The sequence below is a fragment of the Corallococcus sp. AB038B genome (genome assembly GCF_003668955.1).
Lineage (GTDB): Bacteria > Myxococcota > Myxococcia > Myxococcales > Myxococcaceae > Corallococcus > Corallococcus exiguus.
In genome coordinates, this window is the sequence record NZ_RAWO01000009.1 from 115,344 (window position 1) to 166,381 (window position 51,038).

A 51,038-nucleotide genomic window follows, 5' to 3' on the forward strand; every position below is an offset into this window, starting at 1 on the left:
AGGTGACGTCGCTGTTCCTCGTGCAGGTGGGGCCCCGTTCCGATCCCGGCAATCCGGAGTCCCTGCTCGAACCCACCACGCTGGCCGAGGCCCGCACCGCCCTCTACGAGCGCATCAACACCCTGCGCCGCGCACACCAACTGCCGGAGCTCACACCGGATCCCACGCTGGAGGACGTGTCGCTGAGCTACAGCACGCGCATGGCGACGGAGGGCTTCTTCGCGCACATCGCACCGGACGGCTCCACGCTCACCCGCCGCCTCCCGGAGGGCGCGCGCTACGTGCGCGCCGGAGAGAACCTGGGGCTGGCGGCGGGTCCGCTCGCGGCGCACTTCGGCATCGAGCACAGCCCCGGCCACCGCAAGAACCTGATGGACCCCGCGTTCCGCTTCATGGGCGTGGGCGTGGCCTTCCAGAAGGTGGACGGCCGCGACCAGGCCATCGTCACGGAGGTCTTCACCGCGGCCTCGCTCGGCGCGGCGCTCCCGGTGGACCCGGTGTCGGATGTCTACGACGCGTTGTCCCGGCACCGCGCCACGCTCAAGCTGCCGCCCCTGGTGCGCAGCGAGGCGCTGGAGCGGCTGGCGCGCGACCACGCCCGCCGTGCGCAGGCGCAGGACGAGCCCACCGCGGGAGACGGCGACCCGTCCCCGCTGCACGAGCGAGTGTTCTCCGCGCTGCCGGACGCGGGCACCGCTTCGGTGGACTTCTTCGTCGTGGGAGACCCAGGCGCCGTGCCGGAGTCACGCAGCCTGGCCACGGCCACCTACACCCGGGTGGGTGTGGGACTGGTGCGGGGTGACTCCAAGCGCTTCGGCCAGGGCCAGTACTGGGTGGCCGTCATCTACGCCGCGGTCCCCTGAAGCACTGGCTTCGGAAGGGAACGTCGACGCGGACGCCGGCCACGACCGGGCTTCGGGCGTGACCGGGTGCGAGCTCGCGCGGGCCCGGTGGAATGGGCCCCATGTCAGACGTCCCGGTTAGACAGGACGGCGCTGCGTGGCGTACGCCTCGAGCCCCATCTGCGGAGGCGCGAGGTTGGCGTACATCGGGCACTTCATGCACGTGAACGACTGCCAGCCGCGACGGACGGCCTCATCGAGGCAGTTGTCGTAGTGGTTGCAGTTCAGGTTGCGATGCGTCTCGACGCCTGCCCGCTTCGGGCCGGCTTCGGGATTGATGGTCTGCTGCAGATCGGATGGACACGGCTTCATGGAGCCTCCCCTATGAGCTGTTTCCCCCCCCGAGGTCTGTGTACGAGCAGTGCTACCGACGACAGGTCTTCCTGCGACGACAGGTCTTCCTGACACGACGGCGGTCCGGAGTAGCGCTCAACGGCGGCGCAACGTAAGGATTCCCTCCGGATAGCGCAACGGGCCGACAACCCCGCGGGACCAGCCCGTGGGCGCGGGATCTAGGACTTGTCGGGCCGACTGTCAAACCGACCCCCGCCCACCTGGTGGGGAATGTCGACTGCAAACCTCTCGTTCCGAAGCCGCAAGGCCGCGAAGTGAAAGGAAGAACCACATGAGTTGGACCGGCTGGGTGGCGGGTTGGGTGACGGGGGTGGCGCTGGGGCAGTCCCCGGCGACACTGGAGGCCGTCCGCCTGCACCGGTCCGACGCGGCGGCGCTCGCCCAAGCGGAGCTCTCCGCGTGTGAGCAGGCGAAGTGCCCGGACGCGGGCCGCCTGGGCCTGCTCGCCGGGACTCTAGTACTTTCGGACGGGGACGCCGTTCAGGCGCGAGACCTGCTCACCCGCCACAAGCCGCCCGCGCCCCTGGAGGCCTTCCACGCCTTCTACCTGGGCCAGGCGCGCTTCTACGCGGGCGACCCCAACGGCGCGGCGAAGGACTTCGAGAGGGCCCTGGAGAAGGCCTCCCCGGCCCTCGCCGTGCGTGCCCGCGCCCGCCTGGGTGAGTCGCTCCTGGACGCACACCGTCCCAAGGACGCGTCCCCGGTGCTGGAGTCCGCGGCGGCGGCGCAGCCCACCCCGGAGCTGCTCTTCCAGCGCGCCCTGACGCGCGCGGCCACCGGCAACGCGGCGGGCCTGCGGGCGGACCTGAAGACGGTGGCGCTGCGCTTCCCCACCCACCCCTACGCAGACGAGGCGCTGGAGCAGCTGGCCACGCTGAAGCCCGCGGTAAAGCTCACCCTGCCCGAGCACCTCCAGCGAGCCCGGGGCTTCCTCTCCGACGGCGCGGCGTCTCGGGCCGAGGACGAGCTCCTGAGGGCGGAGAAGCTGGGGCTGGTGAAGGGCGCGCCCGCCCAGGCACAGGTGGCGCTCCTGCGCGCGCAGGTGCTCTTCGCGCGAGGCAAGCGCGAGGAGGCGGAGAAGGCACTCGCGGTGGCGCGCAAGGGGCCGCCGGCCATCGCCGCGGAGGCCGCGCTGGTGGTGGCGCGCCGGGCGCTGAAGTCGGACGACAACGAGAAGGCGCGCAAGCTGATGGCGGCGCTGGACAAGGCCTATCCCTCTCAAGCGGCCGGTGAGGAAGGCGCGTTCTTCGCCGCGTGGTTGGATTTGCAGGGCGGCCGCTTCGAGGACGCAGCGAAGTCCTTCGAGGACTACGAGAAGCGCTACAAGGGCTCGCGCCGCCGCGATGAGGCGATGTGGTTCCGCGCCCTCTCGCACATCCGGCTGGAGCAGTACGCGAAGGCGCGTCAGGCGCTGGACGACCTGGTGACGGCCTATCCGAAGACGAGCATGGCGCCGCAGGCGCGCTACTGGCAGGCGCGCACGGAGGAGCTGGGCGGCGGCAAGCCGGCGACGTTGGGGCCCGCGTATGAAGCCGTCATCAGCGCGGCGCCCGCTTCGTTCTACGCGCTGCTCGCCACGGAGCGGCTGCGTGAGCTGGGACGCACGCCGCCCGCGGCCTTCCCGCAGCCTCCGAAGCAGCTCACCCTGCCCCGCCCTCCGGAGCTGGAGTTGGCGGTGGCGCTGACTCGCGCGGGCCTGTTCCGCGACGCGGCGGACGAGGTTCAGTCGCGCGTGTCGGGCCTGCGCGGCGCCGACCAGGCGCTGCCGTTCGCGCACGCGCTCTTGCAGCTGGGCGAGTTCGGCCACGCGCACGTCGTGGCGGCGCGCTACCTGTGGGGCCGGGCCTTCGGGGCGAAGGCACCGGACGCGCTGGCCGCGTTCTACCCGCGAGCATTCGCCCAGGCGGTGGAGACGGAGGCCACGCGGCAGGCGCTGGATCCGTTCCTCGTGTGGGCCATCATGCGGCGCGAGAGCGCCTTCCGCCCGGAGGTCATGAGCGCGGCGGACGCGCGCGGCCTGATGCAGATCATCCCGCCCACGGCGACGGAGATCGCGCAGAAGATGGCGGAGCCCGCGCCCGCGCCGGCGGACCTGTTCGCCCCGGAGCGCAACATCCGCTACGGCGCGTGGTACCTGGCGCAGCTGATGAAGCGCTTCGCGCACCCTGCCCTCGCGGCGGCGGCCTACAACGCGGGCCCCAAGGCGGCGGTGCGCTGGACGCAGGAGCGCGGCACCCTGCCCCTGGACCTGTTCGTGGAGTCCATCCCGTACCGGGAGACGCGCGGCTACGTAAAGCAGGTGGTGGCGGACCTGTACCTCTACCACCGCTTCTACGAGAAGGACGGCACCCAGGCCCGACTGGCCTTGACGGTGCCCGCTCCCAGCACGGACGGCGTCAGCTTCTGACGGGAGGCCGGTGACGGCACAGGCGCCGCGCCAACACGGGTGGCGCGGACGCTCCGACTTGGGTGGACTGCATTCCGACGGATGCGGAGGGTACGGACGTCAGTTGCCGCGCGAGGCCCGGCGGCGCGGACGCTCCGACCCGGGCGGACTGCTTTCCGACGGACGTGGAGCGTGCGGACGTCAGGCGCCGCGCAAGGCCCGGCGGTGCTGACGCTCCAGCCCGGGCGGACTGCTGTCCGACGGACGTGGAGCGGACGGACGTCAGGTGCCGCGCGAGGCCCGGCGGCGCTCGATTTCGAGCTCCAGCGACTGCACCACCTCCGACAGCGGCATGCTGCTGGAGTCGACGTGCACCGCGTCCGCGGCGGGCTTCAGGGGCGCCACCTCACGACCGGAGTCCGCGGCGTCGCGGCGCGTCTGGTCCTGGAGGACGCCCTCCAGGCTGCTGTCCACGCCCTTCTGGAACAGCTCCTCGAAGCGGCGGCGCGCGCGCACTTCCGGGTTCGCCTGGAGGAAGAACTTCACGTCCGCGTCCGGGAACACCACCGTGCCAATGTCCCGGCCCTCCAGGATGGCGCCCGATGATGCCTCCAGGGCCAGCCGCCGCTGGAGCGCCAGCAGCCCCGCGCGCACCACTGGCCGCCCGGACACCTGCGACGCGCCCATGGAGATGGGGGGCGTGCGGATCTCCGACGACACGTCCTTGCCGCCCAGGAAGACGTGGTTCTCCTCGCCCACCACGTGGAAGTGGATGCGCACGCGCCCGAGCAGCTCGCCCAGCTTCGCGTCGTCGTCGAACGCGATGCCCTCGCGCGAGGCCATCAACGCCACGCAGCGATAGATGGCGCCGGTGTCGACCAGCGCGAACTCCAGCCTCCGCGCGAGCAGCTTGGACACGGAGGACTTGCCCGCTCCGGCCGGCCCGTCGATGGCGACGATGAACGGACGCGTGCTCATGACAGGACCTCCTTCAGCGCGGCCACGCACCGGGCATTCTCCTCCGGAGAACCCACGGAGATGCGCAGGCAGTTCGGGTGGCCGTTGCCCGCCATGGGCCGCACGATGATGCCCCGGCGCAAGAGCTGCTCGTACACCTCGGCGGACGGACGGTGGCAGTCCACGAAGACGAAGTTCGCGTGGCTGTCCGTCAGCGTGAGCCCCAGCTTCGGCAGCTCTTTTCCGTAGAAGCGCAGGCCCACGCGGTTGTTCTCGCGCGTGTGCTTCACGTGCTCCGTGTCCTCCAGCGCCGCCATGCCCGCCGCCTGCGCCACCGTCGTCAGGTTGAACGGCATGCGCGTGCGGTGCACGTAGCCCGCGAGCTTCGCGTCCATCACCGCGCTGCCCAACCGGATGCCGGCCAGCCCGTGGATCTTGCTGAAGGTGCGCAGCCCCACCAGGTTCGGGTGCGCGTGGAACAACTCCACGGCGCTCGCGTAGTCGGGCCAGTCCACGAACTCCGCATAGGCCTCGTCGTGGACGACGAGCACGTCCTTCGGCACCGCCGCCAGGAACTTCTCCAGGTCCTTGCGCCCGAACGTGGTGCCCGTGGGGTTGTCCGGGTTGGCCAGGAACACCATGCGCGTGCGCGGCGTGACGGCGCGGGCCATGGCCTCCAGGTCGTAGCGGAAGCCCTCGCGCATGGGCACCTCCACGAACGCACGGCCGTGCGCCTGCGCGGAGATGCGGTACGCAGGGAACGAGCCCTTGCACAGGAGGATCTCCTCCTCGGGCGTCGTGAACGTGCGCATCAACAGCTCGATGAGCTCGTTGGAGCCGCTGCCCAGCACCACTTCCTCCGGCTTCACGCCCAGGTGCGCGGCCAGCTTGCGCACCAGGTGGAAGCTGGTGGCGTCCGGGTACAGGTGCACCTGCGCGGCGGCGTTGCGCATGGCCTCCACCGCGCGGGGCGACGGGCCCAGCGGGTTCTCGTTGGAGGCCAGCTTGATGACGCCTTTGAGGCCGTACTCCCGCTCGGTCTCCTCGATGGGCTTGCCCGGAACGTAGGCCTTGAGCGTCTCGACGTAGGGAGGAACGAGCGGTCGCATGAAGTGTGAACCTCTACTTGCCGGAGTACATGCCGAGTGCGCGGAACTTGTCGTAGCGGTCGCGCACCAGCGCGTCCGGCTTCAGCTCCGCCAGCTGGCCCAGGTGCTTGCGCAGCGTCTTGCCCAGCGCTTCCGCCGCCTTGGCCGGGTCGCGGTGCGCGCCGCCCGGAGGCTCCGGAATCACTTCGTCGATGATCTTCATCTCCAGCAGGTCCGGCGCCGTGGGGCGCATCGCATCCGCGGCCTTGTCCGCCTTGGTCGCGTCGCGGAAGAGGATGGAGGCGCAGCCCTCCGGGGAGATGACGGAGTAGACGCTGTTCTGGAACATCAGCACTCGGTTGCCCACGCCAATGGCCAGCGCGCCGCCGGAGCCGCCCTCGCCCACCACGGTGGAGATGATGGGCACGCGCAGCCGGCTCATGACCTCCAGGTTCATGGCGATGGCCTCCGCCTGGCCGCGCTCCTCCGCACCGATGCCCGGGTACGCGCCCGGCGTGTCCACGAAGGTCAGGATGGGCTTCTCCATCCGCTCGGCCAGCTCCATCAGCCGGCGCGCCTTGCGGTAGCCCTCCGGGCGCGGCATGCCGAAGTTGCGCGCCATGTTCTCCTTGGTGTTGCGCCCCTTCTGGTGGCCGATGAGCATCACCGTCTTGCCATCGAAGCGCGCGAAGCCACCGACGATGGACGGGTCCTCGCCGAAGTGCCGGTCGCCGCACATCTCGAAGAAGTCCGTGAAGAGGTAGTGGACGTAGTCCAGGAAGTACGGGCGCGCGCTGTGGCGCGACAGCTGCACCACCTGCCAGCGGGTCAGGTCGCTGAAGATCTCCGTCTGGAGCTTCTTCGCCTTCTTCTCCAGCTTGGAGATTTCGGAGGAGAAATCCACGGTGCCGCTGGTGGAGAGGACCTTCAGCTCCTCGATCTTCTTTTCCAGCTCGATGAGCGGGCGCTCGAAGTCGAGCGCGTAGCCAATGCCGGTTGCCATGGCGCCGAACTAGCACCAGGGTTCAGGCCTTTCAACGCGCAAGCGGTTACGCACCCCCCTGGAATGTCCAGGAGGTCCGCCCGTCTGGAGCCACATGGTCCTCGCCCTCTCCCTGCTGGCCCTGACGCTGTCCGCCGCTCCGGCCGCGCCTCCTTCCGGCCGGGCCCTCAACACGCAGGGGTTCCGGCTGTACCAGTCCGGCCGTTATCCAGAGGCCCTGGAGAAGTTCCAGGCCGCTGCCCAGGCCACCCCGGACTACGCCCTGGCCCACTACAACGCCGCGGCCACCCTGGGCCTCCTGCGCAAGCAGGGCAAGGTGTGCGAGTACAGCGCCCACCGCGACGTCATCGTGGAGAAGCTGGCCACCGCCGTGCGCCTGGACGCGCGCCGCCTCCAGCGGGCGAAGGAGGACCGGGACCTGGACGTCATCCGGGACACACTCGGCTGGCAGAAGCTGCTGGGCCGCACGCCCCAGAAGGAGGCCGACGTGCCGGCCCTCCTGCGGGCGGTGTCCTGGTACGGCCCCGGCGTGGGCGTCTACGGCACCGTCCGTGCCCTGAAGTTCCAGGACGGCGGCCGCGTGGAGCTGTGGAAGCGGGACGTGGACGACTCCGGCACGCCCCGCGAGTCCCGGACCCCGGGCACGTACACCGTCAAGGGCCGCACGGTGGAGGTGAAGCTCCCCAAGGCCGCGCCCGTGACCGGCACCCTCAGCGAGACGGGCGCCCTCACCTTCCCGGAGCCCCTGGGCGGCTTCACCGACAGCCCGTCGGAGTGCGACGCCTGAGCTGAAGTGATGTCCCGTGCACGCCTACCCGCGTCCAGGGGACACCGCCCTGGCGCGCCTGCCTGCCGGTGAGCACCTTCCTCCTGTAGCCGAGGGGGAAGCCGTGCACAGACTCAACGCCAGACACTGGGGGCTGGTCGCCATCGTCGCGGTCGCGCCCTTCGTCCTCGCCTTCGTACTGGGAGCCTCGGCGCCCCAGTTGCTGGAGCCGGTGCTCGGCACGCCGATGGGTGGACTGAGCTGGGGACTGGCCGCAGTGCTGGGACTCGTGGGCGGCGCCCTCTTCGCGCGCATCCTCGCGGCCCTGCAGCGCCCTCGCATCCAGGCGTCGCCGGTGCTGCGAGTCCTGGGCACGGTGGGCGGCGCCAGCGTGGTGGTGACCCTGTGCATCGTGCCAGCGGTGGCGCTGATGCTCCTGGGTCCGGGCTGGGTGCTCCATCAGCACCTTCAGGTGCCGGCGGCCCGGACGGTGCGCTCACTGGAAGCGACCGCCGTGGACCTGCTGGGCCAGGCGCGCCGGGCGAATCCCCACCGGCTGCCGCTGTCCCTGCTCCTGCCGGGCCCCCGCTAAAGGAGCCCGGCGCGGCCAATGCTCAGGCCGCCTTGATCTTCGCCGGCGGCGCGGACAGCGCGTACCAGGCGGTGCGGAACGCCTTCAGCTCGCGAAGCCCCGCGGGGTGACGGCCCAGCGCGGGCGCCATCGTCACGGGCAGGCCAATCTTCTTCTCCATGGCCTTGGCCGCGTTCAGCTCCAGCTTGCGGCGGTTCTCGCACTTCTCGCAGGTGGACTTGGGGCCCACGCGGTTGACGAGCACCCGCTCCACCTGGAGCTTGCGCTCCTTGAGGTACTCCACCAGCCGCTCCGTGCGGGTCGACGCCAGGTCCTCGCCGCGCGTGACGACCACGAAGCGCGACTCGCTGGGGGACGCCAGCGCGTCCTCGAAGCGCTTCACGTGCTTGAGCATCGCCGCCAGGTCATCCGCCAGCTCGCCCAGGCCCTTGGCGCGGTGCTTGTTGAGGATGCCGTGCAGCGCGCCCAGCCACGTCTTCGCCGTGTCCGCCAGCTCCACCACGCGCACGTTCGTCACCTGCGGCGACGAGTCCACCACGATGCGCTTGAAGCGCTCCTGCACCAGCGCGTCCGTCAGCACGGACATGGCCGCCAGCTCGTCGATGCCCGGGGGCGCGCACTCCAGCAGGTTGCGCAGGTAGAGCAGGTCCGCCGGCACGTCGTTGCCCGCCTTGGGCGCGCCCTCGAAGGCCTTCTCCGCCTTCTCCTTCAGCCGCTTGCGCAGGGCATTGAACCAACCCGCCATGTCCAGCTCGCGCGCGTACAGGCCCTTGGTGCCCTTCACCTGCGTCTCGGTGTCCGTCAGGCGGCTCTGCAGCACGTCCGACAGCGAGTGCGCGGGATCCGTGGAGATGAGGAGCACCGGCCCCTCCTTCTCCGTCAGCGTCACCGCCGCGGCGGCCGCGCAGGAGGACTTGCCCACCCCGCCCTGCCCCACGAAGAAGATGAGCCGCGTGGGCGGCAGCGGAGGCGCCGCGATGGGAGGCATGGACGGGGCGCGCACCAGCGCCGGAGGCCCTTCCGCCGCGCTGAACTCCAGCGCCTTGGTCTCCTTGCCCGCCGCCCACTCCTTGGCGAACTCCTTCAGCCCGTCCAGCCCCCGGGGCGCCACCTCGCGGCGGCCCAGCAGGTTCACGGGCACGGTCTTGTCCAGCGCCTGGTACTTGCGCACGTGGGGGGCCTGCAGGCCACGGCGGCCCTGACACGCCGGACAGCCCTCGTGGTCCTCCACCTGGTTGACCACCACCTCCGTCACCGGCAGACCGCGCTCGCGCAGCTGGGTGAAGTACATGCGGGTCTGCGCTTCCGGCACCGGCTCAGCGAGCGCCACCAGGTGGAAGGCCGTGCGCGCGGGGTCCTTCAGCAGCGCCAGCAGCTTCTCCGCCTTCTGGCCCACCTGATCCAGGAAGCCGGCGGGAGTCGCCTCCGCCGCGGCGGCGGCCGCCTTCTTGCCCTTGCCGCTGGGGGCCGGGGCGGCGCGGTCCTGGCCCGCCTTCACGAAGCCCAGGAACTTGCGCAGCTGCGCAGGCATGTCGAACAGGCGCAGCGTGTGGCTGGTCGGCGCCGTGTCCACCACGATGCGATCGTAGTCGCCGGACTCCAGCAGCTCCACCACGTGGAAGAGGGCCACCAGCTCCTCCAGCCCAGGCACCGCCTGCTGGTAGAGCTTGCCCATCTCCTCGTCCGATAGGTGCGTGCCCTTCACCGCCGCCTTCGCCAGCGCCGGCAGGTACTCCGCCAGGAACGGCTTGAGCAGTGCGGGCGGGTTCAGCTCCGCGCCGAAGAGGCCGCCTTCGCCCTTGCCCGCCTGGAGCTTGGTGGGCTTCGCCGGCAGCTTCTTCTTCACGAGGTCCGACAGGGACTGGACCGGATCCAACGAGACGACCAGCACCCGGTGCTTGGGCACTTCTTCGGAGAGCCTCACCGCGTACGCTGCCGCAAGCGTGGTCTTGCCGACCCCGCCCTTGCCGCCGAAGAAGTGAAGTACTCTCGCGTCGCTCATTGCGTTGTGGCCTTCCTTGTGCCCCCCCGGCGGCACCCCAATGACTCACGTCGGACGACCGCACCATGGGGGGCGGACGTGGCCCGAAATGAAACGTCCCGGCCGGGCCCTCACCAACGGGTGGGAGAGGTGCGGAGGATCCCCCGTCCAGGGGGGAAAAGTCAAGAATTGACAGGGGTTTTCGAGACCTCCCCCGCCCGCTTAAGCCGGCTTGGGGAGGCCCCGTGCGCGCTCTCCAGGAGCCCTGCCAAGGGCCCGGAATCCGGGCCTTCTTGCCTACCCATCAGGTCAGCGGTGGGCGGCCGCAGGTCGCCGAGCCGGGGGACGGGGCACGGATCAGCGGGTCAGGAAGCTGCTGGCGCTCATGGGGCCGTCGTTGCCCTGTCCACCCAGGGGACTGCCGCCACCCGGGGTGCCCTGGGCACGGTTCTCCGCCGCGTAGCGGTTGAGCTTGTTGTAGAGCGTCTTCTCGCTCACCCCCAGCACCTCCGCCGTGCGGGCCTTGTTGTTCCCGTTCCGCTGGAGGCTGCCCAGGATGTACTCGCGCTCCACGGCGTCCAGGCTCAGGCCGAACGGCAGCTTGAACGTGTGGCGCTCCGGGCTCTTGCCGGCCATGTCGGGCGGCAGGTGCTCGCGGGTGATCAGCTCCCCGTCGCAGAGGATGACGGCGCGCTCCACGGCGTTGCGCAGCTCGCGGATGTTGCCCGGCCAGTCGTAGTTCTTGAGCACCTCCATCGCTTCCGGGTGCACGCCGGAGACGCGCTTGGCGGAATCCCCGCGGAACTTGTCCACGAAGTGCTGGACCAGGATGGGCACGTCGTCCCGGCGCTCGCGCAGGGGCGGCAGGTGCAGCTGGAACACGTTGAGGCGGAAGTAGAGATCCTCGCGGAAGCGCTGGTTCTTGATCTCCTGCTTCAGGTCGCGGTTCGTGGCGGACAGCACGCGCACGTCCACTTCGATCTCCACCTTGCCACCCAGACGGCGCAGGCGGCCCTCTTCCAGCACGCGCAGCAGCTTGGCCTGCAGGTCGATGGGGATTTCACCCAATTCGTCCAGGAAGAGCGTGCCGCCGTGGGCCATCTCGAACACGCCCGGGCGGCGCTGATCCGCGCCGGTGAAGGCGCCGCGCTCGTGGCCGAAGAGCTCGGACTCGATCAGCGTCGCGGGGATGGACGCGCAGTTGATGGCGATGAAGGGCTTGTCGCGGCGCAGGGACAGGTTGTGCACCGTGCGGGCGACCACTTCCTTGCCCGTGCCGGACTCGCCGCTGATGGAGACGCTGGCCTTGGAGGGGGCCACCTTCTCCATCATCTCGATGACCTTGCGCATCCCGGTGGAGCCGGCGATGAGGTCCGTGGAGCCCAGCTGCTTGAGGCGGCGCCGGAGCGTCTGCACCTCGCGCATGGTCTCCTTCTTCTCCAGCGCGCGGTCGATGCAGACCTTGAGCCGCGCCGTGTCCAGCGGCTTCACGATGAAGTCGTAGGCGCCCTCGCGGATGGACTCCACGGCGGTGTCGATGGTGCCGCGGCCAGTGAGGAACACGACCGGGCAGTCCGGCAGCTCCTCGCGCAGGTTTCGCAAGAGCCACAGGCCATCCGTCTCCGGCATGGCGAGGTCCGACAGGACGACGTCGGGCCGGAACTCACCGGCCTTGCGGAGGGCGTCATGCCCGTCGAACGCGGTCTCGACCTTGTGACCCCAGGCGGACAGCATCTCCGCCAGGGCCTCGCAGGTCTCACGTTCGTCATCCACGGCCAGGATTCGTGCGCTGCCCAAGGTGAAAACCTCCACTGCGATGAAGCGTGATGAAACCTGATGGAAGACCGACCGCGCCCGAAGGGGGAAACCTCAGGCGCGCGGGAACACGAGGCGGCACGTTCCCGCCTCCACGAAGAACTCGATGCCCAGCTGGGCCGCGCGGAGCGTCAGCGCGGCCACGGTGTCCGACGCCAGCTCGGGCGCCGAGGAGCCGTCCGCCACCTCCAGCACCGCGTTCGGCCCTTCCGCGCGGACGGAGACGACCACCGTGGAGCCGGACTCCGCGCGATGGAAGGCGCGCATCAGCACCTGCACCAGGAAGAAGCCCAGCTCGGTGGTGTCCTCCAGGTGCGCCAGCACGTCCGGCTCGATGTCGCGCTGGACCTGAAGGCGGCGCCGGCGGCTTTCATGGCCCAGCACGTCCAGGGCCTTGCCGGTGGCGTCCGACAGCGGCGCGTCCCCGGAAGGGCCCGCTCCGCGAAACACGATGAAGTCCGAGAAGAGCTTGAGCAGGCCGTCCACGCGGGCGATCTGCTCGCGCATCGCCTTGAGGTTCTTCTCCTGGGTGGCCGGCACCTGGCCGGACTCGCCCTTGAGCTTCTCGGAGAGCACCTCGAGATGGATGGCGAGCGCGTTGAGCGGGTTGCGCACGTCGTGCAGCAGGCTGTCCATCAAGGGCGGAACCGCGTCGTAGCGGGCCGCGCCCACCACCGGGTCCGACACTTCCTGGACAGAAGGCACACTGATAGCCATGAGAGATGAGTTAACCACCTGGAACTCCTAGGAATTTCCGTCGCCCCACCCCCGCCGCCGCCCTACCGAGCCAGGATTTAGGGAGCACCCCAGGGATCGTCAACCCTGGGTCGGTAATTCTTGCCGGAGTTCTAAAATTCCCGTGTCGGAACAGCCACTTAGGAGCACTCACAAGTGTCATTCAACGAACGGGAACCCCATCCCGGGCGATCAGCGTGTCCAGGGGTTGTCCACCCCCGGACAGCGCGTCCGCCCTCAGGTGCCGGTGACGGGCGAAGGCGGCTGGGCAGCGGCGCCCACGCCCACGAGCTGGAGGCCCAGCCGGGCGGCGTACTCGAAGATGCGCGGGTCCCGGTAGAACTCGCCAAAGACGATGCGGGTGCAGCCGCTGTTGGCGATCAGCTTGAAGCACGGCCAGCACGGGCTGGCGGTCGTGTAGATGGTCGCCCCGTCGATTCCGACGCCGTTCTTGGCGGCCTGGATGATGGCGTTGGCCTCCGCGTGGACGGTGGCCACGCAGTGGCCGTTCTCCATCATGTGGCCCACTTCATCGCAGTGGGGCAAGCCGCGGATGGCGCCGTTGTAGCCGGTGGACAGGATGGTCTTGTCCCTCACCAGCACCGCGCCCACGTGCTTGCGGTCGCAGGTGGCGCGCGTGGCCACCTGCTGGGCGATGTCCATGAAGTACTGATCCCAATTGCCCCGAGCGGACATGCGCGTGAACCCTCCAGCGAAAGAGCCCGCAGCTCTATCGCTGGATCAGGCCCGCACCAATTTCTCGGTCCAGGGCTGTTGGATCAGCGACTCGCCGTCTTCTGGGGCCCCGCACCCTCCGCGTCCGCGGAGCGCTCCAAGAGCCGGCCGAAGCCTTTCGCCTGGAGGAAGCCGCGCACCTTGGCGCTGGGCGCGGCGAACGTCTCGCCGGGCATGGGCACGTCGAAGCTGAAGTTCTGGGAGGCGACCTCGAAGTCCACCTTCGCGGTGCGGTAGCCCTCCACGATGGCCAAGAGCCGCCCCGTCTCGATGCTGAAGATGCCACCGCCAGAGGCCCCGTAACCGATGGGCGCGTCCGTCTTCAGCATGCGCGGGTGCTTCGTCTCCTTGTCCCACTCCACCTGGGACACCATGCCGCCGGAGATGGACAGCGCGCGGCCGTACGGGGACGCCGCCACCACCACGTCCTCGCCCGGCTCCGGTTCGTCGTCCGCGGCCAGCTCCGCCACGGGCCACGTCACGCCCGTCACGCGCAGCAGCGCCAGATCCACGTCCGGCACCTGACCCGTGGCCACCACCTCCGCCAGGTACTCGTGCGTCTCCGCGCGCCGGTCCAACACGACCTTGAGCACAGGCTCTTTCAGGTCACCCTGCTCCACCGCGTGCGCGTTGGTGAGGACGTAGCTGACGGGCCCGGCATCACCAGCCTCCGTGCCAATGACGACGCCCGACGCCGAGCGGCGCACCTTGCCGTCCTCCGTCGTCACCAGCCGCACGTTGAGCGGGAGGATGCGCCGCACCATCGCCTTGCGCGTGGGCTGCGGCGCGGGCTCGGGCCGGGACAGCGCCCGCTCCACCCGGAGCGGAGCCTGCGTGTGCGCCGCGACCGGAGTGTCCTCGGAGGACTGCGACGGGGCACTGGCGCACGACACGAGGGCCCACAGGAGGGGGGTGCCCAACAGCAACCGGTTCATCAACACTCCAGGCGCAAGGATGAGGAGGGACGAAAAGACGACGACACACGCGCAACTCGGTGCGAAGCCGCATCATCCCGAGCCCTGGCCCGGATTGGGAAGCAGACGAGCAGGCATCGGCTTCCTGGATGCCTGCCCTCCGCCACCCGTCAGGTGTAGCGCTGACGCATCAGGAACAGGATGGCGTCCTTCGCGCAGAACTCGCAGTAGCCGTAGCGCTCCGCCATCGTCTTCAGCGTGTCCTGCACCTGAGTCTGCTCGCGCGAGGAGAGCTGGTTGCGGTCCTCGGAGAGGTACTTGAGGACGTTCTCCTTGTTCTTGCGCAGCACACGCTTGCGCTCCTCGAAGTAGTGGTCGCGCAGGCGCTTGAACATGTCCGGGAAGATGCGCGGGTAGTCCATGGCGCCGTCCGGGTTGTCCAGCCGGTGCGCGCCAATGCTTGCAATCAGCCCGCGGCGGAAGTCCGCGGGGGCCTCGCCCTGCGGCATTACGATGGCCTCCACCTCCGCCATGCGCGCCTCGTCCGGCTTCTCCGATTCGCCCGTCACGCGGTTGCGCATCTTCTCCCCGCGCACCCAGTGGCTGACGCTCTGGATGTAGCGCTCCACCAGCTCGCGGTACTGGCCTTCCGACACCAGGCCCATGGAGTCGCGCACCTCCGAGTCCACGCGGTCCAGGTACGTGCCCTCCACCACGCGCACGAAGGTTTCGTGGTCGTGGTAGCCGTCCATCACCTCCTGGAGGAGGAACTCGTAGACGCTCTTGTCCTTGCAGAGCGCGTGCAACTCCTCCAGCACCGCCAGCGCGTGAAGGCACTTGTAGTCGGGGTTCTGCGCGGCGTTGAAGAGGGCCGTCTTGATTTCGCGCGCGCTCGCGCCGGAGCGCCCCTCGTAGTTGGGGTACGCGTCGGACTCCTCGTACATCTCCTCGCGCAGCTTGAGCAGCTCCTTGGTGTTCGCGGAGGACAGCCGCGCGGGCACTCCCGCCTCCTGGTACAGGTGAAGCTTCTCCACTGGGGCCACCTGCTCCACCAGCGGCTTCACGTTGGCCGGGTAGCGGTCCGGGATGGGCTTCTTCAGGCGCGTGAGCACCGCCCACATCGCGGCCACCTCCGTGGCGTGCGGCGCCACGTGCTTGCCCACGGACGTCGCGGTGATCTGCGCGTCGTAGATCTCCTGCTCGACCTTGTAGCGGCGCAGGTACGGCACGCGCACCAGCTCGATGCGGCCCTTGAACGACGCGAAGTCCGGCAGCTCCTTGAACGCGTTCAGGTGCTTCTCGTTGGAGGACGCGATGAGCACCTCGTCCAACTGGAGCACGAAGGGCTCCAGGGGCACCTCGCCCGTTTCACTGAAGCCCAGCAGGTACTTGAAGGCCTCCAGCGGGCGCTTGAGCAGGTCCGCGTACTCGATGAGGCCGCGGTTGGCGTGCACCAGCGGACCGTGCGGCTCGAAGAGCACCGTGCTGTGCAGCGCGGCCGGCATGTTGAGCTGGGTGCGGTCCGCGGAGATCTGCTGCGCGGCGGCGTCCACGCTCATCTGCGGCTCCACCGTCACCGTACCCACCTGGTAGCGGCGCGACACGTAGAAGCGCTCCACCTGTACGTGGCGCAGGACCTTGAGGTAGTCCCCACCGTAGGAGTTGAGCAGCGCCGTGTAGATGCGGCGGCACTTGGCGCACAGCTCGCCGTCGCGCACGTAGTCGGACAGGATGAAATCCCCCGTCGACCCGTCACCGTTGCCCAGCCCCTTCTTCTTGAGCGCACCCTCCAGCAGCGCCTTGCGCTCCGTGGGGGGCACCGCGAACAGCGGATGGTCGCGCAGCTCACAGGGCATGCGCAGGTCCAGGGCCTCCGCGTCCAGGTGGGCGTACGTGGTGAGCTCACCCTCGGCGGTCTTCGCGCCCGCTCGCTCGCCGAAGCCGATGGAGCCCTTGATCAGCTTCTCCGACGGGAACACCCACGCGATGCGGTAGAGGGCGCCTTGCGGCTGGCGGGAGTAGTCCTCCATGCCCTGCTTCAGCGCGTTGACCAGGCTGGACTTCGCGCTGCCGTTGGGGCCGTGCAGCATGATGAGCTTGTTGATGCGGCCGGCGCGCACGAAGTTGCCCAGGATGCGGTAGAGGGCGTTCTGCACCTCCTCCTGCCCGGCGACGCGGCCGTCATGTTCAGCGGACGGGACGTCGAAGACCTTGAAGCGCCGGATGGTGCCGGTGGGGTGTGGCACCATCTCCGTGCCGTAGTGGTCCATCACGTCCCGCAGGTACTGCGCCGCGTTGCGCGACTGGCCCTTCGGGTCCGTGAAGAAGAGCGACAGGTACTCCTCGAAGGACAGGATGGACCGGTTCTTGACGAAGTCGGCGCTGACCTGTGCGCCCACCTCCTGCAGATAGCCCTTCGCTTCCACGGCGGCTCCCCTCTGTGGATGGGTGGTCTCTCGGATGTAGCCACGGCGCTTCGCCGTCGCATGTGAACCCCTGGGGCTGACCTTCGTTCCCGGCCCTAGGGATGTAAAGCGACCCGCCCTGCCCTCGCGGGCGGTGTGTTCGGGGTCGCGCGCTTGGACGCCGGCCGTGTCCCACCCGGCCAGGCGGGCAGCCCGGGGGTGGAAGGTCCAGGCGCGCTGGAAGTTTGAGGACGTCCGTCGGATGACGGATGGTTCGCGATTCGCGGACCCGGGACGGGTGAGATACGGTCCCGGCAAGCCACACCCCATCCGCCGCAACGCCTCACCCGGAGCCCACACGCGATGCACAAGGAGCCCATCATCGGCATCGACCTCGGCACGACGAACTCGTGCGCGGCGATCGTCGAGGACAGCGGGAACGTCAAGCTCATCCCCTACAAGGGCGGCGAGTACACCATCCCCTCCATCTTCGCCATCGACGACAAGGGCAACGAGCTCATCGGCTTCGAGGCGAAGCGCCAGTGGCAGCTCAACCCGCGCAACACCGTCTACGGCTCCAAGCGCCTGGTCGGCGTCAACTTCAGCAGCGACGTCGTCGGCACGATGAAGAAGGCCGTCGCGTACAACATGCGCGCCGGTGCCAAGAACGACGTCACCCTGGACGTCGGCAAGAAGGAATTCACGCTCCAGGAGATCAGCGCCAAGATCCTGGGGAAGATCCGCGACGTCGCCGCCAACTACCTGAAGACGCCCATCAAGCGCGCGGTGGTGACGGTGCCCGCGTACTTCAACGACCGGCAGCGCCAGTCCGTGAAGGACGCCGGCAAGCTGATCGATCTGGAGGTGGTGCGCATCATCAACGAGCCCACCGCGGCGGCGCTCGCCTACGGCGTGGGCAAGACGTTGAAGGAGAAGGTCGTCATCTACGACCTGGGCGGCGGCACCTTCGACGTCTCCATCATCGAAATCCGCGACCGCGTCTTCGAGGTGAAGGCCACCGGCGGCGACGTGTTCCTGGGCGGCATCGACTTCGACAACGCCATCATCCACCACGTCCTCAAGGACTTCGCGGCCAAGACGGGCATCGACCTGGCCACGGATCCGGTGGCCATGCAGCGCATCAAGGACCTGGCCGAGCGCACGAAGATTGATTTGTCCGCGCGCGAGGAAGTGCCCTTCAACATCCCCTTCATCACGATGACGGCGCAGGGCCAGCCGCTGAACATCGAGATGAAGTTCACGCGCAAGATGCTGGAGCAGCTGACGAACCAGCTGGTGGACCGCACCCTGCAGATGGTGGCGCGCGTGCTGGTGGACTCGGGCCTGTCCACCAAGGACATTGACGAAGTGATGCTGGTGGGCGGCCAGACGCGCATGCCCGTCGTGCAGGACCGGCTCACCAAGTTCTTCGGCAAGCCCCCCAGCAAGGGCGTGCACCCGGACGAGGCAGTTGCCATTGGCGCTGCGCTCTACGCGCACTCGCTCGAGGACAACACCAACCTGCGCATCCAGCTGTTGGACGTGATTCCCATGGCCATTGGCCTGGAGCGCGGCGACGGCGGCTTCCACGTCGTCTTCCCGCGCAACGCGTCCATCCCCAACGCCAAGCAGCTGCTGGCCACGACGAGCATCGACAACCAGACCGAGCTGGCGATGCGCATCTACCAGGGCGACCACGACACGGTGGCGCGCAATGACTTGCTGGGCGAGTTCACCTTCTCCGGGATCATGCCCGCCAAGGCCGGCACGGTGAACGTGGAGATCATCTTCGACGTGAGCGTGGAGGGCATCCTCACCATGCGCGCGAAGGACCCCGCCACCGGCCGCGAGATGAAGACCACGGTGCGCGTCACGCAGAACTGAAGCACCTGGCGCCAGAAACACCACGGCGCCCCTGCCTGCATGAGGCGAGGGGCGCCGGATGGAACCACCGACCGTCTGGGGGAAACCTCAGGCGGTCTTCTTTTCCTTCTCCATGACGATCTGCGGAGGCTCGTGCTTGGTGATCACCTGTTCGGTGATCTTGCACTCCTTGACGCCCTCGCGGAACGGCACGTCGTACATGATCTCCAGCATGGCGTCCTCCATGATGGCGCGCAGGCCACGCGCTCCGGAGTGACGGCGCATCGCCTCGCGAGCGATGGCGCGCAGCGCTTCCTTGGTGAAGGTGAGCTTCACCTTCTCGATCTCGAACATCTTCTGGTACTGCTTCACCAGGGCGTTCTTCGGGATCGTGAGGATGGTGACGAGGTCATCCTCTTTCAGGTCGTTGAGCGTCGCGATCATCGGCAGACGGCCGATGAACTCCGGAATCATTCCGAACTTCATCAGGTCTTCCGGCTCGGTCATCGCCAGCAGCTCACCCACGCTGCGCTCTTCCTTGTGGGTGATCTTCGCGCCGAAGCCCAGGCCCTTCTCACCCACGCGGCGCTTGATCACGCCGTCGATGCCGTGGAAGGCACCGCCGCAGATGAAGAGGATGTTGGTCGTGTCGACCTGGACGTACTCCTGCTGGTTGTACTTCTTGCCACCGCGCGGAGTGACGTTGGCGCGGGTGCCTTCGATGATCTTCAGCAGGGCCTGCTGCACGCCCTCGCCGCCCACGTCACGGGTGGCGCTGGGCATGTCGCCCTTGCGCGCGATCTTGTCGATCTCGTCGATGTAGACGATGCCGCGCGCGGCCTTCTCCACGTCATAGTCGGCGTTGTGGAGGAGGTTCTGGATGATGTTCTCGACGTCCTCACCCACGTAGCCGGCCTCGGTGAGGCTGGTGGCATCCGCGATGGTGAAGGGGACGTTGAGGAAGCGCGCCAGGGACTGCGCGAGCAGCGTCTTGCCGGAGCCAGTGGGGCCGATGAGCAGGATGTTGCTCTTCTGCAGCTCCACGTCCTCGCCGCCAGGGGCCTTCACCCCAGGGCGCGGCCGGGCAGTCGGCTTCTTCTGATAGATGCGCTTGTAGTGGTTGTACACCGCGACCGAGAGGACCTTCTTCGCCTGGTCCTGGCCGATGACGTAGTCGTCGAGGAACGCCTTGATCTCCAGCGGCGTGGGCAGGCTGACCTGCGGCTTGCCTTCCTCGCGTTCGTTCTCGTCCGCGATGATGTCGTTACACAGCTTGATGCACTCGTCGCAGATGTAGACCGTGGGTCCGGCAATGAGCTTCCGGACCTCGCGCTGCGACTTTCCGCAGAACGAGCAGGACAGGTTGACGTGGTGCTCCTTCTTCACTGCCGCCTCCGAGTTCGCCGGTCCCGGTTCGGGACCTTCTCCACCGACCACCGCACTCCATCACCCCGCGAAGCCGCCCACGTCTTTCGACGGCTTCAAGCCCACCTACAGGCCCTGAACCCACTATAGGGCCCTCCCCTTCGGGCAGGAAGCCCGGCGGAAGCGCCCTTTCCTTCGGAGCGTTCAGCCCAGGTCAACGGGTCGGTCTTGGATAACAGCGACTCAGGCGTCCGTCACGCTCGACGCGAGTTCTTCGACATCGTCCGCCAGGGAGGCCGCCCGCTCGGCGACAGCGTTGGGGACTCGACGGCTTCCCGCCAGCTCGGAGGCGAGCTTTCGCGCCAGCTGCGCCAGTTTCCGTACCTGGAGGCTCTCCGGGGGCGGCTCCGGCGGGGGCCGGGGGAAGCGCTCGGCGAACTCCTTCTTGAGCTCCGTGGGGGACTTCTCCGGGCTCCAGATGCTGTCGCGCAGCGACTTGTATTCCGTGGGAGACAGCTGGCCCCGCTCTTCAGCGTCGGCCAGGACTTCCACCACCTCGAAGGCGGGGGCCTTCTCCGGGAACTCGTGCTGCGTGAGCTCTTCCGGGGCTTCGTGCTTGGCCAGGAAGCTGAACGAGCGCGTGAGCTTGAGCGCCGTCTGCTTCTTGATGTGCAGCTCCTTGAGGCAGTAGGCCTCGAAGGAGGCGTGGCCCCACTCCTCGTACTTCGCTTCGTCCCGGACCTGGACGAGCAGCTTGCCCAGCTCCGCCCAGGTGGACTTGAAGCGCTTGGCGGCGAGCAGGACGGTGTGGCGGAACGTCCCCGGGGGGACGCTCATGGCCTTCTTGGCAATTTCGACTTCGGCGACAGAGGCGGACATGCCTGTTGTATCGGGCACGTCCGGAGGGTGGGCAAGAAAGTCGCCCTACCCTCGCTTGCCGATATTGAACGAAAGTCCCACGGTGGCGCGCTCGCCGTCGTAGGCCTTGAAGGGCCACTTCTTCAGCTCGGCGAAGAGGCACTCGAAGAGTGGGCCCTGCTTGAACTGGGGGTTGTCCACCCACAGCTTGTTCACGCGCCCGTCGTTCCCGATGACGAACTCCATGGGGATCTTCGCGGCCAGGCCGGGCGTGCGCTCGGCCTCTTCCTTGAAGCAGCGGAAGAGCTTGGACTGGTTGCCCGCGACGACGCGGTTGATGGCGCCCTGGTCGAACTGCTGGGCCATCTCCAGGCCGTCCGGATCCGTGGAGACGCTGCCCGTGCGAGGCGGCGGCCGGTTGCCGGCGACGGCGGCGCTGGCCACGGCGCCACTTCCCGCGGGCTTGCCGGTCGCGGTGCCCTGCCCCGCGGGGCGATCCGGGCGGCGAGGGTCGTTGGACGGATAGGCGAAGAGGTCCTCGTCATCCCCGCGCGCCTGGGCCAGTCGGATGGTGGGCGGGTCCATGGTGATGCCGTCGCCCTCCTCGGTCGCGCCGAACAGGCCGTACACGGCGGCGTTGCGCGCCAGGTACCAGCCAGTGACGCCCAGGAGGAGCGCCACGCCCGCGGCGACGCCGGCCAGCAGCTTCACGCGCTTCTGGTTGCGGGCCTGCTCCACGAGCATCGTCTGGGCGACGCGGCCCTGCGCCTCGAAGCGCGCGATGTGCACCTGGAAGGTGGCGGTGTCCCGGAGGTTGCGGAACTCCCGCTCACCGGCCGGAGCCACCTGGCTGTCCGGGGTCAGTTCCCCCGTGTAGAGCTTTTCCACCACCTGGGACGCGGTGATGGGCCCCAGCACCAGGTCGCCCTGTCGGAAAAGCCACTGCCCATCACTGTCCATCGCGAGTTCTTGAGCGGCCAGCATTCGCGCGGGAGTATCGTGTTTCTCCCATCGACACCGCAACGCCGTGGCACGGACCTCTCTCAGACGAATTCCCGCCGTACTGTGGACTTGGTATCGCGGCGGAAACTTCCGCGGCTTCCAGCGCCAGGTGGAAGGTCCCACGGTCCAGGACGCGCTCGAAAACGCCCTGGAGCAGGCAGGCTCACCGGCCACGGTGATGCCGTCCGGGCGCACCGACCGGGGCGTACACGCGCGGATGCAGGTCATCAGCCTGCGCCTCAATGAGGATGTCCCCCTGGATTCGCTGCCCGCGCGGCTGGCACCGCACCTGTCCCCGGACGTGGGGCTGTGCATCGCGAAGCGGCCGCCGGGCGCCTTTCACTCGCAATGGAGCGCGAGCGGCAAGGAGTACCGCTACCACCTGACGCTGGGCACTCCGCCCCCGGAAGCCTGGAGGCCGTACGCGCTGGATGTGGCGGCGGACGTCACCCTCCAGGCAGGCCACCGGGTGACGCCGGAGAGACTGGAGGCACTGCTCTCCCGCGCCGTGGGCACGCGGGACTTCACCGCGTTCCACGAGCGCTCCAGTCCCCAGAAGCCGCGCACGCTTCAGTCCGCCACCCTGCGGGAGCTGGGCGGAGGGCTCTTCGAGGCGCGGCTGGAAGGAGACGGCTTCGCGCGCTACCAGGTGAGGTACCTGGTGGGCAGCGCGCTGAAGGTGGCCGCGGGGCTCCTGTCCGAGGAGCAGTGGCACGGGGCGCTGGATTCGGGAACCGCCCTGCCCGGCTTCAAGGCCCCGGCGCATGGGTTGGTGTTGTGGGAGGTCCGCTATCCTTCCGCGGTGGACCCTTTCGGGCCCGGCGAGCGCCTCCACCCGCCCGGTCTGCCCGACGCGCCACCCTTCACGGGAGCGCCGCCGGGCTGACGTGGCGCTTCAGTCCACGAAGCGCGCTTCGTACTTCGCCAGCAGATCCGAGATGGCCTCCCGGAGGTACTCGCTCTGACGGATGCGCGTGGTGCGCGACAGCTCCTTCAGGGCGTCCAACTTCTCGCGGTTGAGACGAAACACGACCGAGGTGAGACGGGGATTCATGTCCAAGTGCGCAACCTCCGACAGATGCACACACCCTCTCACAATGTCGGACAACCTCAAGAAAACAACCTACGAGGCTGAACCCACCGGGATGATCCACTGCAACCCGGTGAAGAGCTCGGTGTCCGCGCGCAGTCCGGAGCCGAACCCGAACGTGAAGCCGAGCCCGCCGTACAACGCGAAATGATCCGAGAGGGTGTGTCTGGCGCCGAACCCTATGCGAGGCCCCAGCCACGGCCCAGAAATCGGACGCACGGAAACGCCCAAGTCGAAGAAGGTCCGCCACGACTCGGATCCGAAGACGCTGCGGTAGCCGGTGATCAGCGTCAGATCCTCCCCCGGGCGGCCGGTGCTGCCGCGCGCGAGGAGGAACACCTCGTCCCCTCCGTAGCCCACGGTGATCGCGGCCCCCAGGTCCAGGTGCCCGGCGAGTCCGGACACGGCGGAGTCCCCGCTGATCCGTTCGGAGTACGTGGCCCCGGGCCCCACCGTGAGGATCAGCGAGCGCCGGCGCGCATACGGCCCGTCATCCAGGTACTCCACGGCGGCGGCAGGGGTGGCCAGCATCAGGCCCAGCGCGATCAGGAAACCCGAGGGGAGACCCTTCACCCCACCACCGGGAGCTTGAAGCCCTCGGACTTCCCCTGCCCTGCCGCGGGGGCGATGCCGGCGGCCTCGTTGAGGCGGCCGGAGCGGAAGGGCTCCAGATCCAGGGCCACGAACTTGAAGCCCAGGGACTTGAAGGCGCCGTTGATCCGTTCGCGGATGCCGGCCTCGAAGAAGCGAGCGTACTCCTCGCTGGCCAGCTCGATGCGCGCCACGTCCTGGTGATAGCGGACGCGGAACTGCTTGAAGTCCAGCGCGCGCAGCTCCGACTCCGCGGCGGCGATCTGAAGGAGGCGGTCGCGCGTCACGGAGGTGCCGTAGGGGATGCGCGACGCCAGGCACGCCATCTGCGGCTTGTCCCAGGTGGGCAGGCCCAGCTTGCGGCTCCACGCGCGGATCTCATCCTTGGTGAGCCCGGCCTGGGCCAGGGGGGAGACCACCCGGTGCTCCTTGGCGGCCTTGTGGCCGGGGCGGTGATCCTTGAAGTCGTCCGCGTTGAAGCCGTCCAGCACCACGGACAGCCCCAGCTCCGCGCGCTTCGCCTCGCAGAGGTCGTACAGCTCCGTCTTGCAGAAGTAGCAGCGGTTGGTGGGGTTGGCGGCGTAGTTGGGGTTCGCCAGCTCGTTGCTGGAGACGACGACGTGCCGGGCGCCCAGGCGGTCCGCCAGCTCGCGGGCCTCGCGCTCCTCCTCCGGGGCGACGGAGGCGGACAGCGCGGTGAGCGCCAGGGCGCGCTCGCCCAGCACCTCCGCCGCGATCGCGAGGACGAAGGTGGAGTCCACGCCGCCGGAGAACGCCACCAGCGCGCTGCCGTGGGTGCGCAGCGCTTCGCGCATCGCCTCCAGCTTGGGGCGGGACGCTTCACAGAGGGCTTCAATCCGCTCGGGGCTCAGCATGGGGGACTCCTAAAACGGAAGGGCCCCGGATTGCACGCGCATCGCGCGGGCAACCTGGAGCCCTTCGACAGTCAGGACGGCGGTGGGGACTACCGGGCCTTGCTCTTGGCGGCCTTCTTCTTCGCGGCCGGGGCCGGCTTGCCCACGCGGGCGGCGCGGGTGGCCGGACGCGCCTTGGCGCCCTTGGAACCCTTGTCCGCCTTGGGGGCCTTCACGGCCTTCACGGCGGCGACACGGACCGGCGGGTCCTCTTCGTCGCGGCGGGCCTTCTTCGGCGGCAGCGGGTTGGCCTTCATCTTCTTGCCGGTGATGGTCTTCAGCTCGTCCGTGGACATCAGGCCCAGGTCCAGCAGCGCCTGGAAGATCTTCGTCCCACCGTCCTCCACCGACTCCGAGTCGGAGTAGATGGTCACCTCGGGTGAGGTGGGCGGCTCGTACGGCTCCGTGATGCCGATGAAGTTGGGGATCTCCCCGTTGAGCGCCTTCTTGTACTTGCCGGTGGAGTCACGCTCGATGAGCTTCTCCGTGGGGCAGTCGACGTAGACCTCCACGTACTTGCCCACCGCGCGGCGCACCTCCTCGCGGCTCGACTTGTAGGGGCTCACGCAGGGGACGAGCACCGCGACGCCGTTGCGGGCCATGAGGCCAGCGACGAAGCCCAGGCGGCGCACGATCATATTGCGCTCGTCCTTGGTGTCGCCGATGCCAGCCCACAGGTCGTTATGGAGTTCGCCCTCGTCGAGGACCTCCACGTTACGTCCGACCTGGCGGAGCCGGGCCGCGATGTAGGCGGCCGTCGTGGTCTTCCCAGTTCCGGACATGCCGGTGAGCCAGAGGGTGAATCCGTTGTTGGTGGCCATAAGGGTTCTAACTCCCTGCGTCCGGAGCGCTTCTTGCACGCGGCGTGGGACGCGGCAGATCCAATAGACCGCCGCTTTATAGACGAAAACCCAGTCACTTGACAATTCGGACCCACCTTTCCGCAGGTGGGGTCGGCTGCAGGGCAAGTTCCCGCCCTTACACGGTTTTTTCAAACCTGAAATCCGCCAATGCAAGCGGAACAGTCTGAAAATCGCCCGCGCTCCAAATAGACCGGGAGGCGGAGGCGGCACGGCCTCCGCGTATGGCAACCACGACGTAGGACACCTGGGGCAGCAGTGGGATTCCCGAGGGAGCGGCCTGGCGTCGGTCCTCGGAGGAGAACACGGCGGGCGCGTCCACGTGCGAGTGGAAGACGCAGACCACCTCCTCTTGTCGCGCGTCCGCGTCCAGGCACACCTGGAGCCACACCTCTGGGGCGAAGGCGTAGGCGACGTGCGGCGTGGGAGAGGTGTTGGCCAGCGGGACGACCCGCCAGGAGTCACCCTCCCCCGCCCCGCTTCGGAGGATCACGCCGCAGCCTTCCTGGGGCCACGCGGCCTCCAGGTGGCGGATCATCCCGGCGAGCACTTCTGGTGGCGCGTGCTGGATCAGGGCTTCGCTTCCGCCGCGGCGCAGCGCGAGCACCGGCGGAGCTCCAGGTCCGTCATCGAGCCCGGAGCGCTCAACCACCGGCCGCCCAGCGAAGGGCCCAGCCCCAACCGCAGCCGCTGGAAGACGAGCGCGCCCAGTGCGCCCAGGGCCACGCCCATGGCTCCATCTGGTGGCGTGCCCAGGTGGCGCACCGTTTCTCCGAAGCACCAGACGCACCCGTCCGCGCCCCGGAACACCACCGCGCCGCGCGCGCCGTCGCCGCCCAGCGCGACCCAGGGGGCCGCTCCGCTCCAGGCCGCCGGCAGCTCCGCGAGCAGCCCGCCGCCGGGCGTGCCCACCGCGTCAGGGTTCACCTCCGGCACCACGCGCGCCAGCACCTCCGCCACGGGCTGGCCCACGTCGTGCGCGGACGCGAGGAACCCCGGAGACCAGGGGCCCATGGTCAGCGAGCCCACACCCGTCACCGGGGTGCCGCCGCCCGCCAGGTACGCCGTGGCCGTGAGGCCGGACGCGCCCAGCCCGTCCACGCGCGCGCCGCCCGCCAGCAGGGCCTCCTGCCCGCGCCCGCCCACGTCCCTCAGGAGGATCTGCCGGGAGTAGCGGAGAATCTGATCCTCGCGCAGCGCCATGACGGCCCCTTCAGCCTCCCGCCATCGCGGGGATGAGGGTGATCCGGTCCGCGTCCTTCACGGGCGTGTCCAGGGCCTTGAGCGCGCGCACGTCCTCGTCGTTGAGGAAGACGTTCACGTACCGGCGCACGGCACCCTTGTCGTCGAAGAGGCGCGCGCCCATGCCGGGATAGCGCGCGTCCAGGTCGCGCAGCACGTCGCCCACGGTGGCGCCGGTGGCCTGGACCTCGGACTGGTTGCCCGTCAGCGTCCTCATGGGTGTCGGAATGCGAATCGTGGCCATTGGCTCATTTCCCCCGCTTGCGGATGATCAACCGGTGCGTGCCGTCCCCGCGTGGATCCAGGGACACCACGTCGTGGCCCTCGTCCTTCGCGCTGCGGGGCACGTTCTTCAAGGGCTCGTCGCCCTTGAGCAGCACCTCCAGCAGCGTATCCGGCGGCAGCGACTCCAGCTTCAGCTTGGTGCGCACGTAGGTCATCGGACACACCTCGCGGGTGATGTCCAACGTCGCCGTCACGTCGGGCATGCGGTGTCCTCCTGGGATGAAGGGAACGGGGGCAGCGTCTGGATGGCGCACCCCGGGCAGTCGGGCGCGCGCGTCACCTTCACGGTGCGCCCCTCCAGCGTCTCGCCGTCGAGCACGTGCAGCGTGGCCTGGCCGCGGGGGCCCGTGGCCGCGCCCGCCAGCAGCTCCAGCGCGAGCAGCGCCTGCACCGCGCCGATGAGCCCCGCCATCGCGCCCAGCACACCCGCCTGCGCGCAGGTGGGCACCGCGTCCGGGGGCGGCACGTCCTCATAGAGGCACCGCAGGCACGGGCCGCCGGGGTCGATTCGCAGGGCCTGGCCGTTCATGCGCAGCACGCCGCCGTAGACGAGCGGCACACCGGTGAGCACCGCCACGTCCGACAGGAAGAACTTGGTGGCGACGCCGTCGGTGGCGTCCACCACCAGGTCGTGCTCGCGGAAGAGCGCTTCGGCGTTGCCCGCGTCCAGCCGCTCCGGCAGGGCCTCCACGCTCAAGCCGGGGAAGGCGCGCAGGAGGCCGGCGGCGGCGGACTCCGCCTTGAAGCGGCCCACATCCTGGGTGCGGTGCCAGAGCTGCCGGGGCAGGTTCGTCACGTCCACCCGGTCCGGATCCACCAACGTCAGGTGGCCCACACCGCCCTGCGCCAGCGCGAGCGACGCCGGACAGCCCAGGCCGCCCGCTCCCACGACCAGCACCCGCGCGCGCTCGATGCGGGTGGCGTGGGGAATGCGTGCGTGATGGTCGGTATCCGGCGAACCGTGCATGGGACTGGTGCTCCGTGAGGAACGAACGAATATGGTGCGGCGACTCCACGTCCTGACTTCAGGACGCTCCCGAAGCCTTCCCTACCCGCCGCCGTCACAAGCGGCCCTCACCTGCCAGGACATATGAAAAACCTGACCGGCGCGCTCGTGTTTTCCACCCTGCTGTCCCTGGCTGTCGGCTGCCACAAGAACACCGGCGAGAGCCCGGACGCGGCCACGCAGACCGGCACCGTCAAGGAGGAGCTCCAGTCGGGTCGCGAGGCCGCTCCCCCGGAGGCCACCGCCGAGGCCGGCACGAAGGACGCGAGCGCCGTGACCTACGACTCGGGCGCCAGCGACCGCCTGGCCCTGGAGGCCTGCGTGGACGGCTGGCTCAAGACCCACAACCTGGACAAGTACGGCAGCCAGAAGGGCACCATGTACGCGGGCGGCACGCCCCTGTTCGACGAGCGCACGGGGCAGACCACCGACCGCCTGGACTTCGTCCTCTCCCGCCAGCCCGAGGCCAAGAAGGCGTGCGTGGACGAAGGCGCCCCCAAGTAGCGCGTTGCCCCTTCCGCACCCGCCAGGATGCTCACCTGGCGGCTTGCCGGGAATTCCGCTCCCCGGGAAGGTCCCGTAAGCTGCCGCTCGAATGGACAGCGACCTCCGACCCGGCGACGAGCACCCGGCCCATGACCTGAAGGCCCGCGTCCGCGCCGTGCTGGAGCGCCGCAACCTCACGGACAACGTGTCCGCGGAGCAGGCGGCCGCCTCCTGGGAGCAGGACCGCTTCGTCGCCCGGGCCCGCGCGCTGTTCTACGCGCGGATGATGTTCCTCACGTTGGGCCTGCTCATCCTCGCGGTGCCCGCGTGGAGTGGCTACTTCGGCTTCAACGGGCCCATCTCCTTCCTGGGCTACTTCGCGATGCTCCTCTACAGCGTCGCGAACCTGCTCGTCATCGACCACCCGAAGGCAGGCCGGTGGGTGACGTACCTGTCGCTGTGCTGCGACCTGCTGATCACCGTGGTGCTCATCGCCCGGCCGCAGGTGGGCGGCGGTCTTCAAAGCCCGCTGCTGGCGACGCAGCTGCTCTTCACCACGCTCTTCGCCATCCTCTTCCCCAAGCCGCTGGCCATCCTGCCGCCGCTGCTGGCGCTGCCCATCACCACGCGCCTGGACCTGCTGCTCAACCGCTCCGTGACGGCGGTGGAGCTGCTCACGCTGCTCTGGTACCTGGGGCTCAACTTCATCATCGTCTACGTGCTCGTGTACCTGAACGAGCGCGAGGCCACCGCGCACCGTGAGGTGGTGTCCCTGCAGGGCGACCTGAAGGAGCTGGCGGTGGTGGAGGAGCGCAACCGGCTGGCGCGCGAAATCCATGACGGCCTGGGCGCGTCCCTGTCCTCGATGATCATCCAGGCGGAGTACATCCTGAACCTCGCGCGCGAGGACGGGCTGCGCACGGAGATCCGCGAGATGAAGGCCACCGCGGAGGAGTCGATTGAAGAGCTGCGCCGCAACCTGAGGATGATGCGCGACGACTTCGAGCTGGCGCAGGGCCTGGAGGACTACATCAAGACCTTCCGCGACCGCACCGGGCAGGACATCCGCTTCGAGCGCACGGGCCTGACGCGCAAGCTGCCCCCGGACGCGCAGCTGGCGCTGTTCCGCATCCTCCAGGAATGTCTATCCAACGCCGCGAAGCACGCCGAGGCGAAGGAGGTCCAGGTGCGCTTGGACTTCAGCGCGGAGGGCGTGCACCTGGTGGTCCGCGACAACGGCAAGGGCTTCGACCCGGGCCGCACGCCGCGCGGACACTACGGCCTGCTCAACATGCGTGAGCGGGCCATGAAGCTCGGGGGTTCCATCGTGGTGGACTCGGCGCCCGGCGCCGGAGCCCAGGTGGCCTTCTCCCTTCCCTGCCTTTCCGCCTGACACGCACCGGAGCCCGCCCCGTGGACCCGACACCGAATGCCCCCGCCCTCCCCATCCGCGTGTTCGTCGTGGAGGACCAGACCAAGATTCTGAAGAACCAGCTGCGCCTCTTCGAGGGCCACCCGGACATCGACATCGTGGGCACCGCGCTGTCGGGCGAGGCCGCGTTGGTGGAGGTGGAGCGCGAGCAGCCGGACGTGCTGCTCTTGGACCTGGGGCTGCCGCGCATGAGCGGCATCGACGTCACCCGCGAGGTGAAGGCGCGCTTCCCGAAGGTGGAGATCCTGATCTTCACCATCTTCGACGAGGAGGACAAAGTCCTCGAAGCCGTGAAGGCGGGCGCGTCCGGCTACCTGCTCAAGGGCGCGACGGTGGACAAGATCGTCGAGGCCATCAAGGAGGTGCGCGCGGGCGGCACGGTCATCCAGCCGAACCTGGCGCGACGCCTGTTGCGCCACTTCCGCGTGGAGCCGGACACCGCGCCCGTGCCCACCGAACCGCTGGCCGTGGCGCCGTCCGCATCGGAGCCCGCTCCGGCGTCCGCGCAGGAGCCGCTGCTCAAGCCGCTGTCGGACCGCGAGCGGGAGATCCTCCAGCTCATCGCCAAGGGCGTGTCCAACAGCGAGGCGGCCCGGCTGCTGTCGCTCTCCAAGGCGACCATCCGCACGCACCTGGAGCACATCTACCGGAAACTCGAAGTGACAAACCGGGTGGAGGCCGTCACCGAGGGCATCCGCAAGGGCCTGATCTCCGTCTAGTTGCGGGCCCTGATGGGTCGGGCCGCTTCTTTTCACGGACGACGCGGTGCGTGGCCTCTATGGTGGGGAGTCTTCGTTCCCCACTGACAGGAGCCCCACCATGGACGTCCGCGCCGCCGTCGCCTTCGAGGCCGGCAAGCCCCTGAGCATCGAAACCGTGCACCTGGAGGGCCCCAAGGCGGGCGAGGTGCTGATCGAGCTGAAGGCCACCGGCCTGTGCCACACCGACGAGTTCACCCGCTCCGGCGCGGACCCGGAAGGCCTGTTCCCCGCCATCTTCGGCCACGAGGGCGCGGGCATCGTCGTGGACGTGGGCCCGGGCGTCACCAGCGTGAAGAAGGGCGACCACGTCATCCCGCTCTACACGCCGGAGTGCCGCGGCTGTAAGTCGTGCCTGTCCCAGAAGACGAACCTGTGCACGGCCATCCGCGCCACGCAGGGCAAGGGCCTGATGCCGGACGGCACCAGCCGCTTCCGCCTGGGCAAGCAGGCCATCCACCACTACATGGGCTGCTCCACGTTCGCGAACTTCACGGTGCTGCCGGAGATCGCCGTGGCGAAGATCCGCGAGGACGCCCCCTTCGACAAGGTCTGCTACATCGGCTGCGGCGTCACCACCGGCGTGGGCGCCGTCGTCTACACCGCGAAGGTGGAGGCCGGCGCGAAGGTCGTCGTCTTCGGCCTGGGCGGCATTGGCCTGAACGTCGTGCAGGCCGCGCGGATGGTGGGCGCGGACATGATCGTCGGCGTGGACCTGAACCCCGCTCGCAAGGAGATCGCGGAGAAGTTCGGGATGACGCACTTCGTGAACCCGAAGGAAGTGGAAGGCGACCTCGTCCCCTACCTGGTGAACCTCACCGGCGGCGGCGCGGACTACAGCTTCGAGTGCATCGGCAACGTGAAGACGATGCGCCAGGCCCTGGAGTGCTGCCACCGCGGCTGGGGCGAGAGCATCATCATCGGCGTGGCGGGCGCGGGGCAGGAGATCAGCACCCGTCCGTTCCAGCTCGTCACCGGCCGCGTGTGGAAGGGCAGCGCGTTCGGCGGCGCCCGCGGCCGTACGGACGTGCCGAAGATCGTCGACTGGTACATGGACGGGAAGATCCAGGTCGACCCGCTGATCACGCACACGCTGAAGCTGGAGGAGATCAACCACGGCTTCGACCTGATGCACGAGGGCAAGTCCATCCGCAGCGTGGTGAAGTACGGATGAGCGCAGTGACGCCCACGCTCGTCAGCGAGCACGCGTGCTTCGGGGGGACGCAGTCCTTCTGGAAGCACCCGTCCGAGGCCTGCGGCGGTGAGATGCGCTTCAGCGTCTTCACCCCGCCCCAGGCGAAGCACGGCAAGGTGCCCGTGCTGTACTACCTGGCGGGCCTCACCTGCACGGAGGAGACCTTCGTCACCAAGGGCGGCGCGCAGCGCGTGGCGGCGGAGCTGGGGCTGATGCTCGTGGCGCCGGACACCAGTCCTCGCGGCGCGGGCATCCCGGGCGAGGACACGGACTGGGACTTCGGCACCGGCGCGGGCTTCTACCTGGACGCCACCCAGGAGCCGTGGAAGGCGCGCTACCGCATGGGCACGTACATCACCCAGGAGCTGCCCGGCATCATCGGCGCGCACTTCCCCGCGCGCATGGACCGCGAGGGCATCTTCGGGCACTCGATGGGCGGGCACGGCGCGCTGGTGACGGCGCTCCGGAACCCGGGCCGGTACAAGTCCGTGTCCGCGTTCGCTCCCATTGGGGCTCCCATCCGCAGCCCCTGGGGCAAGAAGGCCTTTGGCGGCTACCTGGGGCCGGATGAGCAGACGTGGCGCGAGTACGACGCCACGGAGCTGCTGAAGGCCGGCCGGCGCGCCCCGGCGCTGCTCGTGGACCAGGGGACGAAGGACAAGTTCCTGCCGGACCAGCTGCACCCGCACTTCCTCAAGGAAGCCTGCGAGGCGGCGGGCCAGCCCCTCACCCTGCGCATGCAGGAGGGGTACGACCACGGCTACTACTTCGTCTCCACGTTCATGGAAGACCACCTGCGCCATCATGGAACCGCGTTGAACGCGGGCTGAAAACAGCCCCTGGGGCGCCCCAGGCCTACACGGACCGGGGCGCCCTGTCCCTCAATCCCCTTCCCTCCCTGGCCCGAAACGTGGGAGGCGTGGGGGCATGAGTGCTTCCTTCAAGTCCCTGGGCCTGTCCCCCGAAACGCTGGGCGCGGTGAAGCGTGCCCGCTTCGGTACCCCCACGCCCATCCAGGCGCAGGCCATCCCGCCCGCGCTCTCCGGTCGCGACGTCATCGGCTGCGCGGCCACCGGCACTGGCAAGACGGCCGCCTACCTGCTCCCCATGATTGAGCGCTTCGCGGGCGAGAAGGGCACCCGGGGCCTCATCCTCACTCCCACGCGCGAACTGGCGCAGCAGGTGGAGGAGCAGGCCCGCTTCTTCGGTGAGCCCCTGGGCGTCATGCCCGTCCTCATCGTCGGCGGCGAGGACATGAACGCGCAGGTGGATGCGCTGAATTCACGTCCCACCCTCATCGTGGCCACGCCGGGCCGGCTCGTGGACCTGCTGGGCGTGAAGGCCGTGAACCTGTCGCGCATCCAGACGCTGGTGCTGGATGAAGCGGACCGGATGCTCGACATGGGCTTCCTGCCGCAGATCAACCAGATCCTCTACGCGCTGCCCCGCCAGCGCCAGACGCTGCTGTTCTCCGCCACCCTGGGCGCGGACGTGACGCGCTTCGGACAGCGCGCCCTGCACAAGCCGGTGCGCGTGGAGGTGACGCCCAGCGGTACGCCCGCGCCCCGCGCCGAACAGCACCTCTACATCGTGAAGCCCGAGGAGAAGTGGCCCCTGCTCCTCACGCTGCTCTCACAGGATCAGGCCAGCGCGCTCGTGTTCGTGCGCACCCAGCAGCGCGCGGACAAGATGAAGGAACTGCTCGCCGCCGCGGGCCACAAGTCCGCCGCCCTGCACGCGGGCCGCACGCAGGCGCAGCGGCGTCAGGCATTGGAGGGATTCCGCCGCGGGCAGTACCGCTGCCTCGTGGCCACCGACCTGGCGGCGCGCGGACTGGACGTGGATGACATTGGCCACGTCATCAGCCTGGACGTGCCGCACGGGCCGGAGGACTACGTGCACCGCATTGGCCGCACCGCTCGCGCGGCGGCCAGTGGACGGGCGTCGTTGTTCGCGCTGGAGGTGGAGCGGCGCACGCTCCAGGACATCGAGCGCATCATCCGCCAGGAGCTTCCGCGCACGGAGGTGCCGCGCAGGGACCCCATCTTCAAGCGGGAGATGGAGGCGTTCGCGGCGAAGCAGCGCGACCCGGGACCGCCCCAGGCCGACCATGGACGCTCCAAGCGGCCCGATGGCGCGGCGCCCGGGCGGCATGCCCGGACGCACGGCAAGGGCCGGCCGAAGGGTCCCGCTGGTCAGTGATCGTGGTCGTCGTCGGGGCCGTGCGCGTGGCCGTGCTCGAGTTCCTCGGGCGTGGCGGCGCGCACTTCCTTGATGGAGACCTCGAAGTGCAGTTCCTTGCCGGCGAACGGGTGGTTGAAGTCCACCAGCACCGTGTCCTTGCGCACTTCCTTCACCAGGAAGTCGACCTCGTCGCCCTCCGGATCCGTGGCGCTCAGGATGCCGCCGGCCTTGATCTCCAGGTCCTCGGGGAACTCGGTCCGGGGGACCTCCTCGACGCCTTCCGGATCGTAGTCGCCGTAGCCGTCCGCCGCGGAGACGACCGTCTTCAGCGACTCGCCCGCGGACTTGCCCTCCAGCGCCTTCTCCAGGCCGGGGACGATCTCCTCGTAGCCGTGCAGGTAGACGAGCGGCTCGCCCGCCTCGCTCTCGTCCACGGTCTTCCCGTCGCCGAGGTGCAGCTTGTAGTCAATGGCGACAACACTGTCCTTGCCGATTTTCATGGGGCCCTCATAGCGCATTCAGTCATGTCGCGGTGGAAGGATGATGATCACCGTTACGGCGTGCACAGGGACGTCCTACCAGCGCATGTGCAGCTCGAAGCGGCCGTGTCCGTCGTCGGACTCCAGCACCGCGTTGGCATTGGCGGCCCCGGCCTGACGCAGTGCCTCTTCGCAACACCCCGCCGCGGCCTCCGCCGGGAAGGGATAGCCCTGGAAGGTCACCCGCCAGTCCTTGGGGCCCAGCTCCGTGGAGGTGATCTCCACCGGCTCCATCACGGAGCGGAAGCTCAGCGCCACCCGCTTCATCGCGCGGTCCGGGCCCGCGACCTTCAGGGCCACGTTCACGACCTTGCCCACCAGCGTCTCGAAGTAGCCGCGCACCAGGTCCCGGCCCATCTGCCGCAGGGCCTCCTCGCGAGGCCGGCCCGCGTACGCGGCCTGCAGCACCAGGTTCTGGCAGCGCAGGAACACCGACGCCGGATAGCTGGCCCTGGGCCGGTCCGGGTCATAGCCAGCCGCCGCCATCCGCTCGCGCAACGCGTTGTCCAACCGCACGCAACGCAGCAGCGATTCGAACAGCGTGGACTGGATGACGACCTCGGCCGGGGACATGGACGCTCGAATTGGGGAAACGCGTTGAAACCTGTAAGGCGCGCGACACTACCCTTTCGGGTCCTGGAAGCGAGCCCTCCGGCGATGTCACGTCCAGCGCTTGTCGTTTCAAGGCTTTGGAGCCTCCAAGGAGGCAATCGACCGCCCTTGGAAACGATTTCCGGGCAGGGCCGTCCGTGAGCCAGACGATGGAAGGCGCGACGGACGAAGTGCTCATGGACCAGTTTCGCCAGGGAGACGAGCCGGCCTTCGAGGCGCTGTTCGCCCGGCATGCCGGGCGTGTGCACGGCTTCCTCGCTCGCATGGTGAGGGACGGGCCGCTGGCGGAGGACCTCATGCAGACGACCTTCCTTTCCGTCATTCGCGCCCGGGGCCGCTACGAGCGCGGCACCCGCTTCACCCCCTGGCTGCTCACCATCGCGGCGAACGCGGCCCGGGACGCGCTGCGGCATCAGCAGCACGTGGACGCGCACGCGCACGCGCCACAGGACGGGCCCACGTCGGCGCCCGCGCCGGATGGGGACCCGGCCATGCGCCGGCGCATCGAGGACGCCCTCCAGCAATTGCCCGTGGAGCAGCGCGAGGCGGTGGTGCTGAGCAAGATGGAGGGCTGGTCCTTCGAGGAGATCGCCGAGATGCGCGGCATCCGCGCGGGCGCGGCCCGGCTCCGGGCACACCGGGGCTACGAGAAGCTGCGTGAGTTGCTGGGTGGACTGGAGGACGTGTCATGAGCCCTCCGACCGACCCATGGCGGTCTACCCCGCCCCGCCTGGACCCGAAGGCGATGGAGCGCGCGCTGGCGGCATCGCGCGCGGAGCTGGCCCTGAAGCGGCCGGTGCGGGGGTGGCGTTCGCAGGCGTTGGGCGTGTTCGCGGCGTCCGCGGGCATGGCGCTCGCGGTGATGGGCGTGTTCCTGGCGCTGGGGCGCACCACCGGCGCGATGCTGATGGACCGCGCGCCCCTGCTGGCGTTGCTCCTGTCCACGAGCGCGGTGTGCTCCTGGGGGGCGCTGTCCCCGCGAGGACGCAGGCTGCGCTGGGTGGGCGTGGGCATGGCGCTGGTGAGCTCCGCGCTGCTGGTGCTGACGCGGGCCACCCCGCGGGGCCCTTCCAGCCTCCCCGAGTGGGTGTGCACAGTGAGCCACGTGGCGCTGGCGTTGGTGCCCCTGGTGGTGGCGCTGGTCGCGTTGCGGTCGGCGGTGTTCGACCCGCTGCGCGCGGCGGTGGCAGGACTCGCGGTGGGGACGGTGGGCGCGGTCGTGGGCGAGCTGGCGTGTGAGCAGGGCCCCGGCCACGTGGCCACCTATCACCTGGGGGCATGGGCGCTGTTGACGCTCGTGACCTGGGCGCTGTCGAAACGACTCAAACCCCGGACCTACGCACCATGAAGCACGACCCCTCGCTCATCTTGATGGAAGACGTGGACGGCGCGCCGGTGCGCATGGGCGCGGCGGTGATGATCGTCCGCACGGAGCCGGATGACTCCGTGTCGGAGCGCTTCCTGGGCCGCGTGGGCGTCGTCGTGGCGCTGGTGTTCGACGATCCGCCCATGCAGTACCCAAGCGACCCGCTCATCCAGGTGCGCGTGGCCGGCGTGGGCGAGGACCTGTTCTTCGCCCGCGAAATCGTCGAGGTGCCCCAGGGTCACTTCGTCGCGTTCGGGTCGTCCAGCTCCGGGTAGTGCCGGAAGATGCCGTGCGGGTTGAAGGGCTGCGCGCGCGGGGATTTCTTGTAGGCAGCGATGCGAGGGCGCTCCGCGATGCGCTGACGCAAGGCCATCACGCCAGGCACCTCGGGCGCGACGCGGCGCATGGCATTGGGAAAGGCATACAGCAGGCCTTCCACCAGCTGGTACAGCGCCAGCTCCGGATAGGAGAAGTCGCGGCCCAGGAGGTACTTCCCGCCGCCCTGCGTGTTTGCCTTCAACACGCGTTCGAAGTAGCCCAGGAACTTCGGGATGCGCTGGGTGCGGAAGTCCTCGGCGCGCTGCTTCGCGGCGTCCTTCTGCTCGTCGTAGTACTTCATCACGGCGAGCGGGTGGTGCGTGTCATGTGCTTCCGACACGGCATCCGCGACGGTGAGCTGGAATTGACGGGCATGGAGACGCGAGGCTTCGTCCGCGGGGACCAGGCCGAAGCGTTCACCCAGGTAGGAGCAGATGTTGGGCGCCTGGGAGAAGACGACGTCGCCCACCTTGAGCACGGGCGGCGCGTACGCGGGCACGGAGCCCTTGGAAATCATGGCCGTGACGGCCTTGGTGCCGCCGCCCTGGGCTTCAGGGAGGAGGCCCACATCGACCCAGTCCGCGCCCGCCTCCTCCAGCACCAGCCGCACGAACTCGCCCCGGCCTGGAATGCCGGGCCAGTAGTACAGCTCGAACTTCGCGTCGCTCATCGCCGTCACCTCGCGTGATGGGAACCGGCGCGCATCCTGTGCTCGTGGGATGCGCGCTTTGGAAACCCATCCGCGAGGAGGGTTCACTCCCCCACTGTCTTGAGGTCAGTGCGTTCCGCTGGTGACCTTCAGCCCGATGATGGCGACGATCATCAGGACCAGGAAGAACAGGCGCGAGGGCGTGGCGGGCTCATGGAAGAGCACCATGCCCGCGATCGCCGCGCCGGCTGCGCCGATGCCCACCCAGACCGCGTAGGCCGTGCCGATGGGCAGCTGCTTCACCGCGAGGCCCAGGAGGCCCATGCTCGCGATGATGGCGGCCACCGTGAGCACGCTGGGCAGCGGCCGGGTGAAGCCCTGCGTGTACTTGAGGCCCAGCGTCCAGCAGACCTCGAGAAGGCCCGCGATGATGAGGAGGATCCACGACGGCGACATGACACACGACTCCCGTTAAGGCGTCGTCTTGTCGTGACCGGGTACGGCGCACCTCGTCCGGGCTCAGAGGCCCCACCCTGGGGACTCCGCACGCGACGCGGAAGCTAACCGGGATGGCAGCCATTCGCCACCCACTTGAGGTGGTGGCTCAGGCTTCCTCGTCCGGCAGCAACGTGAGGAGGAGCTCGTCGTCGGGACCGAGGGGACGCCAGCCTGGCGGGGGTGGATGGGCATCAAGCGCATCGCCTGCTTGATCGACCCGTGCTTGATGCGATTCAGGAATGTCCGTGGACCAATAGGCGAGCGCCTTGGCCAACAGGAACCGGGAGTGGTCATCCATCACGGCCGGCCAGCCCTTCGGGAGGCTGTGGGCAAAGTGACGCACGAACACGTCGCGAACGAAGCGCGTGACCTGCTTGCTCCGCTCCGCTTCGGCAAGCAGTCCGCGAAGGACCTGGATGCCCGCGACATCGTCCTTACCAAGTTCCTCCGCGAGGTCCTCGAACGGCACGGCGGGTCGCGAGTCAGCGAACGCGGTGAGCGACTTGAAACCGCGCTCCTGGAGCCGCTCATGGATGCGGACCTTCCAGTTGCCTTCCCAGGAACGCCCGTCGGTCATCGCCTGTGTCCTCCGCAGACCGACCCGAAGTGGCTCAGAGGCCGTGGATCAGGCTTTTTCGTCCGGCAGCAACGTGAGGAGGAGTTCGTCATCGGGACCAACGGGACGCCAGCCCGGCGGTGGTGGATTGGCGCGAAGGACAGCCCGCGCCTGATCGACCCGCGCTTGGTGGGTTTCAGGTGTATCGGTGGACCAGAAGGCGATCGCTTTGGCGACCTGGAACCGGGTGTTCCTGTCCATCGCGGCTGGCCATCCATCTGGCAGATTCTGGGCAAGGTGGCGCACCAAGACGTCGCGCACGAAACGCGTCACCTTCTTGCTCCGCTCCGCCTCTGCAAGCAGTCCGCGAAGGACCTGTATCCCCGCGATATCGTCCTTGCCAAGTTCCTCCGCGAGTTCCACGAACGGCACGGCGGGGCGCGCCTCGGCGAACGCGGTGAGCGACTGGAAACCGCGCTCCTGGAGCCGCTCATGGATGCGGACCTTCCAGTTGCCCTCCCAGGAACGTCCATCGGTCATCGCCTGCTCCCTCGAACGAAGTTCATGGGGATGTCGTAGAGCTTCATACGCACCGCCACGATGGCCAGTACCTCATTCCGGGTCAACCTCGTGCCGGCTTCGACCTCGGCGTCGCGAAGCGCCTTCATCACCATCTGATTCCACTCGCCGGCCCAGGTGCGACCCATGCGCCAGTCGCCCCCACCATGGATAGCCTCATGGTGTGAACGCTCCAGTCGGACGCAGAAGTTGTCGATATCCATCGCGCCCTTGAAGCCGCGCTTCTCGAACCACTCCCGGTGCTCTCGAGGCATCACGTGATGCCTCGGCGCTGCCGACATTCCGGCCCCTGCCCTGCCGGTCTCGCGCATACCTCGGACCTCTGGCCCTTCTCCGAGCGCTTCACGGACACCCTTCGGCAGGTCCTGACCGCCCTGCGCCATCAGCACCTGTCCCGCGTGGACGCGGACCGCCGCGTTGACGACCGGCGCGGAGAGGATGCCCGCCTGGACGAGCGCCCGCATCCGCTCCACCCACTCCGCGGAGACGACGATCCGGGAGCCCATCATCACGCCGCCCGACCCCATCACGAGCCCCACGCCAACGCTCACAGGGGCTGCGGGCGGCGGTCGTGGCAGTGACGCCTTCAGGGACGACACCAGCGTGACCATCTCCAGGAGCCGCGCCGCCGCCACGACCTTCCCGCCCAGCTCCGCCGATGCGCGGACACCTTCGCGGATGGACTGGAACTCGCGCGTGAGGGCCCCCATCTGTCCCGGCATCGAGACCGACGCGGACTCCACCTGCTCCGGCTCCAATGACTGGAGCCGCTTCAGGCTCGGATCGATCCGCCCCTGCACACGGGCCAGATCCACGAAGAGCTGCTCCACACTGAAGAAGGGGCACTGCTCGAGCACGGCATCCGCGAGTTGGAGGAAGTCGAGCCACGCGGCCAACAGCATCGCGCTGGCCAGCGCGGCTTCGATTCGCTGGCCCGACATCCGGAGGAGCCCCTGCGCCAACTCCGCGTCCGTCACCGCCTCCGAAGCTTCCTGGAGCAACGTGGCGTCATTGAGCAGGCCACGGATCCCGGCCACCTGCCCCGAGCCATGTTCGAGGTAGCGCATGAAAACACCGCCGTGCCCGCCGATGCCCGCGTCCCGGTCCTCAAGCCTGGAGATCCCCCGGGCGATACCATCCAGTGAGTCCTTCACCTCCTGGATGGCGTCCCGGACCGCTCGGAACTCCAACGGAGGAGCCGTCTCTCCTCCCCCGGACCGGCCCTGCCACCTGGGCCCCGCGCTCACACGCGAGCCCTGATGCAGCTCACGCCCACGCCCCCGCACGGGTGGCACGGAGGCACACCCCAGGGACAGCAGCACCACACCCAGCGTCCAGCGCTTGCACATGCGATTGCGGATTATCCCAGATTCGCCTATTGAACTGGCATAAGCAGCAATTCTGGAAAGGACGTTCAATGCAGCCCAAGCATTTCGCCGTCGCCGCTAGCGTGTCGCTGTTCGCGCTGGGGCTGAGCGCGCAGGCGGCGGAGATCTTCCGCAACACCGGAACACTCACCGGATGGAACTCCATCAACCGCGAGCACAACGGCTCCGTGAACGAGGCCACCAACGTCACCTACGAGGGCCCCACCGCCATCAAGGTCACGCAGATCTACGACCCGAACTACACGGGCCGGTACCACTCGGAGGTGGTGAGGAACAACGTGTACCGCCGGGGCGACATGGGCTTCTACGGCTTCGCGTTCCGCCTGCAGCAGGACTGGCAGTTCCAACCCCAGTCCTACAACATCGCTCAGTTCATCGCGGACTTCTCCAACACCGGCTGCGACGACTACATGCCGTCCACCATGGTGTGGCTGTCCGGCAACCAGCTCTACACGCGCGTCAAGCAGGGAACCGTCTGCAACCAGAAGACCGTCACCTTCCCCAGTCTGGCCACCGTGAGCGCGGGGGAATGGCACAAGGTCATCATGCAGGTGAAGTGGGCAAGCGACAGCACCGGCTACATCAAGCTCTGGTTCGACGGCGTGAAGGTCCTGGAGCAGTTCAATCTGGCGACCACCGTGGCTGACGACCGCTACTTCCAGTTCCGCGTCGGCCTCTACGCCAATGGCTGGCACGACAGCGGCTCCATGCAGGGCTCCCAGTCCAACCGCAGCATCTGGTTCGACGAAATCGCAGCCGGCACGTCGTTCGCCGACGCCGACCCTTCGCAGTGGTAGTCCCGGTGGGCGCGGCGAGGTCCTCCCCCCGCCGCGCCGCCAACCTCACGGCAGCTGTGACTGGAACGCGCCCCACCGCGTGTGCACCCACTGCCGGATGTATTCCACCTCCTCCGCGTGGGTCTTGAAGTCCTGGCGCAGGTGCCAGTCCGGGAAGTTGCCGTACCCTCCGTCGCTCCCCGCCTCCGGCTTCGCGAAGTTGCGGTACTCCGTTGCCCACCGCGCCTCGTCTCGCTGCGCGTTCGGCCCCAGCTCCTGCACGTAGCCGTCAATCAGGGCCTGCACCGCGGCCTCGCTCAGCTCGTTCTTCAGGGCCTGGCGGTAGCGCTCGCGCATGGGGCCCGCGATGGTGGACTCCGCCAGCATCCGCTTGAAGAGCAGGTTGTCATACGCATAGGTGGGCCGCGCCGTGGCGCTGGTGCGCGTGGTGTCGTAGTTCTGCCCGAAGCTCGCGTCCAGGTCCCACGGGATGAAGCGCCACGGGCCGCCCGCCTTGGGGTCATACGCGTGATAGGCGTTCTTCCCCTGCGAGTCATTGCCCTGGATGAGCGTATTGAAGATCCACCAGTCCTCGTAGTCCCGCGCCTTCAGCTTCGTGCCGAACTCCTGGCGGAAGCCGTCCGCGCTGGAGTCCGCCACCCACGCGACGAAGGCGTCCAGCGTGTCGAAGGCGTGAGGCTGGTTCTGCTCGGGCGTGCCCTCGTCCTTTTCGAAGCCGACGTGGAGGTGCTCCTTCGTCTGCCCATTGCGCTTGAGGCGGGAGAAGTTGGCGTCCGCGTCCACGGCCTTGAAGAGGTCCGAGTCGCTGTCGATGCCGTTCCACTCCATCAGCCGCTTGTCCACGTGGTCCGCCGCCGTGTAGAGCCCGCGGTACTTGTTGTTCGCGTACACCACCACGCTGAAGGTGCGGATGCGCACGGCGTCGGGCGACAGCCGGTTCCACAGGTCGAACGCGAGCCGCGAGCGCAGGTATGAGTTGTCATTGAACGGCGTGATCAGCACCAGGCGCTTGCGGTCCTTGAAGCCGTCGCCGAAGACGGGCTCGGAGAACAGGTCGTCCTCCGCGAACTTGAAGGTCAGGCTGCGCTTGGGGAACACGCTGGACGTGGCCCCGCGGTACTTCGCCTCCATCGTGAAGCGGTGGCCCCGGTACACCACCTCCGCGGGCCGGTAGCCTCCGGACGTCAGGCCCACGGCCGGGTCGAAGAACAGGTGCACCACGGGCAGCCCGTACTCCTCCGTGTAGGCCACGGGATCGACGATGTCGACCTTGCCCGGCGCGTTGTCATTGTTGGCCACGCCCACCTTGAGCGTGCCCGTCTCGTCGGTGGTGCGCTCCTCCAGCGTGAGCATCCACACCGCGCCCTGGTTGAGCGCGGGCGTCCAGCGCAGCGTGGCGGTGGACTCGTCGAACGTGGCGCCCTGAGGCAGGTTCTTCACCCCGAAGCGCAGCCCGGATTCCTTGAGTCCCGTCGCGCACGTCACCTGCGCGGTGAAGGCCTCGCCCTCCAGCACCCAGCGAGTGTCGCCCGCAGTGGGCGCGCAAGCCTTCGGTGCCGTCCCCGCGTCAGGCGTTCCGGTGCCCGCGTCGGACTGAGAACCCGTTCCCGCGTCGGAGGACGGCTGCGTGCCCCCATCCACCGTGCCCGCGTCGGATTGCGGGTGCGTGCCCGCGTCGGAGTCCGTGCCGGAAGGCGTGTCGTTCATGGGCGAGGGGGTGTCACCGCCGCCGCACGCCACCAGAGCGAAGCACGCCAGCCCCGCCAGTCCCCGCGTCCACCATCGCCTTGTTCGCACCGAGCAGCGTCCCCCTTGCGTCACGGGCCTGTGACAGGCCGTGGAGGCAAGGGGTAGTCATCGTTCCGGAGTGCCGACACCCGCGCTCCGGGGCGATGTCGCACGCCCGACAGCGGTCAGTACGTCACGATCAAGCCAGCGTGCAGGCTGGAGTACGTCTCCTCGGCCGCTCCTCCGTTGTTCCAACCGGTGAGCGTGCCGGGCCCGGAGAAGCTGTCCTTGAAGTGCTCCAGGTGCCAGGCCACCTCGTAGCCAAACGGTCCCCAGATGTCCCCGGACACGCCCAGCTCCGCGCTCCAGCCGAAGCTGGACACGGACGTGCCGTAGTCGCGGACCTCCAGCGCCCGCCGGCCCCCATCCGCGTCCGGCGAGTGCCCCGGCTTGGGCGAAAACAGGAGCCCGCCCGACGCGTCCAGCCGCACCGAGCTGAACAGCGGCACGGACAGGTCCACCGCCACGGACGGGAACACGCGGTGCGTGCCGGTCAGCGGGTTGTCCGTGGTCTGCTCCACGTCGAACGCGCGCGTCTGGATGCCGGCGCGCGCGCCCACGTAACCCTGCTGCGGCCGCGTCGTGCCAAAGCGGAAGTAGTAGCGGTACATCGCCTGCGCGGTGAAGGCCGTGTCCGTGGCGGACACCTCGCGCACCGGCGTCTGGCCGCCGTCCCCGGTGAGCGTCACGTCGGAATTGGAGAAGCCCCGCTGCGCCCCCAGCTTGAACCCCAGCCCGCGCAACACCGACGGGGTGGCGCGAGCCAGGGGCAGCACCTCCACATCCAGCGCCAGCCCCAGGTACGGATACGACGACGTGAAGTCCGACGTGTCGCCGAGCTGATCCTCCTCCGGCAGCCGGTCGTACGCGCCGCAGCTGTCCACGCCCGGCCGCGCGCAGTAACGCCGCCACGTCGCTGTCAGGGACAGGTTGAGCCGCACCCAGGTGGGCGCGCCCACCTCCGGCTCCACCTTCGACTGCGCCTTGCCTGACGGTCCGGTGCCCAGCCGCAGCGACAGCCACGCGGGGGACTCCCGGGTGCCATGGAAGGCCGGCGGCGTCAGGACGTCGGAGGCCGCCGCGGCCGGAGCCGACAGGGCTCCGACGAGGGCCAGGGTCCGCGGCAGTCCCGAGAGGACCCTCGCGCTTCGGGTGGTCGTCATGCTCCGGTCAGGTTCACCCAGCGCCGGGGCGAAGTCCAGGCTCGGAGCTCAGGCGTTCATCACGTGACCCACGCTGGCCGCGGAGGGCACCGGCGCGGGCTGCGGGGTGAGCGAAGGCGAGGAATCCTGGGACACCACGGGTGCAGGCTGGGATTCCTGCGCACGACCCAGGAAGTCGCGCCGGTAGATGCGCACCATGGCCATGAAGATGGACGCGATGAGCGGCCCCACCAGCAGGCCCATCATCCCGAACACCGCCAGCCCGCCGAACATGGACAGGAAGACGAGCAGCGGGTGCAGCGCCATGCGCGAACCGCACAGCCTGGGGCGGATGACGTTGTCGATGCTGCCCACCAGGAACGTGCCCCACGCGAGCAGGAACACGCCCTCGCTCACCCGGTTCGCCGCGATGAGGATGACGCCAATGGGCCCCCACACGAGCGCGGTGCCTCCCACCGGAACCAGCGCCACCAGCACCATGGCCGCGCCCCACACCCCGGCGTGCGGCACGCCCGCGATGAGCAACCCCACGAAGCCCACCGCGCCCTGCACCAACGCGGTGACGGTGTTGCCGTAGATGATGGCGTACGCGACGTCCGTGAACTCGTGGGAGAAGGCGTCGAAGTAGCGGCGCTCCAGCGGAATCAGCCGCGCCACCTCGTTCACCAGACGACGGCCGTCCAGGAAGAAGTAGTACATGGCGACCGTCATCAGGAACATGTTGACGAGGAGCTCCGTGCCGGCGCCCACCACGTCCGCGAGCAGCCCCGCGCCGCCCGACACCGCCGTCATCAACAGGCGCTCCGTTTCCGAGCTCTCCGGATCGAAGTGCACGTAGCGGGCAAGACCCCGGGGCAGGCTGTTGAGGAAATGGTGACGCAGGTCCACCTGATCCAACAGGTCCTGCGCCTGGCCCACGAACTGGAGCACCTCCCGGGCCACCATCCAGCCCACCAGGGCCAGCGGGGCGAGAATCAGCAGGAACACCGCGAGGGTGGACAGTCCGGCCGTCAGGGACTTGCGGCCCTGGAGCCGCCGGTCCAAGGAGTCCTGGATGGGCATGAACAGGACGACCAGGAAGCCGCCCAGCAGCACCGGCATCAGGAACGGCAGCAGGATGCGTGAAAAGAGAATCAGCGCGAGCGCGAACAGCCCCGCGAAGATGAAATTGGACCACCGCTTCGAATCGCCCGCCGTCACCGCCCCACCCCGTCCCCCAGAACGACTGCACGCAACGTAGGAATGGTTATTCCCACCAGGAAGTCCGCTCCTCGCTTCACCAAGAGGCCATCCATGACTTCTGGACGTTTCGTTCCCCTGGTAGCCGTCGCCACCGCAGTGGTGTCCAGCACCTTCCTGATGCTCGCTCCCGCTGGCTGCGACGAGAGCCAGAGCGTGGCATGCACCGACAACTGCCCCGCCGTGGAGGGCGCGTATCCGCTGACGTTCCTGGGGGACGCGGGCCTGTCCGCCGAGTGCGTGAACCTGAACGTCCAGCCGCTGGCGGACGGCGAGGTGCTGAACATCCAGCGCACCGGGGGCAACGCGCTCACGGCCTCACTGGCGGGGGTGGCGCTGACGGGTCAGGTGTACGCGACCGGCGACCTGACGCTGATCGGCACGCCGCTGCCCAGCGGCGACGGCGGGGTGAGCGCCACCTACACCCTCACCGCGACCCATACCGGCGGAGCCGAGGACGGCGGCCTGGGCCAGAGCAACCTGACCGGGAACTTCAGCGGCCAGTTCTCGCGCGTCCAGGGGACCAGCGCCCAAAGATGCAACGTGGCGCGCCCCTTCACGGCGACCCGGCAGTGAAGCCAGGGCCGCCGGGAGCGGCGCCAGGGCGGCAGAACTACTTCTTCTTGCCTTCGGCGGCTGCGGTCTTGGCGGCTTCCTTCTGCTTCTTGATCCGCTTCTTCCAGTGCTGACGGATCTTCATCTGCACGCGGCGGTGCTTGCTCTTGCTGTTGGCCATGTGGGTGGCTCCTGGTCTCCGGAATGGAGCAAAGGGGAGCTTACCTATCAGAAGCCTACGGGCTCCCGGAAGAGGAACCCTCGGGGTCCCCCGGGACAGGCGCCGCGTTCGCTTCCGGCGAGGGCCCTGGCGCCCCGTCCGGAGGGGGTTCGTTGGGGGCCGGACGGGTCGGGAAGGGAATGCCCTCCGCGCCGCGGACCTGGGTGGGCAGGGCGCTGCCCAGCGTCACCTCCCCCTCCCGGTCCTCGTCGCTGGGGCGCTCCTTGGAGGCCGGGGCGCTCGTCTGGTGGGGGCGCTTCTTCACCGAGGCGAAGATGGGACGGCAGGCGTCCACGAAGCGGCGGACCTCGTCCAGGGGCAGCGCTGGCGAGTAGTTGTCATTCACCCCCGTCATGGGCTCCGCCATGCACATGGCGTTGAGGATGGCCTCCTCCGTGGCCTCCATCACGGCCTCGTAGAGGGGGTCCAGACGCTGATCCAGGAGGATCTTCATCTTGTAGACCATCTTCTGGGTGCGCCTGGGGATGATGTTCGCGGTGGAGAAGCCCACCACGATTTCACCCGAGCCGTGCGCCGCGTAGCTGCCCACCCGGCCAATGCCCAGGCCCACGCGCTTGCAGAGGCGGTTGATCTGATGGCTCAGGAGCGGCGCGTCGGTGGCGACCACCGCGATGATGGAGCCGTAGGACTTGCCTCGGTGGGGGGTGTTCTTGAACTTCTCCACCAGCACTTCGCCCACGGGCAGGCCGCCCACGCGCAGGTTGTGCATCTTCCCGAAGTTGGACATGACGAGCACGCCCAGCGTGTAGCCGCCCAGCACCTCCGGCAGCTTGCGCGAGGACGTGCCGATGCCGCCCTTGAAGTCGCACGTCACCATGCCGGTGCCGCCGCCGACGTTGCCCTCCTGCACCGGGCCGGACTTCGCGGCGTTGATGGCGGCGAAGACGTGCTCCTGGCGCACGTGGCGGCCGGAGACGTCGTTGAGCCACGAGTCGTCGCACTCGCCCACCACGGGGATGATGACGTCGTGCTCGTCACCGATGCCCGGGTAGCGTTGGACCAGGTAGTTGGCCACGCCGTCGGACACGGCGCCCACGGCCATGGTGTTGGTGAGGAGGATGGGCGTTTCGACGAGGCCCCACTCCATGAGCTGCGTCATGCCGGAGACCTCGCCCGCGCCGTTGAGCACGAAGCCGCCTCCGCTCATGCGTTCCATGAAGATGTTGCCCAGGTTGGGCAGGATGGCCGTGACGCCCGTGCGCACCGGACCGTAGCCGGGGCGTAACGGCCCCGAGCCTTCGATGATGGTGGTGTGGCCCACCAACACGCCTTCCACGTCGGTGATGGCGTTGTACTTCCCCGGCTTGAAGCGCCCCAGCGGAAGCCCCAGCTCCCGCGCCCGGACCCTCGGCCCATTCTCTTCCGGTATCCGCACCATGGCGCCGACCGTACCCGACAATCTCCTACGGTCAACCCTGCTTTCCCTACCAACTGTCCCAAAGGTTCAGCCGCGTGCGGGTGGCTTCAGCCCCTCGACAAGCAGCCGCGTCTGCACTCGGGCGAGCGCCTCCGCGGCCTCCGCGCCCTGCTGGGACTCACCGAGCTGCTGATCCACGAACAGCGAGGCGAGCCCGTGCACGAGCGACCACGCAGTGAGCGTGAGGGGCCGCGACTCGCCGGGGCGCAGGAGGCCCGCTGCCTGTCCGGCCTCGATGCTGCTCACCAGCAGCGTGAAGGCGCCCTGCTCTCCTTCAGGCTCTGGTGGCGGTGACATGGGCCGGGTGAAGTGCGGGCCGAACATCACCCGGAAGTGCGGAGGGTGGCGCATGGCGAACAGCACGTAGGCCTCGCCCGCCGCGTACAGCCGCTCCAGGGGTCCGGTGTGCGGGGCCATGCGCTCGCGCATCTCGCGCGCCATGGAGCGGAAGCCCTCATGCGCCACCGCCTCCAGCAGCGCCTCCTTGTCCGCGAAGTGCCGGTACGGCGCCGCGTGGGTGACGCCCGCCCGCCGGGCCACCTCCCGCAGGGACAGCGCGCCGAAGCCCTCCTCGGCGATGAGCGCCACCGCCGCGTCCACCAGCGCCTGGCGCAGGTCTCCATGGTGGTAGCGGCCCTTGTCCTCGGGTGCCTCCGCCGCCTGCTTCCGCTTGCCCCGCGTCGCCACCGTCCGTGCCTCCTGATGCGCCCACTGTCGCCTGCGTGACTTGACCATCCGTCGCGCGAAGTTGCCAGCGTCAACATCCATGTTGACATCGACAACATGCAATGTTTACAGTGTCTACAAGATGAGCGGCGCGGGGTTCTCTCGCGCCCTACGTTGCACTGGAAAGGGAGCCGTCATGACGACCGCGATGAAGCAGACGATGTCCTCCTCCGCGCCGGGCTGGCTGCGGGCGTTCCGCACGCTCCCCCGCCAGCACGGCTTCGAGCCGCTGCGGGTGGAGGGCCAGGTGCCGGAAGGGCTGCGGGGCTCGCTGTACCGGGTGGGGCCGTGGACGTTCGACGTGCACGGCCGGGCGTACCAGCACTGGTTCGACGGGGACGGCGGGATGCTGGGCGTGCGCTTCGGCGCGGACGGAGTGACGGGCGCGTCGCGGCTGCTGGACACGCCCACCATGGTGGCGGAGCGCGAGGCGCACTCGCAGCGCTACGGCGCGTACGGCACGCCCACGCCGCTGCTGCACAAGATTCGCAACGTGCGAAAGAACTCCGCGAACACGTCCGTGATGGCGTGGAACGGCAAGCTGTACGCGCTCTTCGAGGGCAGCATCCCGGTGGAGGTGTCCCAGGACGACCTGTCCACGCTGGGCGAGACGGACTTCGACGGCACGGTGGTGGAGACATTCTCCGCGCACCCGCACCGCGTTCCGTCGCGCAAGGCGTCCTACAACTTCGGCATCCGCTACGGCCGCGAGACACTGGCGGACCTCTACGCGCTGCCGGACGGTGGCAAGGCGCAGCGGCTGGGCACGGTGAAGCTGCCGGGCGCGACGATGGTGCACGACTTCATCGCCACGGACCGCTACCTCGTCTTCTTCCTGTCACCGCTGCGCCTGAACCTCTTCCGCATGCTGCTGCGGATGGGCACGTACTCGGAGAACCTGCGGTGGAAGCCGGAGGCGGGCACGGAGGTGCTGGTGGTGCCCATCGACGACGTGGCGCACCCGGTGCGCATCACCACGGACGCCTTCTACCTGTGGCACTTCGGCAACGCGTACGAGCAGGGCGACACGCTGGTGGTGGACTACGTGCGCTACCCCGACTTCACGACGAACCAGTGGCTGGGCGAGTTGGTGCACGGCGCCACGTCCCTGGACGCGAAGGGCATGCTGCACCGGGCGGTGGTGGACCTGAAGGCGCGCACCTTCCGCACCGAGCAGCGGCTGGACGTGAGCTGCGAATTCCCCCGCGTGGCCCCCGGCGTCGTGAACCGCGAGAACCAGACGGTCTACGTGGGCACGCACCGCAGCGACGAAGCCCGGCGCGGCCTCTTCGACGGCGTGGCGCGCGTGGACGTGGCCACGGGCCGCATGACGACGGCGTCCCTGGGCGACGGCACCTACCCCTCCGAGCCCATCTTCGTCCCCCGCCCCGGAGGAAGCGCCGAGGACGACGGCTGGGTGCTCACGCAGGTGTTCGACGCGAAGTCGGACACGTCCCACATCGCCGTGCTGGACGCGCGCCACATGGAGGACGGACCCGTGGCGCGCTGCCACTTCGATCACGCCCTGCCCCCGACGTTCCATGGAGGCTTCGCGCCCGCAAAGTGACACTGACTCCCGCTTTCTCCGCTTTCCATACCATTTCAGCTTAAATGGTTGGAGACGGAGAAACGGAGGCAGGACATGAGAAGGCTGTTGGCGGTGGCAGGACTGGTGGTGCTTGCGCTCACCGGGTGTCAGCCCGAGGCGCAGACGGATCCGAACCTGGCGGAGCAGGCCCAGGGCGCGACGAACGTGCCCGGGCTCTACGCCGTCTTCAACCAGCCGGACAACACGGGCACGCGGGACTACCGCATCAAGGACGAGGTTGCCCGGCTGATCCAAAACAGCCCCAAGGGTTCATACATCCGCATCGCCATGTTCCTGTGGACGACGGACCACCTGAACGCGGACATCAAGGCGGCGCTGTGCCGGGGCGTCATCGTGCGGCTGGTGGTGGACGAGCAGAACGGCGGCGCCGCTTCGGAGTTCTCCGCGGGCGGCGTCATCCATGACCTGAGCAGCTACGTGCCCCCGGCGGCTTCGTGCCCGGACGGCTTGAGGCTGGAGCTCACGCGGTGCAACGGCACGGGCGCGGGCAGTGCGTGCATCGCGGGCTTCGACCGCGAGGGCACCATCATGCACGACAAGATCTTCACCTTCTCCACCACCACGGATCCACAGGGCAACCGCATCCAGCGCGTCGTGGTGCAGGGCTCCTGGAACAACACCTACTCCCAGAACAACTACTGGAACGACATGGTCGTCAGCTACGAGGACTGGGACTGGTACGACTACTGGGTCGGCTACCACAACGACCTGCGCGGCGGCACGAAGACGACGGACTACTACAATCCCACCACGGGCCAGGGTTACTACAGCTCCCCCAACGCGCCGTGGACCGCCTACTTCTTCCCGCGCACGGGCAACGACAACGAGCTGTCCAGCGACACCGTGACGAACAACTTCACGGACTACATCAAGACGTACGTGTCGGGCTGCACGCTGGACGTGAACCAGAACCACTTCAACGACAGTCGCGTCATCGTGGCCACGGAGCTGGTGCGCATTGGCAAGCTGGGCTGCCGGGTGCGCGTGCTCTACACGGACATGGACGCGGGCATCAAAACGAAGCTCACCGGCGCGAAGAACATCACCCTGCGCCAGCTCTACGACGTCTCCGCCAACAACGTGAAGACGAGCGACGGCACGCCGCGTGAGGTGCTCACGCACAGCAAGCACTTCGTCTACTCGGGGAACTTCAACGGGACGGTGCGCAAGATGGTGCTGACGGGCTCGCACAACCTGTCCAAGAACTCGCTGCGCTACAACGACGAGAACCTGG

General features: G+C 68.7%; 54 protein-coding genes and 1 riboswitch (1 of these 55 only partly in view). Of the genes, 19 read left to right on the forward strand and 35 right to left on the reverse strand.

Annotation, left to right across the window (positions count from 1 at the left end; translation table 11 throughout):
- Positions 1–863, forward strand: the 3' portion of a protein-coding gene (locus tag D7Y04_RS29180) for a CAP domain-containing protein (RefSeq protein ID WP_199749749.1). It extends 748 nt beyond the left edge of the window; the window shows 863 of its 1,611 coding nt (coding positions 749–1,611); its start codon lies off the left edge, out of view; the stop codon is at positions 861–863.
- A 117-nt stretch (positions 864–980) separates the two neighbouring features.
- Here D7Y04_RS29180 and D7Y04_RS29185 read toward each other — a convergent pair whose 3' ends face one another.
- Positions 981–1,214 carry a hypothetical protein gene (locus D7Y04_RS29185; RefSeq protein WP_120577695.1) on the reverse strand — a complete coding sequence of 78 codons (234 nt, stop codon included), beginning with the start codon at positions 1,212–1,214 and terminating at the stop codon, positions 981–983.
- Between the two features lie 313 nt (positions 1,215–1,527).
- Here D7Y04_RS29185 and D7Y04_RS29190 point away from each other — a divergent pair, with 313 nt between their 5' ends.
- Positions 1,528–3,663, forward strand: coding sequence for a transglycosylase SLT domain-containing protein (locus D7Y04_RS29190; RefSeq protein ID WP_121761408.1), 2,136 nt, complete (start codon positions 1,528–1,530; stop codon positions 3,661–3,663).
- Positions 3,664–3,924: 261 nt separating this feature from the next.
- Here D7Y04_RS29190 and cmk read toward each other — a convergent pair whose 3' ends face one another.
- Genes cmk through D7Y04_RS29205 form a run of 3 tightly spaced genes read right to left on the reverse strand, consistent with a single transcriptional unit; the run spans position 3,925 to position 6,690 of the window.
- Positions 3,925–4,620 carry a (d)CMP kinase gene (cmk, locus tag D7Y04_RS29195; protein WP_120593846.1) on the reverse strand — a complete coding sequence of 232 codons (696 nt, stop codon included), beginning with the start codon at positions 4,618–4,620 and terminating at the stop codon, positions 3,925–3,927.
- Positions 4,617–5,708, reverse strand: coding sequence for a histidinol-phosphate transaminase (gene hisC, locus D7Y04_RS29200; RefSeq protein WP_121761409.1), 1,092 nt, complete (start codon positions 5,706–5,708; stop codon positions 4,617–4,619). The genes cmk and hisC overlap by 4 nt, the downstream gene beginning before the upstream one ends.
- A 13-nt stretch (positions 5,709–5,721) precedes the next feature.
- Positions 5,722–6,690 (reverse strand): acetyl-CoA carboxylase carboxyltransferase subunit alpha, encoded by a 969-nt coding sequence (locus D7Y04_RS29205; RefSeq protein WP_120593844.1) that lies wholly within the window; start codon positions 6,688–6,690, stop codon positions 5,722–5,724.
- A 94-nt stretch (positions 6,691–6,784) separates the two neighbouring features.
- On the opposite strand from D7Y04_RS29205, the gene D7Y04_RS29210 reads away from it, so the two are divergent.
- Positions 6,785–7,477 carry a tetratricopeptide repeat protein gene (locus tag D7Y04_RS29210; protein WP_120593843.1) on the forward strand — a complete coding sequence of 231 codons (693 nt, stop codon included), beginning with the start codon at positions 6,785–6,787 and terminating at the stop codon, positions 7,475–7,477.
- A gap of 103 nt (positions 7,478–7,580) precedes the next feature.
- Positions 7,581–8,048, forward strand: coding sequence for a hypothetical protein (locus D7Y04_RS29215; RefSeq protein ID WP_121761410.1), 468 nt, complete (start codon positions 7,581–7,583; stop codon positions 8,046–8,048).
- Positions 8,049–8,070: 22 nt separating this feature from the next.
- Here the strand turns inward: D7Y04_RS29215 and D7Y04_RS29220 are convergent, their stop codons facing one another.
- From D7Y04_RS29220 to D7Y04_RS29245, 6 genes are all read right to left on the reverse strand, one after another.
- A complete protein-coding gene (locus tag D7Y04_RS29220; protein ID WP_120577688.1) occupies positions 8,071–10,050 on the reverse strand; it encodes an ArsA family ATPase in 1,980 nt (659 codons plus the stop codon).
- A 336-nt stretch (positions 10,051–10,386) separates the two neighbouring features.
- Positions 10,387–11,826, reverse strand: a complete 1,440-nt coding sequence (gene nla6 / locus D7Y04_RS29225) for an enhancer binding protein Nla6 (RefSeq protein ID WP_120563019.1) — start codon at positions 11,824–11,826, stop codon at positions 10,387–10,389.
- A 72-nt stretch (positions 11,827–11,898) separates the two neighbouring features.
- On the reverse strand, positions 11,899–12,561 hold the full coding sequence (locus tag D7Y04_RS29230; RefSeq protein ID WP_171813535.1) for a HAMP domain-containing histidine kinase: 663 nt from the start codon (positions 12,559–12,561) through the stop codon (positions 11,899–11,901).
- 255 nt (positions 12,562–12,816) lie between these two features.
- The gene (locus D7Y04_RS29235; protein ID WP_121761412.1) at positions 12,817–13,275 is read right to left on the reverse strand and encodes a cytidine/deoxycytidylate deaminase family protein; all 459 of its coding nucleotides are present in this window, start codon (positions 13,273–13,275) and stop codon (positions 12,817–12,819) included.
- A gap of 83 nt (positions 13,276–13,358) precedes the next feature.
- Positions 13,359–14,249, reverse strand: coding sequence for a serine protease (locus D7Y04_RS29240; protein WP_121761413.1), 891 nt, complete (start codon positions 14,247–14,249; stop codon positions 13,359–13,361).
- A 149-nt stretch (positions 14,250–14,398) separates the two neighbouring features.
- Positions 14,399–16,654, reverse strand: coding sequence for a PrkA family serine protein kinase (locus tag D7Y04_RS29245; protein ID WP_120598304.1), 2,256 nt, complete (start codon positions 16,652–16,654; stop codon positions 14,399–14,401).
- Positions 16,655–16,996: 342 nt separating this feature from the next.
- On the opposite strand from D7Y04_RS29245, the gene D7Y04_RS29250 reads away from it, so the two are divergent.
- On the forward strand, positions 16,997–18,517 hold the full coding sequence (locus D7Y04_RS29250) for an Hsp70 family protein (protein ID WP_120577683.1): 1,521 nt from the start codon (positions 16,997–16,999) through the stop codon (positions 18,515–18,517).
- Between the two features lie 87 nt (positions 18,518–18,604).
- On the opposite strand, the gene clpX is transcribed toward D7Y04_RS29250, so the two are convergent.
- The 3 genes from clpX to D7Y04_RS29265 form a co-directional block, all read right to left on the reverse strand.
- A complete protein-coding gene (gene clpX / locus D7Y04_RS29255) occupies positions 18,605–19,882 on the reverse strand; it encodes an ATP-dependent Clp protease ATP-binding subunit ClpX (protein WP_120577682.1) in 1,278 nt (425 codons plus the stop codon).
- Positions 19,883–20,104: 222 nt separating this feature from the next.
- Positions 20,105–20,758 (reverse strand): hypothetical protein, encoded by a 654-nt coding sequence (locus D7Y04_RS29260; RefSeq protein ID WP_171809012.1) that lies wholly within the window; start codon positions 20,756–20,758, stop codon positions 20,105–20,107.
- A 27-nt stretch (positions 20,759–20,785) separates the two neighbouring features.
- Positions 20,786–21,703, reverse strand: a complete 918-nt coding sequence (locus D7Y04_RS29265) for an AgmX/PglI C-terminal domain-containing protein (RefSeq protein ID WP_120598302.1) — start codon at positions 21,701–21,703, stop codon at positions 20,786–20,788.
- Positions 21,704–21,746: 43 nt separating this feature from the next.
- Here D7Y04_RS29265 and D7Y04_RS29270 point away from each other — a divergent pair, with 43 nt between their 5' ends.
- Positions 21,747–22,607 carry a tRNA pseudouridine(38-40) synthase TruA gene (locus D7Y04_RS29270; RefSeq protein ID WP_121761414.1) on the forward strand — a complete coding sequence of 287 codons (861 nt, stop codon included), beginning with the start codon at positions 21,747–21,749 and terminating at the stop codon, positions 22,605–22,607.
- Positions 22,608–22,616: 9 nt separating this feature from the next.
- Here the strand turns inward: D7Y04_RS29270 and D7Y04_RS29275 are convergent, their stop codons facing one another.
- The 9 genes from D7Y04_RS29275 to D7Y04_RS29315 form a co-directional block, all read right to left on the reverse strand.
- Complete coding sequence (locus tag D7Y04_RS29275) at positions 22,617–22,781, reverse strand: ribbon-helix-helix domain-containing protein (RefSeq protein ID WP_014396701.1); 165 nt, start codon at positions 22,779–22,781, stop codon at positions 22,617–22,619.
- A 63-nt stretch (positions 22,782–22,844) separates the two neighbouring features.
- Complete coding sequence (locus D7Y04_RS29280) at positions 22,845–23,384, reverse strand: hypothetical protein (RefSeq protein WP_233601625.1); 540 nt, start codon at positions 23,382–23,384, stop codon at positions 22,845–22,847.
- Entirely contained in the window at positions 23,381–24,277 is an 897-nt protein-coding gene (gene larE / locus D7Y04_RS29285; RefSeq protein WP_121761415.1) for an ATP-dependent sacrificial sulfur transferase LarE, read from the reverse strand. Before larE ends, D7Y04_RS29280 begins: the two co-directional genes overlap by 4 nt.
- Before the next feature lie 89 nt (positions 24,278–24,366).
- Positions 24,367–25,137 (reverse strand): adenylyl-sulfate kinase, encoded by a 771-nt coding sequence (cysC, locus tag D7Y04_RS29290; protein WP_120598299.1) that lies wholly within the window; start codon positions 25,135–25,137, stop codon positions 24,367–24,369.
- A 157-nt stretch (positions 25,138–25,294) separates the two neighbouring features.
- Positions 25,295–25,783: a Mov34/MPN/PAD-1 family protein gene (locus D7Y04_RS29295; RefSeq protein WP_121761416.1), complete on the reverse strand. Its 489-nt coding sequence runs from the start codon at positions 25,781–25,783 to the stop codon at positions 25,295–25,297.
- Complete coding sequence (locus D7Y04_RS29300) at positions 25,747–26,379, reverse strand: ThiF family adenylyltransferase (protein ID WP_121761417.1); 633 nt, start codon at positions 26,377–26,379, stop codon at positions 25,747–25,749. The genes D7Y04_RS29295 and D7Y04_RS29300 overlap by 37 nt, the downstream gene beginning before the upstream one ends.
- Before the next feature lie 10 nt (positions 26,380–26,389).
- Positions 26,390–26,662, reverse strand: coding sequence for a ubiquitin-like small modifier protein 1 (locus D7Y04_RS29305; protein WP_120598296.1), 273 nt, complete (start codon positions 26,660–26,662; stop codon positions 26,390–26,392).
- Positions 26,663–26,666: 4 nt separating this feature from the next.
- Positions 26,667–26,906 (reverse strand): sulfurtransferase TusA family protein, encoded by a 240-nt coding sequence (locus D7Y04_RS29310; RefSeq protein ID WP_014396694.1) that lies wholly within the window; start codon positions 26,904–26,906, stop codon positions 26,667–26,669.
- On the reverse strand, positions 26,894–27,670 hold the full coding sequence (locus tag D7Y04_RS29315; RefSeq protein WP_120581054.1) for a HesA/MoeB/ThiF family protein: 777 nt from the start codon (positions 27,668–27,670) through the stop codon (positions 26,894–26,896). Before D7Y04_RS29315 ends, D7Y04_RS29310 begins: the two co-directional genes overlap by 13 nt.
- Before the next feature lie 123 nt (positions 27,671–27,793).
- Between D7Y04_RS29315 and D7Y04_RS29320 the strand changes: the two genes are divergently transcribed.
- The 6 genes from D7Y04_RS29320 to D7Y04_RS29345 all read left to right on the forward strand — a co-directional run bounded on the left by D7Y04_RS29320 (position 27,794) and on the right by D7Y04_RS29345 (position 33,782).
- A complete protein-coding gene (locus tag D7Y04_RS29320; protein WP_120598294.1) occupies positions 27,794–28,213 on the forward strand; it encodes a hypothetical protein in 420 nt (139 codons plus the stop codon).
- Between the two features lie 91 nt (positions 28,214–28,304).
- Complete coding sequence (locus D7Y04_RS29325) at positions 28,305–29,588, forward strand: sensor histidine kinase (RefSeq protein WP_120598293.1); 1,284 nt, start codon at positions 28,305–28,307, stop codon at positions 29,586–29,588.
- 20 nt (positions 29,589–29,608) lie between these two features.
- Entirely contained in the window at positions 29,609–30,346 is a 738-nt protein-coding gene (locus tag D7Y04_RS29330; protein ID WP_121761418.1) for a response regulator transcription factor, read from the forward strand.
- Between the two features lie 100 nt (positions 30,347–30,446).
- Entirely contained in the window at positions 30,447–31,559 is a 1,113-nt protein-coding gene (locus D7Y04_RS29335; protein ID WP_014396689.1) for an S-(hydroxymethyl)glutathione dehydrogenase/class III alcohol dehydrogenase, read from the forward strand.
- Complete coding sequence (gene fghA / locus D7Y04_RS29340) at positions 31,556–32,410, forward strand: S-formylglutathione hydrolase (RefSeq protein ID WP_121761419.1); 855 nt, start codon at positions 31,556–31,558, stop codon at positions 32,408–32,410. The genes D7Y04_RS29335 and fghA overlap by 4 nt, the downstream gene beginning before the upstream one ends.
- A gap of 97 nt (positions 32,411–32,507) precedes the next feature.
- On the forward strand, positions 32,508–33,782 hold the full coding sequence (locus tag D7Y04_RS29345; RefSeq protein ID WP_120594943.1) for a DEAD/DEAH box helicase: 1,275 nt from the start codon (positions 32,508–32,510) through the stop codon (positions 33,780–33,782).
- On the opposite strand, the gene D7Y04_RS29350 is transcribed toward D7Y04_RS29345, so the two are convergent.
- A complete protein-coding gene (locus D7Y04_RS29350; protein ID WP_120581329.1) occupies positions 33,776–34,264 on the reverse strand; it encodes a peptidylprolyl isomerase in 489 nt (162 codons plus the stop codon). The genes D7Y04_RS29345 and D7Y04_RS29350 overlap by 7 nt on opposite strands.
- 75 nt (positions 34,265–34,339) lie before the next feature.
- Positions 34,340–34,876, reverse strand: coding sequence for a DUF2378 family protein (locus D7Y04_RS29355; RefSeq protein WP_120594944.1), 537 nt, complete (start codon positions 34,874–34,876; stop codon positions 34,340–34,342).
- Positions 34,877–35,064: 188 nt separating this feature from the next.
- On the opposite strand from D7Y04_RS29355, the gene D7Y04_RS29360 reads away from it, so the two are divergent.
- Genes D7Y04_RS29360 through D7Y04_RS29370 form a run of 3 tightly spaced genes read left to right on the forward strand, consistent with a single transcriptional unit; the run spans position 35,065 to position 36,556 of the window.
- Entirely contained in the window at positions 35,065–35,607 is a 543-nt protein-coding gene (locus D7Y04_RS29360) for an RNA polymerase sigma factor (protein ID WP_120594945.1), read from the forward strand.
- Positions 35,604–36,263: an NrsF family protein gene (locus D7Y04_RS29365; RefSeq protein WP_120594946.1), complete on the forward strand. Its 660-nt coding sequence runs from the start codon at positions 35,604–35,606 to the stop codon at positions 36,261–36,263. The genes D7Y04_RS29360 and D7Y04_RS29365 overlap by 4 nt, the downstream gene beginning before the upstream one ends.
- Complete coding sequence (locus tag D7Y04_RS29370) at positions 36,260–36,556, forward strand: Carotenogenesis protein CarS (protein ID WP_120575497.1); 297 nt, start codon at positions 36,260–36,262, stop codon at positions 36,554–36,556. The genes D7Y04_RS29365 and D7Y04_RS29370 overlap by 4 nt, the downstream gene beginning before the upstream one ends.
- Here the strand turns inward: D7Y04_RS29370 and D7Y04_RS29375 are convergent.
- From D7Y04_RS29375 to D7Y04_RS29395, 5 genes are all read right to left on the reverse strand, one after another.
- A complete protein-coding gene (locus tag D7Y04_RS29375; RefSeq protein ID WP_120594947.1) occupies positions 36,520–37,269 on the reverse strand; it encodes a glutathione S-transferase in 750 nt (249 codons plus the stop codon). The two genes, D7Y04_RS29370 and D7Y04_RS29375, sit on opposite strands and share 37 nt — an antisense overlap.
- Before the next feature lie 105 nt (positions 37,270–37,374).
- Entirely contained in the window at positions 37,375–37,704 is a 330-nt protein-coding gene (gene sugE / locus D7Y04_RS29380) for a quaternary ammonium compound efflux SMR transporter SugE (protein WP_120575499.1), read from the reverse strand.
- A 17-nt stretch (positions 37,705–37,721) separates the two neighbouring features.
- Positions 37,722–37,791: riboswitch (guanidine-III (ykkC-III) riboswitch) on the reverse strand.
- A 61-nt stretch (positions 37,792–37,852) separates the two neighbouring features.
- Positions 37,853–38,323, reverse strand: a complete 471-nt coding sequence (locus D7Y04_RS29385) for an NUDIX hydrolase (RefSeq protein WP_121761420.1) — start codon at positions 38,321–38,323, stop codon at positions 37,853–37,855.
- A gap of 48 nt (positions 38,324–38,371) precedes the next feature.
- Entirely contained in the window at positions 38,372–38,842 is a 471-nt protein-coding gene (locus D7Y04_RS29390; RefSeq protein ID WP_121761421.1) for an NUDIX hydrolase, read from the reverse strand.
- Positions 38,839–40,230 carry a DUF2380 domain-containing protein gene (locus tag D7Y04_RS29395; protein ID WP_121761422.1) on the reverse strand — a complete coding sequence of 464 codons (1,392 nt, stop codon included), beginning with the start codon at positions 40,228–40,230 and terminating at the stop codon, positions 38,839–38,841. The genes D7Y04_RS29390 and D7Y04_RS29395 overlap by 4 nt, the downstream gene beginning before the upstream one ends.
- Before the next feature lie 68 nt (positions 40,231–40,298).
- Between D7Y04_RS29395 and D7Y04_RS29400 the strand changes: the two genes are divergently transcribed.
- A complete protein-coding gene (locus D7Y04_RS29400) occupies positions 40,299–41,066 on the forward strand; it encodes a polysaccharide lyase (RefSeq protein WP_121761423.1) in 768 nt (255 codons plus the stop codon).
- A gap of 45 nt (positions 41,067–41,111) precedes the next feature.
- Here the strand turns inward: D7Y04_RS29400 and D7Y04_RS29405 are convergent, their stop codons facing one another.
- The 3 genes from D7Y04_RS29405 to D7Y04_RS29415 all read right to left on the reverse strand — a co-directional run bounded on the left by D7Y04_RS29405 (position 41,112) and on the right by D7Y04_RS29415 (position 45,217).
- Positions 41,112–42,863, reverse strand: a complete 1,752-nt coding sequence (locus D7Y04_RS29405; protein WP_121761424.1) for a CotH kinase family protein — start codon at positions 42,861–42,863, stop codon at positions 41,112–41,114.
- A 116-nt stretch (positions 42,864–42,979) separates the two neighbouring features.
- Positions 42,980–44,017 (reverse strand): hypothetical protein, encoded by a 1,038-nt coding sequence (locus tag D7Y04_RS29410; RefSeq protein WP_121761425.1) that lies wholly within the window; start codon positions 44,015–44,017, stop codon positions 42,980–42,982.
- Between the two features lie 48 nt (positions 44,018–44,065).
- Positions 44,066–45,217 carry an AI-2E family transporter gene (locus D7Y04_RS29415; protein WP_120594955.1) on the reverse strand — a complete coding sequence of 384 codons (1,152 nt, stop codon included), beginning with the start codon at positions 45,215–45,217 and terminating at the stop codon, positions 44,066–44,068.
- Between the two features lie 93 nt (positions 45,218–45,310).
- On the opposite strand from D7Y04_RS29415, the gene D7Y04_RS29420 reads away from it, so the two are divergent.
- Positions 45,311–45,832: a hypothetical protein gene (locus D7Y04_RS29420; RefSeq protein WP_147454485.1), complete on the forward strand. Its 522-nt coding sequence runs from the start codon at positions 45,311–45,313 to the stop codon at positions 45,830–45,832.
- A 37-nt stretch (positions 45,833–45,869) separates the two neighbouring features.
- Here D7Y04_RS29420 and D7Y04_RS29425 read toward each other — a convergent pair whose 3' ends face one another.
- The 3 genes from D7Y04_RS29425 to D7Y04_RS29435 all read right to left on the reverse strand — a co-directional run bounded on the left by D7Y04_RS29425 (position 45,870) and on the right by D7Y04_RS29435 (position 48,237).
- Complete coding sequence (locus D7Y04_RS29425; RefSeq protein WP_120560766.1) at positions 45,870–45,992, reverse strand: aminopeptidase; 123 nt, start codon at positions 45,990–45,992, stop codon at positions 45,870–45,872.
- 55 nt (positions 45,993–46,047) lie between these two features.
- Complete coding sequence (locus D7Y04_RS29430) at positions 46,048–47,430, reverse strand: P1 family peptidase (protein WP_120594956.1); 1,383 nt, start codon at positions 47,428–47,430, stop codon at positions 46,048–46,050.
- A 66-nt stretch (positions 47,431–47,496) separates the two neighbouring features.
- Positions 47,497–48,237, reverse strand: coding sequence for a TetR/AcrR family transcriptional regulator (locus D7Y04_RS29435; RefSeq protein ID WP_233601626.1), 741 nt, complete (start codon positions 48,235–48,237; stop codon positions 47,497–47,499).
- Positions 48,238–48,331: 94 nt separating this feature from the next.
- Here D7Y04_RS29435 and D7Y04_RS29440 point away from each other — a divergent pair, with 94 nt between their 5' ends.
- Entirely contained in the window at positions 48,332–49,762 is a 1,431-nt protein-coding gene (locus D7Y04_RS29440; protein WP_121761426.1) for a carotenoid oxygenase family protein, read from the forward strand.
- A gap of 75 nt (positions 49,763–49,837) precedes the next feature.
- The coding region (locus D7Y04_RS29445; RefSeq protein ID WP_121761427.1) for a phospholipase D-like domain-containing protein at positions 49,838–51,038 on the forward strand (1,201 nt) is incomplete at its 3' end.

Excerpts from the sequence above, each read along its gene's own strand:
- D7Y04_RS29355 (WP_120594944.1), bottom strand. The coding sequence starts at position 34,876 with ATGTCCCCGGCCGAGGTCGTCATCCAGTCCACGCTGTTCGAATCGCTG.
- D7Y04_RS29240 (WP_121761413.1), bottom strand. The coding sequence starts at position 14,249 with ATGAACCGGTTGCTGTTGGGCACCCCCCTCCTGTGGGCCCTCGTGTCG.
- D7Y04_RS29325 (WP_120598293.1), top strand. The coding sequence starts at position 28,305 with ATGGACAGCGACCTCCGACCCGGCGACGAGCACCCGGCCCATGACCTG.
- D7Y04_RS29320 (WP_120598294.1), top strand. The coding sequence starts at position 27,794 with ATGAAAAACCTGACCGGCGCGCTCGTGTTTTCCACCCTGCTGTCCCTG.
- D7Y04_RS29420 (WP_147454485.1), top strand. The coding sequence starts at position 45,311 with ATGACTTCTGGACGTTTCGTTCCCCTGGTAGCCGTCGCCACCGCAGTG.
- fghA (WP_121761419.1), top strand. The coding sequence starts at position 31,556 with ATGAGCGCAGTGACGCCCACGCTCGTCAGCGAGCACGCGTGCTTCGGG.
- D7Y04_RS29205 (WP_120593844.1), bottom strand. The coding sequence starts at position 6,690 with ATGGCAACCGGCATTGGCTACGCGCTCGACTTCGAGCGCCCGCTCATC.
- D7Y04_RS29350 (WP_120581329.1), bottom strand. The coding sequence starts at position 34,264 with ATGAAAATCGGCAAGGACAGTGTTGTCGCCATTGACTACAAGCTGCAC.
- D7Y04_RS29430 (WP_120594956.1), bottom strand. The coding sequence starts at position 47,430 with ATGGTGCGGATACCGGAAGAGAATGGGCCGAGGGTCCGGGCGCGGGAG.
- D7Y04_RS29190 (WP_121761408.1), top strand. The coding sequence starts at position 1,528 with ATGAGTTGGACCGGCTGGGTGGCGGGTTGGGTGACGGGGGTGGCGCTG.
- larE (WP_121761415.1), bottom strand. The coding sequence starts at position 24,277 with ATGCTGAGCCCCGAGCGGATTGAAGCCCTCTGTGAAGCGTCCCGCCCC.
- D7Y04_RS29400 (WP_121761423.1), top strand. The coding sequence starts at position 40,299 with ATGCAGCCCAAGCATTTCGCCGTCGCCGCTAGCGTGTCGCTGTTCGCG.
- D7Y04_RS29235 (WP_121761412.1), bottom strand. The coding sequence starts at position 13,275 with ATGTCCGCTCGGGGCAATTGGGATCAGTACTTCATGGACATCGCCCAG.
- D7Y04_RS29385 (WP_121761420.1), bottom strand. The coding sequence starts at position 38,323 with ATGACCGACGGGCGTTCCTGGGAAGGCAACTGGAAGGTCCGCATCCAT.
- D7Y04_RS29375 (WP_120594947.1), bottom strand. The coding sequence starts at position 37,269 with ATGAGCGACGCGAAGTTCGAGCTGTACTACTGGCCCGGCATTCCAGGC.
- D7Y04_RS29425 (WP_120560766.1), bottom strand. The coding sequence starts at position 45,992 with ATGGCCAACAGCAAGAGCAAGCACCGCCGCGTGCAGATGAAGATCCGT.
- D7Y04_RS29250 (WP_120577683.1), top strand. The coding sequence starts at position 16,997 with ATGCACAAGGAGCCCATCATCGGCATCGACCTCGGCACGACGAACTCG.
- D7Y04_RS29410 (WP_121761425.1), bottom strand. The coding sequence starts at position 44,017 with ATGACGACCACCCGAAGCGCGAGGGTCCTCTCGGGACTGCCGCGGACC.
- D7Y04_RS29440 (WP_121761426.1), top strand. The coding sequence starts at position 48,332 with ATGACGACCGCGATGAAGCAGACGATGTCCTCCTCCGCGCCGGGCTGG.
- D7Y04_RS29395 (WP_121761422.1), bottom strand. The coding sequence starts at position 40,230 with ATGTGCAAGCGCTGGACGCTGGGTGTGGTGCTGCTGTCCCTGGGGTGT.
- D7Y04_RS29335 (WP_014396689.1), top strand. The coding sequence starts at position 30,447 with ATGGACGTCCGCGCCGCCGTCGCCTTCGAGGCCGGCAAGCCCCTGAGC.
- D7Y04_RS29305 (WP_120598296.1), bottom strand. The coding sequence starts at position 26,662 with ATGGCCACGATTCGCATTCCGACACCCATGAGGACGCTGACGGGCAAC.
- D7Y04_RS29345 (WP_120594943.1), top strand. The coding sequence starts at position 32,508 with ATGAGTGCTTCCTTCAAGTCCCTGGGCCTGTCCCCCGAAACGCTGGGC.
- D7Y04_RS29230 (WP_171813535.1), bottom strand. The coding sequence starts at position 12,561 with ATGGCTATCAGTGTGCCTTCTGTCCAGGAAGTGTCGGACCCGGTGGTG.
- D7Y04_RS29310 (WP_014396694.1), bottom strand. The coding sequence starts at position 26,906 with ATGCCCGACGTGACGGCGACGTTGGACATCACCCGCGAGGTGTGTCCG.
- D7Y04_RS29390 (WP_121761421.1), bottom strand. The coding sequence starts at position 38,842 with ATGACCGATGGACGTTCCTGGGAGGGCAACTGGAAGGTCCGCATCCAT.
- D7Y04_RS29360 (WP_120594945.1), top strand. The coding sequence starts at position 35,065 with ATGGAAGGCGCGACGGACGAAGTGCTCATGGACCAGTTTCGCCAGGGA.
- D7Y04_RS29300 (WP_121761417.1), bottom strand. The coding sequence starts at position 26,379 with ATGGCGCTGCGCGAGGATCAGATTCTCCGCTACTCCCGGCAGATCCTC.
- cmk (WP_120593846.1), bottom strand. The coding sequence starts at position 4,620 with ATGAGCACGCGTCCGTTCATCGTCGCCATCGACGGGCCGGCCGGAGCG.
- hisC (WP_121761409.1), bottom strand. The coding sequence starts at position 5,708 with ATGCGACCGCTCGTTCCTCCCTACGTCGAGACGCTCAAGGCCTACGTT.
- D7Y04_RS29315 (WP_120581054.1), bottom strand. The coding sequence starts at position 27,670 with ATGCACGGTTCGCCGGATACCGACCATCACGCACGCATTCCCCACGCC.
- D7Y04_RS29370 (WP_120575497.1), top strand. The coding sequence starts at position 36,260 with ATGAAGCACGACCCCTCGCTCATCTTGATGGAAGACGTGGACGGCGCG.
- D7Y04_RS29265 (WP_120598302.1), bottom strand. The coding sequence starts at position 21,703 with ATGCTGGCCGCTCAAGAACTCGCGATGGACAGTGATGGGCAGTGGCTT.
- sugE (WP_120575499.1), bottom strand. The coding sequence starts at position 37,704 with ATGTCGCCGTCGTGGATCCTCCTCATCATCGCGGGCCTTCTCGAGGTC.
- D7Y04_RS29210 (WP_120593843.1), top strand. The coding sequence starts at position 6,785 with ATGGTCCTCGCCCTCTCCCTGCTGGCCCTGACGCTGTCCGCCGCTCCG.
- D7Y04_RS29365 (WP_120594946.1), top strand. The coding sequence starts at position 35,604 with ATGAGCCCTCCGACCGACCCATGGCGGTCTACCCCGCCCCGCCTGGAC.
- cysC (WP_120598299.1), bottom strand. The coding sequence starts at position 25,137 with ATGGCCACCAACAACGGATTCACCCTCTGGCTCACCGGCATGTCCGGA.
- D7Y04_RS29185 (WP_120577695.1), bottom strand. The coding sequence starts at position 1,214 with ATGAAGCCGTGTCCATCCGATCTGCAGCAGACCATCAATCCCGAAGCC.
- D7Y04_RS29435 (WP_233601626.1), bottom strand. The coding sequence starts at position 48,237 with ATGGATGTTGACGCTGGCAACTTCGCGCGACGGATGGTCAAGTCACGC.
- D7Y04_RS29220 (WP_120577688.1), bottom strand. The coding sequence starts at position 10,050 with ATGAGCGACGCGAGAGTACTTCACTTCTTCGGCGGCAAGGGCGGGGTC.